This window comes from Rossellomorea sp. DA94 (genome assembly GCF_029834455.1).
Classification (GTDB): domain Bacteria; phylum Bacillota; class Bacilli; order Bacillales; family Bacillaceae_B; genus Rossellomorea; species Rossellomorea vietnamensis.
This window is the reverse complement of the sequence record NZ_CP122397.1, coordinates 170,001-227,671: the sequence shown is the minus strand read 5'-3', so window position 1 is coordinate 227,671 and position 57,671 is coordinate 170,001. Positions and strand designations below refer to the sequence as shown.

Annotated in this window: 57 protein-coding genes, 9 tRNA genes, 2 rRNA genes and 1 riboswitch (2 of these 69 cut by a window edge); of the genes, 3 read left to right on the top strand and 65 right to left on the bottom strand. The window is 40.7% G+C overall.

Annotated elements, in window-relative coordinates:
- Nucleotides 1–322: the 3' portion of a Na+/H+ antiporter NhaC family protein gene (locus P8596_RS01275; protein ID WP_279725574.1), read on the top strand. Its footprint begins 998 nt before the window's first position; the window shows 322 of its 1,320 coding nt (coding positions 999–1,320); the start codon falls outside the window, past its left edge; its stop codon occupies nt 320–322.
- A gap of 107 nt (nt 323–429) precedes the next feature.
- Here P8596_RS01275 and P8596_RS01270 read toward each other — a convergent pair whose 3' ends face one another.
- From P8596_RS01270 to P8596_RS01245, 6 genes are all read right to left on the bottom strand, one after another.
- A complete protein-coding gene (locus P8596_RS01270) occupies nt 430–1,185 on the bottom strand; it encodes a (S)-benzoin forming benzil reductase (protein ID WP_279725573.1) in 756 nt (251 codons plus the stop codon).
- A gap of 111 nt (nt 1,186–1,296) precedes the next feature.
- The gene (locus P8596_RS01265; protein WP_279725572.1) at nt 1,297–2,082 is read right to left on the bottom strand and encodes a divergent polysaccharide deacetylase family protein; all 786 of its coding nucleotides are present in this window, start codon (nt 2,080–2,082) and stop codon (nt 1,297–1,299) included.
- 138 nt (nt 2,083–2,220) lie between these two features.
- Complete coding sequence (locus tag P8596_RS01260; RefSeq protein WP_279725570.1) at nt 2,221–2,682, bottom strand: helix-hairpin-helix domain-containing protein; 462 nt, start codon at nt 2,680–2,682, stop codon at nt 2,221–2,223.
- Nucleotides 2,683–2,696: 14 nt separating this feature from the next.
- Nucleotides 2,697–4,676: an ABC transporter permease subunit gene (locus P8596_RS01255; RefSeq protein WP_279725568.1), complete on the bottom strand. Its 1,980-nt coding sequence runs from the start codon at nt 4,674–4,676 to the stop codon at nt 2,697–2,699.
- A 130-nt stretch (nt 4,677–4,806) separates the two neighbouring features.
- Nucleotides 4,807–5,517 carry an EAL domain-containing protein gene (locus P8596_RS01250; RefSeq protein ID WP_061811259.1) on the bottom strand — a complete coding sequence of 237 codons (711 nt, stop codon included), beginning with the start codon at nt 5,515–5,517 and terminating at the stop codon, nt 4,807–4,809.
- A gap of 73 nt (nt 5,518–5,590) precedes the next feature.
- Nucleotides 5,591–5,671: riboswitch (cyclic di-GMP riboswitch) on the bottom strand.
- 104 nt (nt 5,672–5,775) lie between these two features.
- Nucleotides 5,776–6,360 (bottom strand): DNA-3-methyladenine glycosylase, encoded by a 585-nt coding sequence (locus P8596_RS01245; RefSeq protein ID WP_229596909.1) that lies wholly within the window; start codon nt 6,358–6,360, stop codon nt 5,776–5,778.
- Nucleotides 6,361–6,587: 227 nt separating this feature from the next.
- On the opposite strand from P8596_RS01245, the gene P8596_RS01240 reads away from it, so the two are divergent.
- Nucleotides 6,588–7,451 (top strand): DUF4097 domain-containing protein, encoded by an 864-nt coding sequence (locus P8596_RS01240; protein ID WP_279725566.1) that lies wholly within the window; start codon nt 6,588–6,590, stop codon nt 7,449–7,451.
- A 36-nt stretch (nt 7,452–7,487) separates the two neighbouring features.
- Here the strand turns inward: P8596_RS01240 and P8596_RS01235 are convergent, their stop codons facing one another.
- The 47 genes from P8596_RS01235 to sigW form a co-directional block, all read right to left on the bottom strand.
- Entirely contained in the window at nt 7,488–8,183 is a 696-nt protein-coding gene (locus P8596_RS01235; RefSeq protein ID WP_279726947.1) for a YqcI/YcgG family protein, read from the bottom strand.
- Between the two features lie 151 nt (nt 8,184–8,334).
- Nucleotides 8,335–10,518 (bottom strand): FUSC family protein, encoded by a 2,184-nt coding sequence (locus P8596_RS01230; protein ID WP_279725564.1) that lies wholly within the window; start codon nt 10,516–10,518, stop codon nt 8,335–8,337.
- Nucleotides 10,519–10,703: 185 nt separating this feature from the next.
- Nucleotides 10,704–11,804, bottom strand: a complete 1,101-nt coding sequence (locus P8596_RS01225) for a nucleotidyltransferase domain-containing protein (RefSeq protein ID WP_279725561.1) — start codon at nt 11,802–11,804, stop codon at nt 10,704–10,706.
- A gap of 16 nt (nt 11,805–11,820) precedes the next feature.
- A complete protein-coding gene (locus P8596_RS01220) occupies nt 11,821–13,638 on the bottom strand; it encodes an ABC transporter ATP-binding protein (RefSeq protein ID WP_279725559.1) in 1,818 nt (605 codons plus the stop codon).
- A gap of 20 nt (nt 13,639–13,658) precedes the next feature.
- Nucleotides 13,659–14,111, bottom strand: a complete 453-nt coding sequence (locus tag P8596_RS01215; RefSeq protein WP_279725557.1) for a signal peptidase I — start codon at nt 14,109–14,111, stop codon at nt 13,659–13,661.
- Nucleotides 14,101–14,376: a PqqD family protein gene (locus P8596_RS01210; RefSeq protein WP_279725556.1), complete on the bottom strand. Its 276-nt coding sequence runs from the start codon at nt 14,374–14,376 to the stop codon at nt 14,101–14,103. Before P8596_RS01210 ends, P8596_RS01215 begins: the two co-directional genes overlap by 11 nt.
- Entirely contained in the window at nt 14,376–15,158 is a 783-nt protein-coding gene (locus P8596_RS01205) for a hypothetical protein (RefSeq protein ID WP_279725554.1), read from the bottom strand. The genes P8596_RS01210 and P8596_RS01205 overlap by 1 nt, the downstream gene beginning before the upstream one ends.
- 75 nt (nt 15,159–15,233) lie before the next feature.
- Nucleotides 15,234–15,467, bottom strand: a complete 234-nt coding sequence (locus P8596_RS01200) for a hypothetical protein (protein ID WP_279725552.1) — start codon at nt 15,465–15,467, stop codon at nt 15,234–15,236.
- Nucleotides 15,468–15,591: 124 nt separating this feature from the next.
- Nucleotides 15,592–17,391 (bottom strand): ABC transporter ATP-binding protein, encoded by a 1,800-nt coding sequence (locus P8596_RS01195; RefSeq protein ID WP_279725549.1) that lies wholly within the window; start codon nt 17,389–17,391, stop codon nt 15,592–15,594.
- Entirely contained in the window at nt 17,392–18,594 is a 1,203-nt protein-coding gene (locus tag P8596_RS01190; protein ID WP_279725548.1) for a nucleotidyltransferase domain-containing protein, read from the bottom strand. It abuts the gene before it with no gap.
- Nucleotides 18,595–18,609: 15 nt separating this feature from the next.
- The gene (locus tag P8596_RS01185) at nt 18,610–19,065 is read right to left on the bottom strand and encodes a lasso peptide biosynthesis B2 protein (RefSeq protein ID WP_279725547.1); all 456 of its coding nucleotides are present in this window, start codon (nt 19,063–19,065) and stop codon (nt 18,610–18,612) included.
- 1 nt (nt 19,066) lies between these two features.
- Complete coding sequence (locus P8596_RS01180) at nt 19,067–19,357, bottom strand: lasso peptide biosynthesis PqqD family chaperone (protein ID WP_279725546.1); 291 nt, start codon at nt 19,355–19,357, stop codon at nt 19,067–19,069.
- Between the two features lie 3 nt (nt 19,358–19,360).
- Nucleotides 19,361–20,290: an aldolase gene (locus P8596_RS01175; protein WP_279725544.1), complete on the bottom strand. Its 930-nt coding sequence runs from the start codon at nt 20,288–20,290 to the stop codon at nt 19,361–19,363.
- Nucleotides 20,291–20,390: 100 nt separating this feature from the next.
- Entirely contained in the window at nt 20,391–20,522 is a 132-nt protein-coding gene (locus P8596_RS01170; RefSeq protein WP_279725542.1) for a paeninodin family lasso peptide, read from the bottom strand.
- A 17-nt stretch (nt 20,523–20,539) separates the two neighbouring features.
- On the bottom strand, nt 20,540–22,465 hold the full coding sequence (locus P8596_RS01165) for an asparagine synthase-related protein (RefSeq protein WP_279725541.1): 1,926 nt from the start codon (nt 22,463–22,465) through the stop codon (nt 20,540–20,542).
- Nucleotides 22,466–22,525: 60 nt separating this feature from the next.
- A complete protein-coding gene (locus P8596_RS23865; protein WP_481900328.1) occupies nt 22,526–22,912 on the bottom strand; it encodes a VanZ family protein in 387 nt (128 codons plus the stop codon).
- A 162-nt stretch (nt 22,913–23,074) separates the two neighbouring features.
- Nucleotides 23,075–24,088: an acyltransferase family protein gene (locus tag P8596_RS01160; protein ID WP_279725540.1), complete on the bottom strand. Its 1,014-nt coding sequence runs from the start codon at nt 24,086–24,088 to the stop codon at nt 23,075–23,077.
- 31 nt (nt 24,089–24,119) lie between these two features.
- A complete protein-coding gene (locus P8596_RS01155) occupies nt 24,120–25,970 on the bottom strand; it encodes an ABC transporter ATP-binding protein (RefSeq protein WP_279725539.1) in 1,851 nt (616 codons plus the stop codon).
- Complete coding sequence (locus P8596_RS01150; protein WP_279725538.1) at nt 25,930–27,102, bottom strand: glycosyltransferase; 1,173 nt, start codon at nt 27,100–27,102, stop codon at nt 25,930–25,932. The genes P8596_RS01155 and P8596_RS01150 overlap by 41 nt, the downstream gene beginning before the upstream one ends.
- Nucleotides 27,103–27,114: 12 nt before the next feature.
- On the bottom strand, nt 27,115–28,305 hold the full coding sequence (locus P8596_RS01145) for a glycosyltransferase (RefSeq protein WP_279725537.1): 1,191 nt from the start codon (nt 28,303–28,305) through the stop codon (nt 27,115–27,117).
- Nucleotides 28,306–28,386: 81 nt separating this feature from the next.
- Nucleotides 28,387–29,361, bottom strand: coding sequence for a glycosyltransferase (locus tag P8596_RS01140; RefSeq protein WP_279725536.1), 975 nt, complete (start codon nt 29,359–29,361; stop codon nt 28,387–28,389).
- A 13-nt stretch (nt 29,362–29,374) separates the two neighbouring features.
- Complete coding sequence (locus tag P8596_RS01135; RefSeq protein WP_279725534.1) at nt 29,375–29,791, bottom strand: FAD synthase family protein; 417 nt, start codon at nt 29,789–29,791, stop codon at nt 29,375–29,377.
- The gene (locus tag P8596_RS01130) at nt 29,778–30,965 is read right to left on the bottom strand and encodes a CDP-glycerol glycerophosphotransferase family protein (RefSeq protein WP_279725532.1); all 1,188 of its coding nucleotides are present in this window, start codon (nt 30,963–30,965) and stop codon (nt 29,778–29,780) included. Before P8596_RS01130 ends, P8596_RS01135 begins: the two co-directional genes overlap by 14 nt.
- Nucleotides 30,966–32,015, bottom strand: a complete 1,050-nt coding sequence (locus tag P8596_RS01125; protein WP_279725530.1) for a glycosyltransferase family 2 protein — start codon at nt 32,013–32,015, stop codon at nt 30,966–30,968.
- Between the two features lie 13 nt (nt 32,016–32,028).
- Nucleotides 32,029–33,207 carry a glycosyltransferase gene (locus P8596_RS01120; RefSeq protein ID WP_279725528.1) on the bottom strand — a complete coding sequence of 393 codons (1,179 nt, stop codon included), beginning with the start codon at nt 33,205–33,207 and terminating at the stop codon, nt 32,029–32,031.
- An 18-nt stretch (nt 33,208–33,225) separates the two neighbouring features.
- The gene (locus tag P8596_RS01115) at nt 33,226–33,957 is read right to left on the bottom strand and encodes a glycosyltransferase family 32 protein (RefSeq protein ID WP_279725526.1); all 732 of its coding nucleotides are present in this window, start codon (nt 33,955–33,957) and stop codon (nt 33,226–33,228) included.
- Nucleotides 33,958–33,983: 26 nt separating this feature from the next.
- Nucleotides 33,984–34,331 carry a helix-turn-helix domain-containing protein gene (locus tag P8596_RS01110; protein ID WP_279725523.1) on the bottom strand — a complete coding sequence of 116 codons (348 nt, stop codon included), beginning with the start codon at nt 34,329–34,331 and terminating at the stop codon, nt 33,984–33,986.
- 26 nt (nt 34,332–34,357) lie between these two features.
- The gene (locus P8596_RS01105) at nt 34,358–35,527 is read right to left on the bottom strand and encodes an aminotransferase class I/II-fold pyridoxal phosphate-dependent enzyme (protein WP_279725521.1); all 1,170 of its coding nucleotides are present in this window, start codon (nt 35,525–35,527) and stop codon (nt 34,358–34,360) included.
- An 18-nt stretch (nt 35,528–35,545) separates the two neighbouring features.
- Entirely contained in the window at nt 35,546–36,190 is a 645-nt protein-coding gene (locus P8596_RS01100; RefSeq protein WP_279725519.1) for an acetyltransferase, read from the bottom strand.
- Nucleotide 36,191: 1 nt separating this feature from the next.
- A complete protein-coding gene (locus P8596_RS01095; protein WP_481900327.1) occupies nt 36,192–36,776 on the bottom strand; it encodes a sugar transferase in 585 nt (194 codons plus the stop codon).
- A complete protein-coding gene (locus P8596_RS01090) occupies nt 36,754–36,948 on the bottom strand; it encodes a hypothetical protein (RefSeq protein WP_279725517.1) in 195 nt (64 codons plus the stop codon). The genes P8596_RS01095 and P8596_RS01090 overlap by 23 nt, the downstream gene beginning before the upstream one ends.
- Before the next feature lie 58 nt (nt 36,949–37,006).
- On the bottom strand, nt 37,007–38,044 hold the full coding sequence (gene galE, locus P8596_RS01085) for a UDP-glucose 4-epimerase GalE (RefSeq protein ID WP_279725516.1): 1,038 nt from the start codon (nt 38,042–38,044) through the stop codon (nt 37,007–37,009).
- A gap of 15 nt (nt 38,045–38,059) precedes the next feature.
- A complete protein-coding gene (locus tag P8596_RS01080) occupies nt 38,060–39,139 on the bottom strand; it encodes an EpsG family protein (protein ID WP_279725515.1) in 1,080 nt (359 codons plus the stop codon).
- A gap of 31 nt (nt 39,140–39,170) precedes the next feature.
- On the bottom strand, nt 39,171–40,067 hold the full coding sequence (locus P8596_RS01075; protein WP_279725514.1) for a glycosyltransferase family 2 protein: 897 nt from the start codon (nt 40,065–40,067) through the stop codon (nt 39,171–39,173).
- Nucleotides 40,064–41,182: a glycosyltransferase family 1 protein gene (locus P8596_RS01070; RefSeq protein ID WP_279725513.1), complete on the bottom strand. Its 1,119-nt coding sequence runs from the start codon at nt 41,180–41,182 to the stop codon at nt 40,064–40,066. The genes P8596_RS01075 and P8596_RS01070 overlap by 4 nt, the downstream gene beginning before the upstream one ends.
- Entirely contained in the window at nt 41,167–42,318 is a 1,152-nt protein-coding gene (locus tag P8596_RS01065) for a glycosyltransferase family 4 protein (RefSeq protein WP_279725511.1), read from the bottom strand. The genes P8596_RS01070 and P8596_RS01065 overlap by 16 nt, the downstream gene beginning before the upstream one ends.
- Nucleotides 42,319–42,328: 10 nt before the next feature.
- On the bottom strand, nt 42,329–43,216 hold the full coding sequence (gene galU / locus P8596_RS01060) for a UTP--glucose-1-phosphate uridylyltransferase GalU (RefSeq protein WP_279725509.1): 888 nt from the start codon (nt 43,214–43,216) through the stop codon (nt 42,329–42,331).
- A 15-nt stretch (nt 43,217–43,231) separates the two neighbouring features.
- Nucleotides 43,232–45,061 carry a polysaccharide biosynthesis protein gene (locus P8596_RS01055; RefSeq protein ID WP_279725508.1) on the bottom strand — a complete coding sequence of 610 codons (1,830 nt, stop codon included), beginning with the start codon at nt 45,059–45,061 and terminating at the stop codon, nt 43,232–43,234.
- Nucleotide 45,062: 1 nt separating this feature from the next.
- Nucleotides 45,063–45,218: a hypothetical protein gene (locus P8596_RS01050; protein WP_261749094.1), complete on the bottom strand. Its 156-nt coding sequence runs from the start codon at nt 45,216–45,218 to the stop codon at nt 45,063–45,065.
- A 262-nt stretch (nt 45,219–45,480) separates the two neighbouring features.
- The gene (locus P8596_RS01045) at nt 45,481–46,137 is read right to left on the bottom strand and encodes a CpsD/CapB family tyrosine-protein kinase (RefSeq protein WP_079533041.1); all 657 of its coding nucleotides are present in this window, start codon (nt 46,135–46,137) and stop codon (nt 45,481–45,483) included.
- Nucleotides 46,124–46,858: a YveK family protein gene (locus tag P8596_RS01040; RefSeq protein ID WP_279725506.1), complete on the bottom strand. Its 735-nt coding sequence runs from the start codon at nt 46,856–46,858 to the stop codon at nt 46,124–46,126. The genes P8596_RS01045 and P8596_RS01040 overlap by 14 nt, the downstream gene beginning before the upstream one ends.
- A gap of 370 nt (nt 46,859–47,228) precedes the next feature.
- Nucleotides 47,229–49,031: a glutamine--fructose-6-phosphate transaminase (isomerizing) gene (gene glmS / locus P8596_RS01035; RefSeq protein ID WP_034765829.1), complete on the bottom strand. Its 1,803-nt coding sequence runs from the start codon at nt 49,029–49,031 to the stop codon at nt 47,229–47,231.
- 505 nt (nt 49,032–49,536) lie between these two features.
- The gene (glmM, locus tag P8596_RS01030; protein ID WP_034765828.1) at nt 49,537–50,886 is read right to left on the bottom strand and encodes a phosphoglucosamine mutase; all 1,350 of its coding nucleotides are present in this window, start codon (nt 50,884–50,886) and stop codon (nt 49,537–49,539) included.
- A gap of 24 nt (nt 50,887–50,910) precedes the next feature.
- Nucleotides 50,911–52,152, bottom strand: coding sequence for a CdaR family protein (locus P8596_RS01025; RefSeq protein WP_224522343.1), 1,242 nt, complete (start codon nt 52,150–52,152; stop codon nt 50,911–50,913).
- A complete protein-coding gene (gene cdaA / locus P8596_RS01020) occupies nt 52,145–52,981 on the bottom strand; it encodes a diadenylate cyclase CdaA (protein WP_034765824.1) in 837 nt (278 codons plus the stop codon). Before cdaA ends, P8596_RS01025 begins: the two co-directional genes overlap by 8 nt.
- A 235-nt stretch (nt 52,982–53,216) precedes the next feature.
- Nucleotides 53,217–53,846, bottom strand: coding sequence for an anti-sigma factor family protein (locus P8596_RS01015; RefSeq protein WP_061811254.1), 630 nt, complete (start codon nt 53,844–53,846; stop codon nt 53,217–53,219).
- A gap of 15 nt (nt 53,847–53,861) precedes the next feature.
- Nucleotides 53,862–54,425, bottom strand: a complete 564-nt coding sequence (sigW, locus tag P8596_RS01010) for an RNA polymerase sigma factor SigW (protein ID WP_034765821.1) — start codon at nt 54,423–54,425, stop codon at nt 53,862–53,864.
- 166 nt (nt 54,426–54,591) lie between these two features.
- Here sigW and P8596_RS01005 point away from each other — a divergent pair, with 166 nt between their 5' ends.
- The gene (locus tag P8596_RS01005) at nt 54,592–54,753 is read left to right on the top strand and encodes an aspartyl-phosphate phosphatase Spo0E family protein (protein WP_034765819.1); all 162 of its coding nucleotides are present in this window, start codon (nt 54,592–54,594) and stop codon (nt 54,751–54,753) included.
- 56 nt (nt 54,754–54,809) lie between these two features.
- On the opposite strand, the gene rocF is transcribed toward P8596_RS01005, so the two are convergent.
- The 12 genes from rocF to P8596_RS00945 all read right to left on the bottom strand — a co-directional run.
- The gene (gene rocF, locus P8596_RS01000; protein ID WP_034765818.1) at nt 54,810–55,712 is read right to left on the bottom strand and encodes an arginase; all 903 of its coding nucleotides are present in this window, start codon (nt 55,710–55,712) and stop codon (nt 54,810–54,812) included.
- A gap of 276 nt (nt 55,713–55,988) precedes the next feature.
- Nucleotides 55,989–56,064, bottom strand: a tRNA-Ala gene (locus tag P8596_RS00995).
- Between the two features lie 43 nt (nt 56,065–56,107).
- Nucleotides 56,108–56,180, bottom strand: a tRNA-Lys gene (locus P8596_RS00990).
- Nucleotides 56,181–56,184: 4 nt separating this feature from the next.
- Nucleotides 56,185–56,259, bottom strand: a tRNA-Gln gene (locus P8596_RS00985).
- A gap of 68 nt (nt 56,260–56,327) precedes the next feature.
- Nucleotides 56,328–56,411 (bottom strand) — tRNA-Tyr (locus P8596_RS00980).
- 13 nt (nt 56,412–56,424) lie between these two features.
- A tRNA-Thr gene (locus P8596_RS00975) sits at nt 56,425–56,500 on the bottom strand.
- 41 nt (nt 56,501–56,541) lie between these two features.
- Nucleotides 56,542–56,617, bottom strand: a tRNA-Val gene (locus P8596_RS00970).
- A gap of 29 nt (nt 56,618–56,646) precedes the next feature.
- Nucleotides 56,647–56,721, bottom strand: a tRNA-Glu gene (locus tag P8596_RS00965).
- 20 nt (nt 56,722–56,741) lie between these two features.
- Nucleotides 56,742–56,814, bottom strand: a tRNA-Thr gene (locus tag P8596_RS00960).
- A 2-nt stretch (nt 56,815–56,816) separates the two neighbouring features.
- A tRNA-Asn gene (locus tag P8596_RS00955) sits at nt 56,817–56,891 on the bottom strand.
- An 8-nt stretch (nt 56,892–56,899) separates the two neighbouring features.
- Nucleotides 56,900–57,016 (bottom strand): 5S ribosomal RNA (rrf, locus tag P8596_RS00950).
- A gap of 151 nt (nt 57,017–57,167) precedes the next feature.
- Nucleotides 57,168–57,671 (bottom strand): 23S ribosomal RNA (locus P8596_RS00945); it runs 2,431 nt beyond the window's last position.

Here is a 57,671-nt window from a genome sequence, read left to right as displayed (position 1 = left end):
GAATCTTTGCACAGCCAATAACACAATTTCCATTATCATCGCAGGACCACTGGCCAAAACGCTTAGCGATCAGTATGGCGTAGATTCCCGTAAGTCAGCAAGTATCCTCGATATTTTCTCTTGTGCCGTTCAAGGGTTGATCCCATACGGTGCACAGGCACTGTTAGTGGCGGAAGTAGCCGGCATATCACCTGTCAGCATCATCCCTTATGCCTTCTACCCTGTCCTGATTGCCGTTTGCGGACTGATTGCGATTCAATTCGCCCTTCCGAAGTTCACACGGAGAACCGCTACTGATGGAGATCCGGTCCGTTCTTCTTAGTCCGTTGGAAAAGAGACAAATCCGTCTGGGTTTGTCTCTTTTTTGTGTCTGGGTTATTCAAACACCATTAAAAAAGCAGACCCCGATTTCCGGAATCTGCTCTTTTCTTATAACAAATCATTCACATGATACAGTTTACCACTTTCAATATTGGTTTTGGTTATGAGAGCCACCAGTGCATCCGCTACCGTGTCCGTGCTGCGCAGCATCCCCTCTTCTTTGTAGCGCTGGAACGACTCAACCTCGGCAAAGGCTTCTTTGGAGGACGAGCGGATTTCCCCCTGCATATCCGTATCCATCACTCCCGGACTGAAAGCGATGACCTGATGACGGCTATGTGTGTTGGAGAGCTCAAGGCTCACCGTTTCAGTCAGCATATTGACTCCCGCCTTAGTCGCGCAATACGTACTCCAGCCATAAACGGGACGACTTCCCGCTCCTGAACTGATGTTGACCATGATCATTTTCGATTCAGAGCCTTTTGCTGCCTTGAGCAATTCATTGGTGGCGATCATAGGTGAAAGTAGATTGACGTGGACACTCGTTTCCATTGCTTCATTTTCCACTTCACCCGACGTATTGATCGGTGTCACCACGCCTGCATTTTGAACGACATATATCTTCTTGGCTCCAGATCCAAATACCTTTGCCCCTACTTCGCGGAACACCGCTTCTGTTTGTCCCGATTGAGATAGATCACAGGGAAAGAATTCATACGACACTTCTTTTTCCCGTGCAAGCTTTTGTAAGCTGTCATTATCCGAACGGGATATATTGAGAATACCGATGCCTTTTTCAATAAAGAGCCTGGCGACGGACTCCCCTAATCCCCTTGTTGCTCCTGTCACGATTGCATAATCCATTTCGAATCATCTCCTTCTTACATACTGATTATAAAGGAGAGTTTCCTTTCCTCAAAAAATTAAGCATCAAGTTAACCGAATTTTTACTAATATTTGTGAAAAAGCACACCATCAAGGCATGCTCTCATCAATCAAATGATATTCCGGTATGAGGTCGGATAGTGGTACGATCGACGCTTTTTTCTCATAAAGGGGAAGAAATTCTTTTAACATGGTGGCAACCTTCATGCCTGTAACCCCCACATGCCCGATCGCGATGGTTGCATCATCACGATCCAATGTCTTTGAAAGGAGTCTCGCCTGCTTCCCGATGTGTTGAATGGTGTAGATATCATCAAAGAATAATTCGTTTTCTAGGTATGGGACGCCCATTTCCTTTGCAAGCTTCGGAATGACACTCTTTCCTGTTGTTTTACTATCCAGATAAAATAAACCCCTTTCCTTGCATATGCCGAGGACAATCCTCATGACCCGCTCATCAGCGGTGGCCTTCGAGCCCATATGATGATTGACTCCTACTGCATAAGGAACCTCTTCCAGGGCTTGCTCCACTCTCTTCCTGATTTCTTCATCGGATAGGGAGGTCGTGATGGCCCCCGGTCCGAGCCAGCTCGCTTTCCCTGACATCGGTTCCATGGGTAGGTGGACGATAACCTCATGTCCATTTTTATGGGCTTTTTCCGCATCTGCCTTGGTCGTTGGGAGAAAAGGCATGACCGCAATCGTCAACGTGACGGGAAGGCTCAGAATTTCCTCCGTCCCTTTCATGTCGTTTCCTAAATCATCGATCACAATCGCAAGTTCATTCTGATGTGCCGGAAGAGGAAGGATGTTTCTTGCTGAAGCGGACATCTGTATGGAAAAAGTCATAAGTAAACAGATAACAAGGGTTCTCATATAGCATCACTCCTTTTTCTTTAGGATGTCCATTTTAATGAGGATATACGAATGGAGGTCCGTCCCTCAAAAATCAGCAAAAAAGAAAGCCGGGAAGCGTAAATACGCTTCCCGGCTTGGAATTCAGGAGGGACGGACCTATTGATCCCAGGCTTTGGTGGGACGGTCTTTAGGGTAGCCGTGGGTTTGGCGATATGTTTTTCTTTGTGTTGTGAAGTCCCACCAGTTCTTACTGCTTTCAGGGTAATTGGCGTGGTGGACGACACACCTGAGTGAGTCTTCCACGCATGGGTCCATCCAAACACCGTACTTCTTCTCTAAGTCGATGATAAGGTCTTCCCCCTTCTCTCCCTTGATTTCTTCAAATGTATAAAATCCAAGATCCTCTACAACATTGTGAGCCATATTGGGTCCAATGGAAGGGATCTGTTGAAATATGGACATGCCGACTAAATATCGGGATCTTTCCATTGTAATGTTCAGTTTCTCCCGGAGAAGTTCAGGAGAACATTCATGTAGATCGCCGAGTCGTAACTTGGCTTTGCGGAGGGCTGACCTCTCCTGATCAGTCAATGGAAGTTTAGGGCTTTTTCTGCTCACCTTTCGTCTCCTCCTTATCCTTTAAAGGTTTGCTGGCGGACAAATTGGAAGTCTTCCACCGCGGGACGGTTCGTTTTCTTTTTTGCTATTTTTTGTTTCGTCTTGATTGGCTTGTCGTTCACCAGCACCCCGACTTTCGTCTGCTGGATTTCCTTCACTCCCTGAACAATCAGCTGCATGGCGATGATCGCGATCATGAAGGCAACGAGTGGTGCAATGACAATCCAGTACTTGCCTGTCATAAGGGAATTCTTCGTGGAACTGATCAGTCCCGACCATTCAAATGTTCCTGATTTCGGAGGATCCGGGACCAGACCGCCTGTTATGATCGTCCCTCCAAGGAAAAGATGAAATAATCCGAGATGCACAAGGATAAGAAGCGTCTGGATGAATTGCTGTCCCCATATAATAAACAGCCTTGGAGCCAGGTGAGGGAAGAGATGCGTCCAAAGCAGGTGCTTGTTGCTTCCTCCAAGGAGCTTCGCAGACAAGACAAAATCCTGCTTCCCTATTAATTTCAGTTCATTCCCGATTAATACAGTGGTCAACGGCAGCACAAGGATCGTTAAGACAACGGCTTCGAACACCAATCTTTCAAAAATCGAGTGATCCCACCCCAACACAGGCAGCCCCCAAAGGACCGGTCTTAATAAGAGATAAGCGATAAGACTTAAAGGAAGAAAGTGAATCGAATCCACCATGCGGTCAAGCCAGTTCTTCCTGCTTTCTTTCAAGTGGAAATGATAGGCGATACCAAGATAGAATCCCCCTATCACCCGCAGTGAAGCAACAATTAAAGCAAACAACAGGGTATACTTCGCCCCCACAATAAGCTGATCGAGAATACTGTAACCGAAGAAATCAGATCCCAGAATCATGTCCCCAAATGGTTTATGAGGAGGGGCACTGATGATCCGCCCCTCGTCATTTTTCATAAATTGAATTTGTTTGATGGGCTCTTCTTTCAACGTTGAATAAAGGAAGCTGGCCGCGATCAAACCAAATATCACCGTGAACCCGGTCGCGAACTTGCCATTATGCATGTGCTGCCACCAAAGCCTGCGAAGGGTCGATAGAAAGCCCCATATCTTCCATTCAGTCCATTTCGTTTTATCCCGTTTATATTTCGTGTGATCCTCACTGCTCTCATGATTGATCCACAGGTAAACACCTTGGTATACGACGAAAAAAGGTGTGTAGATCATAATCAATGAGATCGCAATCACCATCGGCCTGAAATCCTGTATGATATAATAGGTGATTCCTCTCATGTTAAAAATGGTTTCAATGATGAATAAACTCGACAGCATCCCCCAAATGATCAGCTTTCCATGATAGAAAAGACTTGGTGAGATATTTTTCAAAACATGTGAAAAGAGGATCCGCCCTTTCGACATCCCCTTACTCTGGGCAAATTCAATGTGAGGCTTCAATAACTCTTCTTCCATAATGAAAATGAGGATCCGGAAAAAAGAGATCATCGGGATGATCGACAGCGTAATCATCGGGGCAAGAAAGATCTTCTCCTCCCCGAACTCGGTAAAATTCATCAGTTCCACACCGAAATATTTAAATACATAGACAATCATCAACTGGAGCATGAACGCAAACATTAAATCAGGCACCGTCTCCAAGAGATTCAATGCTTTCTTAAGAACCGATGTGATCGGTCGGGGTAAAAAGACGGTGAAAACGGTAAGAATAAAGGCAATACCAAGCCCTATGCCCAATGCTCCCCCAATAATCTGCAGTGAATACAGGTATGGTCCCCAAAGCATATCGAGGAAATTGACGGTAATCCCTTTATATGAATAACTCCAATTGGCCCCATCCATGAAAACAAAGATGAACTTGATGAACTCCTCCAAGTAGCCAACAACATTATACAGCCCTCTTTCCTTGAACACTTCCGGGGCAATACTCACGGCCAGGATCCCAATTAGACCGAGAATATAATAAAAGATGAACCTGATTGGAAACTTGAGATATTTCATATATTGAATCCCCTTTTATTCTCTTTTTCCTCAGTTTAATAGAAATGTTAAAATTTTTCAATTTTATTTCAAATCTGACAATTCGGTAACAAAAAGAGTGACCCCGCTATGTCAGAGTCACTCTCACCGTCTAAGCCAATAACCGGCTCGGCTTTCCTAAATAAAAGCCCTGTCCAATCGTTATCCCGATTTCCCTTGCCACCTGCATATCCTGTTTTGTTTCGATCCCCTCTAACACAATCAACGTATCACTGCCGTAGAATTGGCTGAAAAAAGAGAGGAACCGCTGTTTCTTTTCATCCTGTGCCAAATTCATGGCGAAATAGCGGTCAAGCTTGATGATTTCCGGTTCATATTCAATGGATTTCTTGATGGAAGACGTCCCCTGCCCGAAATCATCAATCGCATACCAGACACCATATTGCTTCAGTTCCTTCAAAGACTCTTTCAACAACGGATTCTGCCAAAGCTCTTCCGCACTGGACTCATTAATTTCAAGCACAAGACGGCCCTTCATGTCAGAATGGCGGTCCATAAGATCGGAAAAATAGGTGTGAAAGCTCGGGTGCAAAATCGTGGTGATATAAATATTGAGAAACAGTTTACAGTCCCCGATCCCGTTTTCCGAAAAACTTTCAAGTGCCTTTGAAATGGACAACGTATCCAGTTTGTACAAGATATTGGCCTTCATGGCCGATTGAAATACACTTTCGGGATTTTCATTATACTTATTTCGCAAAAGACCCTCATAAGCATAGAGGGTTCGATGTTCACCCATATCATATAATGGCTGAAAATCATGGTAGATAAAGTCGTCTTGGAAAATAGTAAAGATGTTCATAGGACCCCTATACTCTCTCTTTAGTTTTTGGTCTTACCCACAAAAAAAACCACACAAAAACGCATTATCCGCGTTCGCATGTGGTCGGTTGCGCTACTGGCTCCCCTAAATGTAAGCGCCCATCTATCATTTAGGTTCAAAGCCCCCAGTCGAATGGTCAGCTTATAAAGATATTTGTCTTATAAGAAAAATATACCACATAACTAGTACTTATGGGGTGTATTTTCCATAAATTATTTGAAAATTCATAAAGAAAGACTATCTTGAAACAAATGGATTGCCACTAACCCAGAATCTCCATGGATAATCCCTGGCTTCCCCTGTGTTATCAATCCCAATTCGTTTCCCGGCGGAAATGTTTTCAGGTTGATACCCTTCTGTAATCATGAGCGGCGGTTGTAAATAACTCCCCCCATAATCCTCCATGGTAATGCCCAGAGCCTTCGTCAACTTTCCCGGCCCATTGGTCCAATTCTTCTTCACATGACCGGGGCGCCTCGCTTCCATAAGCTCCTGTCCATGAAGAGGCTCTACGGCTCTGATGAGGATCGCTTCAGGCTTCTCCCTTTCTCCGCTCACTACGTTTACGAGGCAGTGAGTATGCATGACGTATGTATAAATGCGGCCAGCTTCATGGAACATCACTTCCGTCCGCTTTGTGCGCCTGTTTCCGTAACTGTGGGCGGCCCTGTCGATCGGCCCCATATAGGCTTCTGTTTCTACAATATAACCTGAAGCGATCCCTTCTTCGGTTTCTTTCACTAACACGCACCCCAACAGAGCTTTGGCAAGCTCCAGCGTCGGCTGCTCGTAAAAGGTTGGGGGCATAGGTGTTCCTTCCATGATTTCACTTCCTTATCTGCATTGTCTAATCTATTTGTACCCTACCTTTGCCTATTTAAATCAAGCATCCACGATTGTAGTAGATTCCACGCCTCGATATTTCAATTCCGGCAACCCTACGCCTCTGGTCCCATTCAAAAATAATCCTATGGCTCATTGTCGTAGTCTCTCCACTGCATTAAAATAAATGTATCAATTGGAAAATCAAACCAAAGCGAGGGATTGAAATGAAAAACGCATTTGCCGTCATGATTGCACTGCTTGCATTGGGGACGCTCTATGTCATCCTAAATGACAATACATCACTGTTTGCAAAAGAAAGTCAGTCAGGAGAACGGATTGAAGTCACGAATAATATCAAACATATCGACCTGGACTTGGAAAACAGCGACACAGAAGTCATACCAACTGACAAGAATGAAGTACAGGTCGATATAGAGGGAAAAGGGACAATGACATTGGCGGTGAACGGAGATACGATTGACGTAGCGGTCAAGCATAAATGGTATCAATGGATTGGATTCAACCGCAAATCAAACGTTACGGTCTATGTTCCGAAAGAATATAGTAACAGCATGGAAATCGATATTGGCGCCGGCAATTTTGTGATGGCTGGAGAATCTGATTCAAAGAAATGGAAGCTCGATGAACTGTCCATTGACATGGGATCTGGGAATATGCAGCTTAAAAACATCGAGACAAATGTGTTCGAACATGATGGCTCTTCAGGGGACCTGGTCGCAAGCGGTCTCACTACAAAGGATGGAAGAGTGGATATCAGTTCGGGGGATGTAGAATTATCAAACTTTGAAGGTCCCCTTGAAGGCGACTTATCCTCAGGGGAATTAACGGTTACCATGGACTCCTTAAAGGGAGACATGACATTCGATGTCAGCTCAGGGGGAGTGGAGCTTGATCTACCGGAGAAAGCAAGCTTTAAACTGAAGGGGCAGGCGAGCAGCGGAGATATCTCCTGCAATCTTCCTCTAAAAAATCAAAAGATAGAAGACGGGGATATTTCAGGGGTCTCAGGCTCCGGGAAATATACCATTGATGTTTCAGTGTCCAGTGGAAATGTAGATATCTACTAAAGAAGAGTGCCGGGAACACCCCGGCACTCTTTTACATTATTTATGATGGAATGGACATCTCCCTTCAATCGGTTCCACATCGTCCCCAATAAAATACTGCTTCCACTCACGGTGTTCGGGATCCCCATAATGACTGATATTAGGATGCTTCGGTAAGCCGTCCCATTTTTCGACCCGCTCTCTTACTTTTTCCCTGGACATGATTCCCCCCTTGGAGGTACCCTCCAAGCCTTCAAAAATCCTTCTTGGCTGAAATCCCAGTACTAAGCTATTCCCAAGATCCCTCGTCTTTCGCTGCTTGTAGGCAGGGGCATTCCCAAACACGAAGAAAGGTTCCCCTGCAAAGGAAAAAGCCCACAAATGGTGATCAGGGTCCTCTGGATAATCTTCCGGCCAATCCTCCTTATCTTCACCATGGAGAAACTGCAGGATCCTCCAGAAATAATCTCTGTAATGAGGGACGGACCTCTCCTCCCTTTCAGGCTCCACAAATAAAAAGAAACCGTGACGGATCAAGCGTTCTCCTTCGGGTACATCAAACAAGTCGATGAACTCCTGAATCGTTTGGGGAAGATGCTCCCAATTGTCATGACTGATATAGGAATACCGAAGCTCACCCTTTTTCTCTCCGGTCATCCCGAAGTAACAAGGGAAAGTGCGGTCAGTTACAACCTCATGAAAGTTCCTATATTCTTCTATAACCCATTGAGGGACAATCTCAGGGTTTGTCATATCTTCTTTTGTCAGTAGTAAACTGTTCGCTGTCAATTCTTCCACCTCAAATTAATGTCGATGGTATGCTCTTCCCGAATTGTGACAGGTTAAAACAATTACTGACAAAAAACACCTCATGGCCAAAAAAAAAGGTAAAGCGAAATCCGCTTTACCCTTTCTTTACCTCTGCCCCTAATTCCACTCCAAGTGCCACGATCGATTGATTGATCCTCCACACATAATAGAAATGGTGAATTAGGTCCACCTGGGACTTACGCCAGCTTGGAGCCTGGGTTTCTATTCTTTCCCGCTCCGGGCTTAAATCCCACATGACGGGAGCACTTCCCTGTTCTTTTAACAATTGCCGAAGCGTCTCAATGTTTTGAGAGATTTTTTCTTCCGTTTCTGAAAACGCACTGCTGAGCTCCTCTGAAACCGTTGCCGGCACCTTTCGATGGGAGGAAGCAAGCAGGTGCTTTGCGTAATAATTAATGGCCGTCACCACGGTAATCCAGCGCCCGACTCCCGACCTCGTCAAAGACCCGGGTCTTTGCAGAAGGGATTGTGCCTCATCCTTGATCGCCTGAAGTTTCTGATCCAGATCAAACGCTTGATCTGTCAACGCTTTGTCTTCCGGGACCATGAAGGTGTTAATATAGGAAGAAACATACCCTTCCAGATCCCCAAAGAAATCATCAAAGCTATCGGCGACTTTGTCTTTTGTTCTTTTTGGAAATACAAACGCTGAGACAATCAGGGCAATGATAGCTCCTGCAATCGTATCGATGACACGTGCCCCCATGAGCTGAATGCTGATTCCACCGAGAAGGATGTCATACATAAAGGCGATGAGCATCGTAATGAAAAGGCTCATCAATGTATAGGAAACCGGGAACAGATAAAAGGCGAGGAACAGGACCGCAAACAGGAGAACAACCTCCAGCTGTGAATTTCCAGATACAAGGTTTGCGGCTCCAAATCCGATGATGGCCCCGATCACCGTTCCGATCGACCGTTGGAAAGCCTTCATATACGTTCTGCCTACCGTTTCAGTGCCAATTTGAACAATAAAGGTCGTAAGCAAGACCCAGTACGGCTGTGCAGGTGCGATCAGAACCCCGACGATGATCGCAAGCGTTCCCGCTACCAAGGCCTGTATTGCTTTACGCGTAGACGGTTTTAAACTCTTGTCCTCTTCAGACTCATCTTCCTTGTCTTCTTCCTCCGGTTCAGTATCGCTCTCTACAGTCGATTCCTTGTACTCAGACACTTTCAGTGATTCCTGAATCGTAATGGCCGCTTCCAGGACATGGTTCGCAATGGACTCGATCCGTCTCAGGAGGTATACCCAGCCTTCAGGTTTCTCTTCTTGATTCAGAACCTCCGACAATATCAGACGCAGGGCCTGGATGGCTTTTTCCGCCTCTTCAAGGGAGCGGGGATCATAATCCTGGGCCAGTACCTCGGCGTCACGGAGAGAACGGATGACCCATACGAGCAGGCGCCTGAGTTCCATGACCTCCAAAGCTTCCAGGTCCTTCAGCTTTTTCAATGAATCCGTGAGAGTCTGAATGAGCATTTCAGTGTCAAAGACATATAAACGAAGTTGTGACGCTTCGATACCCGGCCACAGCTTCTTTAAATCATTCTCATTAATATCACCCGCTACGCTTCTCGCATACTCATTCAGCCTTCGTACATTCTGATCCAATTGCTTTCTCCGCTTACCGCTCGTATTCGGATCCTCTATCATCTTCATTAAGATGGTAAACGTCAAGTTGGATTGAATATGAAACGAACGCATACTCCTTCTTAACATATGGACAGAATCCTTAAAAATGATGAAGTTATAAACAAACGCGAACACAAGCCCAATGACGATCCCGAGGTAAAACCATCCTAGATGGGCTACATCCAGCTGTAAGATCGACGATATATAAATTGACATAAACCCTGCCATTCCCATGGAAAAATAGCGGATGGCAAAGCGTGAAAAGTAAAAAGCGCTAAAAATGACGCCTACCAATAAAGCGTTCACCACAAGACTGTAGTGGGCAAAGGCCGAACCCAGTGTAATCCCGGTGGCAACTGAAACACCAACCAGCAAGGTCGTTACCTTCTTTTTCCCCGTCGTATCATCCATGACCACAAAAATACCGAGCATCCCCACCATACCTGACACAATGGCCGGGGTGATGGACGGATGGTCGAAATGCTTCAATAAGAAAAGCATCGTAAACACAGCCGATATCAAGCTGATCGTAGCTTTACCCGCCTGCTGAAATCTTTTTCTGCCGGGATCGGAAGCAAGGATCCTCCCCAGCCATATATGCTGTCTATGTAAATGTTTCATCTCTCATCAAACCCTTATCTACACACCGTTTTTCATTCTCTTTTATCGTACCCTTTCCAATAAAAAAGTAACCTGTACTGCAAGAAGCAGCAGGTTACTCACATTCGCTGGTGCACGAAGAGAACGGAATCTATTTGTATGATTATAAGGGTTTTGGGCGGTTGGGTAAAGGGAAGTGCTTTCTCCTAAGGCTGTTTGGCACCACTGACTAACAGATACGTTGCTTTTATTCCTTTTCCCAATCTTGCTTTATATAAGAGGATAATACTATTTAAATAGGAAGACTCTTGATCCTTTTTGTTTAATTCCGTAAAAATGTCCTTCTTTCTAGGAAAGCACCAATTGTATACCTCTCTCACACTATGTTGAAATGTGTCATAGCTTAAGAATTGAAAGTCGATGAAATCCCAATAGTGGAACAGTCCACCTTTCCTACCCTTCATTTGTCTTTTTACAGGCAGCCTCATCATGTTCTCGAGCATTGGATATTCACCATATACAATGGAAAGAGTACGAATCATCCTCTTCAACGTCCCATCTTTTCTGGCTTGTTGAAATAATTGATGAAGATCTATTCGATCGTTCATGCCGTAAATCAACTGAATGATATCAAGGTAATATCGCGGAGAATCCAGGTTATGTCTCCACCCATGAAGACAAATGAAATAAAATGTATGTTGATTGGACAATCTTTTAATGTAGGAATGGCCTCCTAAAGACGTAGCCTCTTTCCAGAAGGGATCCATCTTTAAGTATGAAGTCTTTTCCTTCACAATACCCCAATGAATTTCTACTACAAGTGGCACAGGTGAACCCGGAATTCGTTTACTAAAGGAACAATGAAAATGGTCCGGGATCCATTCTTCCTCCTGTTCGAACCCTAAGGACTTTACTAGCTGTACCGTTTCTTCAATCGTTTCTTCCTTTATAAGAATATCAATATCCGATGTCCCTCTTGCAGCCAGATGACCGAAGTACTCCTCGGCGAAATATACTCCCTTTAAAGGAATGGCCTCTATCGCCCTATTTTCAAGCCCGTTGAGGATTTTGTCTGTTTCACTTTTGATGAGGATATTTTGGAATAGCACCTCATCGTATTTTTGCTTTAGGCGTACTTGAAAGAATAAAGGTGTTTTTTCCAGGTGTCCATTCTCCTTCAACAAGTGATAGATCTGGGGGGAGATGGAGTGAGATTCTATTTGTTGAATGACCCCGTGGTAATAAGATGTGTTTTTAGGCAGGGTTGAAGTTTTTTCATATAGTAAGTGTACGAGCGATTTGACCATTGTGATTCCCCTCCTGTCAGGCGTTTACAGCGGTAATATGTGTTTGTTTTTCATCTTCAAAAAACTGGAGTTGATGTAGTCGTTTATATAGACCTTCTTCATTTATTAAGTCTAAATGACTGCCTTGTTGAACAACTTTCCCTTCATCCATCACTGCGATAGAGTCCGCTTCCTGGATGGTGGATAACCGGTGCGCAATCACGATCGTCGTTCGCCCTGTCATTAAAGATCTTAAAGCGTTCTTCACATGATATTCCGTTTCACTATCAAGAGAAGATGTTGCTTCATCTAGTAAAAGAATCGGCGCGTCTTTCAATATAGCCCTGGCAATGGCCAGCCGCTGCTTCTGCCCACCAGATAGCCTGATACCCCTCTCCCCTATTTCTGTTTCAAAACCATTGGGAAGAGATCGAATAAACTCATATATATTGGCTGATTTTGCAGCACTCACCATATCTTCATATGACAAACCCGGTCGGGCTAACAACAAATTCTCTTCTATTGTTCCTGCAAAGAGAAATGTTTCCTGAGGTACATGAGCGATGGAACTTCGCAATTGAGCAAGCGTATACTCCTCCCTTGATTTTTTGTTTATTAGGATAGTGCCTTGTTGAGGTGTATACAACCCCTGCAGAAGATTTAACAACGTACTTTTACCGGCACCACTCGGACCCACTATAGCCAATGTTTCCCCTCTTGGAACAGCAAGGCTGAATTGATCAAAAATTTTCTTTTCATCATCATAGCTGAAAGACACATTTTTGAATTCAATAGAGGTTAAACCTTTGAATAGAGGAGTATACTCATGTACGACAGGAGATTCAGCAGACTCCTCTAATACGTGTACGACTCTTTCCAATGCAGATACGGACCATTGAAACCCGGCCCATTGACTGGCCAGTCCAGTTAGTGGATTTACAAGATAGCTGACCAGACTGACAAATGTAAGGAGGGAACCTACACTTATCACTCCCTTTGAAACATAGTAAGCCCCCAGGCACAAGCTGATCAGATAGGTGATAGAACTGACCAGTTGTCCCCCAGAACTGAAACATCCGCTAAGCTTAGCGTTCTCCATCTCCAATTCATATAATTTCTGGTTTGCACTAGAATACTTTTTATAGATAAGCTTTTCCATCGTAAATGACCGGATCACCTGAAATCCCTGAAACGTCTCAGATAAGGTATTGTTTATCTTTCCAATCAAACTGTGTATTAGACGGCTATTATTCCTCAGCAATAAGCCAAAGTAGGCTCCTGCAAGTATCGCTAAAGGAGCAACGGATACACTTATTAAAGAAAGCTTCCAGTGAATTTGAATTAAATAAATAAACACTGCCATATAGGTGAGGGGAAGTCGGATCAGGTCCATAAGGCTACTGCCGACTACCCCGTCCACGCTATTGATATCGTTCGTAAAATGAGAGATCATGTCTCCAGACCGGCGTGAGGACACCTGCCTTAACGGAAGACGAAGAATGTGATGGAATAAATGGTTTTTCAAGTCTCTTTTTAAACCATTTGAGGTGATGGTTTCAATCATAATCGAAAAGAAATTGGAAGCAATCCCGACAAGGACAAGTATGATACCAATCGGAATCAATCGTCTTAACTCAGTGAAGTCACTATTAACAGCAGCATCCGTCATTCTTCCGAAAAACCAGGCAAAGGCAATGGTCATAAAGATATCAACAAATAATAGCAGGAACATTGCCATATAAGCCTTCCACTGACGAAAAACAAAAGGCTTTAACATCTTAAACGTTCTCTTTAGATCATACAAGTTCATATATTGTCTTGCTAAAGCTGATAATCGATTGGTCCCCGTCTTCATCTGTCTCTCCACCTTCAACACTAGTAACGCACCGCTTTCCTATTTACATACACTCTCAACACGTGAGTCAATGAGGGAAAACGTAGGATGGCTTCCCTCCATAGAATGGCGCTCCATGCCGATGCAGACGAATGAATATCTCTTCTTTTAATGTACATGAGTTTTCCGATCACTTGTTGGGGCAGTATCGGTTCATCAAACCCAAAATTGGTGTCCCCTTTGCACATCAAGTATCTGTCTCCATCTATCATGGTTGTTTTAATAAATCGGTGTGATATCAACTGTCCCTGTGCATTGTGAAACAATATTACATCCCCTTTTTCTAAATCAGGGAGAGCGCAGGTTTCAAATGTGCATATGTCCCCTTCTTTTATGTATGGGTACATGGATGTACCTTTTGCAGGGAGTTCGATCCACCGGTGCTCCCCGATTACTTTCTTCACTACCTGAATTGCATGCGGACTAACTTGCATATTCAACCAATCCGTAATGGTGAAGTTCCATTATAAAATCTTTAATATCATCTATTATCATTTCGTCCGCTTCTGATATGTTAAAATGCCCAGCTACCGCAGCAGCAATTGAATGGACGGTTTGAGCACTTTCTAATAATGACCAACAAAAGCCTCCCACCTCATTCACCTTCGTAACGGTATATAGATCTGTATTCAGGATAATCCACTCATCATCAAATTGAGAGGCTTCATATTTTTTTCTTTGGATATATCTATCCTTCATTACGAAATCAACTCCCAGAATGTATTGTTCTTTTGAAAATGAAGATCATACACCGGCACAATCCTAACTATTTTCTTCAAAAAGTCTAGTACCTTGACCACCTCATCTTCTTTATAAGGCCAGTAAAACACTTTATCCATCAGCTGCATGAAAGCATCCGACTGCTTCACTTGAGATCGTTCGTTGAATTTAGCCTGGAACAATAATTGAATACTGGATAAAGGCGCATGACCCTTGTAGCCATCCGTCTCTAGCTCACTTCTGAACGGAGAATCATAGATACGTATAGAACGATCTGTAACTTTTAATAAAGTGGCTTCATCTGAAAGAAGTTCCCGTGGGGTTGAGAGTCTGGCTGCGGTAGACTTCCCTGCTCCTGAGTGACCAGCGAAGATATGAGCTTGGTCTCCATCTAGCACACAAGAGGAATGAAGTAAGAGCCCCCAATTGTGGTGCAGAAGAAATGAACTGTAAAGATTCATAAGAGCATGCTTAAGGGCCAGTTCATCGTAAGCAGAAATCGTTGCATTTCTGAAACAAGAATCAACCTCGATGAAATAATCTTTCCTTAGGTATACAACTTGCTCCTCTTTCTTTATTATCTTTACCTCGTAATCTTCAAAGGGAGTCCCGTACCCGTGGTTAATTCGTAGATTTAGATCAGCACTATCTACTTGGCCATCAGGTAAAGGAAATCTCTCCAACAGAAAAGGAAGGAACTCATTTGAAACCTGAATGATATTACAATTGTGGTCTGCAATCTTTATATATAATGAAGACATATGTTTCTCCTTTACATATCAAGTTGGTGATAAAGAGATCAACGTCTTGTTCAATTGATCTCTCTAACTTGAAAACTATCTGTTTCTGCCTTTTCCGTTACCTCCGCCTGGTTTTCCGCCTCCTCCACCATGCCATGGCTTGGGTCTTGGACCAGTATAAGGGTCATTCGGATAATGTGTACCTCCATTACCATTACCAGGGTGATCTAAATTCCCATGCCCTTTATTCCAGCTTTGGGCCGTTTCGAATTGGATAGGCTGGTGTGCAAGTACTTCAGGTTTAGTGTATATTACTTGTCTTTTCATCATTTCACTTCCCTATTGTTATAGAATTCTTTACAGAGAACATTAAATCTTCCATACTACTATTGACCTAATTATATGACCAATTGCGTTCTTTTTAAAGAACATTTCGTCCGACATAATTCTACATTCATGGAATGGCGCGTACTTGTTTCTCAAGCAAATTACTGAACATGCTCTTTTTCTCTTGAGCTAATTGATGAAACGAACCTGATTGGACGATTCTGCCTTTATCCAGAACAATCACCTGATCCGCATTTCGGATAGTTGATAGGCGGTGTGCGATGACAATGATGGTCATTTTACCTTTGAGTCGTTCAATCGCTTCTTGGATTTTGGCTTCGTTTTCGCTGTCGAGGGCGCTGGTGGCTTCGTCTAGTACGAGTATCGATGGGTCTTTCAAGATTGCTCTAGCGAGTACGATTCTTTGTCTTTCTCCCCCAGATAAGCGTATTCCCCGGTCGCCAATTAGGGTATCTAATCCTTCAGGCAGGTTCATTACAAATTCAGCTGCCGATGAGAATCGTAGTGCTTCCCAGATATCTTCATCCGTAGCATCCGGCTGAATCATTTGTAGATTTTCACGTATGCTTGCATTAAAAAGGAAGGGGTCTTGTGGTACGTAGCTGATTGATTTTCTTAAAGCCAAAAGACTTCCTGTTTTGGGAGTCGTTCCATCTATAAGAATCTCTCCTTTTTCAGGCAGATTAAGCCCCATTAAAATATCAATCAGTGTACTTTTCCCTGCTCCAGAGGGACCAACAATTGCTGTCATTTTATTTGCCGGAAGAGTTACGTTAATATTCTCAAGAGCAAAATGAGGTTCAGTAGGGTTGTAGCGATAGTTGACACCTATACATTTAATGTTTTTTCTAATTTTACACTTGAAATTTTCTTGGTACTCTTGTTGAGTAAATAACTCATTCGCTTCTCTCGATTCCCTTTGGAGTTCGACAACTGATGAAAATGCCGGAAGAGTTTCAGCCAATTGCTCCATACTGGACTGTATAGCTGAGAACCGTGGCCATAGTCTGGTGAAAATAAGAATAACTATTAAGAACTGATCTGCTTGGCTTTGAAAAAAAGTAATAGAAAAATAAATAAATAAAGCAATGATAATAGCCGATGAGACTTTGTATAAAAAACTAGAATTCGTTTTTATTTTTATAAGTTCTGTTTGTTCATGTATGATATCTTCACTTAACTTTGAAAGCCAAGTATTTCGTGAGTGTTCTAATGAATTACTTTTTATGTCTTTAATCCCATTTAGATTATCTGTTATTCCTGCAAGGTAGTTCTTGCCTATTTCAGAGGTTTTGGACCCAATTTTTTTCGACTTTTTCACAAATGATTGAGATATAATCGCTAAGATAACTCCCGATACAAGGACTAACCCCGTCAAAGAAGGAGATACCCAAAAAGCTATTCCGAGTTGAATGAGAGTAAATATGGCAGAGGTTATTAGCTGTAAGAACATATTGGTCCCTCCATTAACCCTGCCTAACTCAGTCGTAAGAGAATTAATAAGATCAGATTTTCTTTTTTTTAGGAAAAAACCCCAGTTTGCCTGTAGGAGTTCCCGATACGTTTTCATTCTTAGGTAATTGATAAAACCAACTCTAATTTGCACATTCCTTCTAGAAATATTCCGCTGCAAAAACGCTTGACTAATTACTAAAGAAATATAAACAGCCAGTATTAGAGGCAAAACAAATTTTCCAGGAACTAGTCCTATAAAACCCACTAATTCTGTTACTGGAGTGAAGGTCGTTTCATAATCTATAAAACCACTTACAGTCAACATAGGAATTAAAAGCAGAATGCCTACTCCTTCAAGCATACTTATGAGCATCATTCCTATTAAATTAAAGATCAAAACCTTTCCTGAAAAATCGTAAAATTTTTTAGTGAAATATAATAAATGATTCATTTATATCCCCCTATATAATGCATAGCTTCTTTTCGTTTTTCTCCAACACCATAAAAAAGGTCGTAACAAAAAATAAAGAACGTGTAAATTTTTCGGTAGCTGAAGAGTAGAGGCGTCTTCCGGGTAGGGGTAAAGAAAACTAACAATAAATATCCACTTCTGTTTTATTGTCTTTAAGGAGAATAAATATCTTTGATGATACTTTGAAATTTCAGTAGGAAGTGGTTCTGAATGTAAGTTAATCATGTTTTCAAAATAAAAAATGGTTTTCTGTCCGAGCTCTTTAGATCTCCAATTAGATACTAAGGAAATCATCTCTTTTTTTATATTTGTACCCAGTAAATTACTTGCTAGAATTAAGGCTTTACCAGAGATCTTATTCAGCTGATATTTCTTTAATAATAAGAAAATCTGGTGCCAATCAATATCTTGTTTGACTAATTGGTGAATGTCTACAAGCCAGCGTAAGCGCGACCATCCATGTCTTGCACCATGTAAAATAAGAAATAAAAATAAATCTTCGCGCCCTAGGAAATAAATTGGGGTTGTTGTTATGCAACTGATTCTTTTTCTCATCCATAAATCCTTGAAACAAGGTTCAGCTCCTGGCCCTGGATTTAACCTCCAATGTAATTCAATCTTCACCTTCTTTTCGGGGTGAAAATAGGTTACATGATGATGTCTCCATCTCCATTCCCCTAATATTGAAGTGAAATAGTCATCCTTAAGATAACCCTCTTTTATAAGAAGTGCTTCAGCTTTATCCAAGTCACTGATCGATATTAATATATCGAGATCATTGGATGTACGCAGTGATATATCACCATATAAATCTTCTGCAAGAACAGGTCCTTTAAGAACTAACATTTTCACTTCTGCACTCTCAAACATTTTACTTACATATTCCATTTCTGCGCTTAATAAAAGCATGTTAAAAGTATTTTTTTTGTATTTATTTTCTATTCTTTGAATAACCTGTGCAGGAATCAATGCCTGGTGAACCTTGTTTAACTTGGTGTACACTTGAGGATATACCCTATGATGATACACCAGTGAAATGAACTTTCCCCAATCGATATTTGAATCTTTCAATTCCTGGCTGAACTGATGAGATTTCACTTTGTCACTGATCTGCAGGATATCGAGTATCAGTTTTAGCTCAAGGGGTAAATGATTTAAATCCAAACGATACGTTTCTGCCATCCTTTTCACCTACACTCATTTTTCGGCTATATGTGCAAAAGTCCCTACTATAGTAAATCGCTCCATACCTTCAGATCCTGTTATATATACAGATCCACTCCTTAACCATGCATGAGCAATCAACCTTCCATTCTCATCTTTTCCAGTCCCTAAATAGAGAGTAGTGTCTATGTTTCTTCTTTTAAGCATATTCATAGCAGCAATCGCCTTCACCAGGCAATGACTTTCCCAAAACGTATAATTACTCATGATTTTAATAGCTGAAGAGATTTGTTTTAATACCTTAACGTGATCGGTATTTAAAGAATGAGACGTTTCGATCATATGTTTCCCTAATATAGGGGCTACTTTTGCAAAAGGAAGGGCTTTGATGATTCTTGCCCATCCTAAATGAAGAAAAACCTCCAACAATAGTAGCTTTGTTTCATAATCCAATGAAAAAAACAATTTTATTTTCTTCATAAAAATCATCCTAATTAAACTTAATTAATTCTTCATCTTTCAACATCTCAATGAATGATAAAACGTGTGACAAACAGGTCTCTTTATCTATTTCATATTTAGCCATCAATGTATCAACTAATTCAGTGATGGTAACTGGATTTTCGATTGTATCCCATATGTCTCCCCCCACTTCCCCCAGATTATAATACTTTCCGTTTTCAATACTTAACATCACTTTTTCGCCGCCCATATTACTCACTATATTTCCTTTTCTTTGAGTAATGGATTGGTCCAAAGTAAGGCTGTGATTTTTCAGCATCTCTTAATCCCCTTTTCTTATTGTATTTAATAGTAACGATTGTATTTCATAAGGAGTAAACCCTGAAGTTGGCCTTTTTATCCTGTACATTTCTACTTGATTTGCAAGAGAAGCAGTTGAAGAGAAATGCCACTTTAATAATCCTAATCGATTGAGAACCGAATTCCTGAAAGTGTGATGAAAAAGTACAGGCAATTTCTCTATGCTATTCTGAACTTTTTCAATTGTTAGTTGTTCTTGTACTGACTTTTCCAATTCAAATATACCTGCAAGAGGCACCCTTTCCCCATTATGAAAATAGGATTCTACAGGAATCGCATACTTTTTCTCTCTTTCAAATAAAGGAGAATACTTATTCTTGGGAAGAGCCAGTTTCTCTAAACTTTCTTCCCAAAGCTTTTGTTGGGGATAAGAAGAATGAACAATGAATTCTTGATTTTCCGAAAGAGAAACAGCTATCACATCATCACTAATAAGCTTATAACCTGTTTTCATCAAGGTAGATGCTAATGTTGACTTACCTGCTCCAGAGTGGCCAATGATTGCATATGCTTTCCCATCTATAACAAGTGCGCTACCATGCAAAGGGAGTATCTTTCTTTGCAATAATATGATGCCCATACACGAACCTAACACATAAAGACGGATTTTATTTTCATCCGCATTTTCAAATGGTGATACGATAACTCTTTCTCCTTTTACTACACTAAATATTGCTGTGTTTTTAATGTGAAACATTACAGTGTCATTCATGACTGCAAACTTTCCTTTTCTACCATATTTTTTCCATTCTTGTGTTAGATCTTTAACCATGATGTTGACATCTATATTGTGTAATGAATCCTTTACTATTTTCACTTCAGGTAAAGATACTTCACTTTGTATTTTTAAACCAAATGCCTTATAAAAAGTACCCGTATAGATACTAATCATAGTATCACTCCATCTATAGATAATGAATTTTATTATTATTAGGCTTTTATACTTTGAAAGTATAAAAGCCTAATATGTAGTGAAAAATTAAAATTGCATTTTAGCTGTAATGATCCGCATCCTCAGGATCTGGATCGTTTTGGCGTTCATCAACATAACGAAGACCAGGACCTGCCATAGTCATATCAATCGAAAGAATTTCCAATTCAGGCTTTTCCCATAATTTTTTCATAACCTTTTCACCTCCCTTCAATTACTTTCTTTGATAAATTTAAATAAGATTAGACTTCTCATCAGTATTTTCAAGTCATCACCTAAGGTATCTTCTGGTAATGGGTTATCTTTAATTTTGGAATATGCATTAGATAACACTTCTATGTCCACTAAATCAGACATGATTTGATCATTTAACATTTCTTCCATTTCAACTCTAAATAAATCCCACTCATCTATCATTCTGTGTATGACATCAACGCCTTGGGCTCCACGAAATTGATGATTTAGTCGAACCTTGTTTGGCAGATAGTTTTCGGTAGCCCTCCGAATAAGAGAACGATCTACTCCATGCTGAACAAATTGTGAATCAGGAAGTGATAAACAAAATTCAATGATTCGCAAATCATTTGTTGGATCGCGGTTCCATAGCGAATAGCGCAATGACATCTTTGTAGAACTGGCTCCGTTGGTCCAATAATATAAATTCTGAAATTGACGATCTCTTGCTTCACTTAGATTGGGAATTTGGGAACCAGTAATGTCTAACCCGTTTTCCTTTACCTTTTGATAAACATTTGTATTCTTTGCAAAGTCTTTATTTATGAACTGAGGAAATTTATATTTATTCTTTGGAGACAACAATAAAGGAAATGCTCTTCTACTAACCTGTTGCACTACTCTTTTCCTCCCAGTTTTTTTAATAAGGTAGTAATCATTAATTTCTTTGTAAAACTTTATTAATTGCATTTTCTTTAATAACATAGAGTAATAATCAATGGCTGTTCCATAAGATATAGTCCAATTTCCCCTGGCTCCATTCAATAAAATCCCAACTCCATGGTTAGAAGCTTCTTCGTATATACCCCTTAACCAATAGGAGTTATTGAAGAATTTATAAGGCATTTCAAGTATATCTAACCACTCATTTATTTCTTTAAGTGGTGTCCTATTTTTAAAATCAAGATAAGAACCCTGAATGTTTCCTACAAAATTCACTGTTGATTGAATAAAGGGTCGTTCATTGGCTATTCTCGATTTCGGGGTCCAATCGATAAAGTCTTCTTGAGGTATATAGCTATATGTATATAACTGCTGATTCTGCTTATTTAACTCTCTCGAAGCGAAACTTACTACTGAACCCGAATCTAATCCTCCACTTAATTGTGAGCCGACCTTTTTAAATGTTCGCAATCGATCAGACACCGCTCTCTGAAATACATCTCTAAAAGCTTCTTCATATTCTAAATTAGAATTAAGTTTTAATTTTTTTCTCGAATCGAATTTGGAGTATCTTGTTAGTTTAGTCTTTCCACTTTGAATTACGATTGAATGTGAAGGAGGGACTTGCAGGACATTACTGTAAACAGTAGAATGCACGTCAACTGTATTAAACATATCTGGAATAACAAGAAATTCTGCAATCCATTCCTCATTTATTCGTCCATTAATATAAGCTAATGACAATAAGGATTTTATTGTAGTAGCAAATGCAAAACGCTGATTTGAAGCATGGTAGTAGAGTGTCCGGCTACCAGCAAAATCTCTTGCACCAAATAATTTTTCTTTCCTCTCATCCCAAATCATAAAGGAGAAATCTCCTATTAATTGTTCAGGACATTCTTCACCCCATTTTTCGTACGCAAGAAGAATCAACTCACTATCCGATATCCCCTTTCTAAGAGCATGCCTAACTCCTAAACTATTAAACAATTCTTGTCTGTTATCTATAATGGCATCAGCGGTTATCGCTAATTTTCTTTCATTGTCATAGAAAGGGAGAATTTCACCGATGGATTCAGGAGTGATCCACTGAGCGTGACAGCCCAGAAAGATATGATCTTTCTTGTAAACTCTCACGTCATCTGCTGGGAACTGTTCCAATGAACCCATCATTGCGTGTATATGCTCCCTAGATACGGGTTCATGGTTTTGATGATATATCCCAGCAATCGCACTCATAATTGACACCTCATATCCCCTCACGTAATTCTTAATTAAGAACACAAAGGGTGTACTATATTATTTTTGAAGAAAATCCTCTTGTGCTACGTTGTTTTTTCGTTTGTTTATATATCGTACCAGCATCCACATTAGAAGGATGCCAATTACATTCTTAACGAGATCACCTATTGAAGAGGTACGGAATGGAACGAATAACTGATGTATCTCATCAGTAACGGAATATAAAAATGAAAGGATGATTGCAATGATTTCTTTGCGCTGATTAATGTTACCAAAAGACAGCTGAAAATGAACAATGAGTACATATAAAATGCCGAATTCAATTAAATGGAGTGATTCCAATAATAGGCCAGCAAATAATATAATACGTGGATCAAGAGTGAGACCGGTGTAATAGATAATTTCAGGATTAAAGTGACTTGATTGGTACCAGATGAGTATCATGTAGCCTAAAATGATTAATGCTAAAAGTATTCTCTTTAGGAAAAGGGTCAAAATGTACTCATCCCCCAAACTGGTTATAAATACCTAATTTGTACTATATAAAGAACAATACTACAGTTTTATAAAGAACGCAAGATGTATTTATGATTCTGTCAAAATAAATTAGGCTATCCTTTTTTCTCTATTCATTAACAATTTATTGATTCTTAGCTGCTGGATGATCCGGTATGATTTCTTAAATATATAACGGATATAAAGGGGTATGACTATACCTCCAACTAAATATACAAACCAAGAAAAAGCTACTCCTGGTAGTATAAAATGATTGATGTAACTCACCAGGGGAAATGAAATTCCTGCATGCAGGATCAAAATATACGCAGACTCTCTTCCAACATGACTAATGGCTCTAAACCAGCAGTGTATGCCAGTTATTCCCCTTACAATTTCCAGACTAAGCAGGCTACCCGAAACTCCGCTAATATTAAACAATAAGAGGTTTCCATACTCTCTTAGACCCATACTGACAGGCTCATTGATAAAAAAAGCTGAACACAAAACCAAACTCAACCCAATGCCCCCCGGAAATTGCGATCCTTGTCTTAGGCGATCCCCTATAAAGATGAACAGTAGTGATACCATTGAAATATCCAGTCCCCATGGAAGATGGACCACGCTTCCAATCACTGCCCCAATACACCCAATAACCGCGTAAATAGTAAACTGCTGAGCTAATACGAACCTTTGTAAATACTTCTGGCTGGAGGCATACATTAATAAAGCCCCATATAAGCAAACCAAAAACCACAAAGGGTAATTGAGTAGGCCCTCAATGTTTCCCTCAAGCATTCCCACTAATGGCTTATACCAGAGAAAGCTTTCTTTAAAATCTCCTGTGAACTTCGTTACGATCCAATATGAATACGAAAGGAAACACCCCATTACATACGGTACCAACAAACTTACAGAGCGTTTTTTCACAAGTAGATAAAAGTTCCCCTTATACTTCTTTGAGTTGAATGTGTAGCCCGCTAGCATGAAAAATAAGGGCATTCCAAACGATTGTAGGAAGGCAGTGATCGGCTGCGGCATGTTGGAGTGGACTGCAACTACCATTATGATGCCGAATCCCTTTAAGAGATCAAGGTCGATTAGTCTTTTTTTCATTGAGATCATCCTTATCTCGTCCAGAGTTAAGACTATAATCTTATGATGACTGTACAAGTTGGTTATTTATAGCAACTACTTTTCCATTATTCATTTTATATACAATATCGCAATTTTCGATGGTGCTAAGTCTGTGAGCAATAATAATGAGTGTTTTATCACCTTTTAATTCATCAATTGCCTTCATGATCTCTTTTTCTGTCTCATTGTCCAGAGCAGATGTAGCTTCATCCATGAATAAGATCTCCGGGTTATGATAGAGTGCCCGGGCAATGCCTATTCGCTGACGTTGTCCCCCTGAAAGCCTTACTCCTCGCTCACCCACTGAAGTTTCAAGTTGCTCAGGGAGTTCTTCAACAAACTCTTTTAATTGTGCTTGTTCCAGTGCCCGCCAAACCGCTTCTTCATCTATATCTTTGCTATCTACTCCAAACGCGATATTCCCCCGAATCGTGTCATCTGATAAGAAAATGGACTGCGGTATATATCCAATCTTTTTCTGCCAGGTTGATTTTTGTTCTTCCAAGTTTATTCCATCAACCAGTACTTGACCTTTTTCCGGGGTGAACAATCCAAGAATAATATCCACAATTGTGGTTTTACCTGCTCCCGACTCCCCGATAAATGCGACTGATTGACCAATTGGGATAGTAAGTGATGCCTCTTTTACTGAGTAATTCTTTTGATTTGGATATCTAAATGAAATATTTTTCAATTCTATAGAATCATTATAAGTTTTTGATTTATTATTACCTGGTGTGATGTGAGAAGATTTTGCATATACTTGTCTCTTTTCCTTATTTAAAAACAAATCGTTATATACAACCTCAAGCGCTGGTTGGCTGTATTTAATGGTAGTAATTAACGCAACCACACGGGTAATAGACGGCATTAATCTGAATGCAGCCATTGCAAACAGCGCCATGGTAGAAATGAGTTCTGATGTGCTTCGATCCTGAAAAACAATGATTAACATTGTGATGAGAACCACTGATACTAATAATGTTTCAATAAACAAACGGGGGACTTGTTCAAGCATTTTCATGTACCGGCTATTATTAGCTTTGATTTGGCTTTGATTTGCATAAGAATTAATAAAAAACTTCTCATTCCCTGCGACTTTCACCTCTTTACTTGCTCCCAATCCCTGGTTCACCCATTTGATCATCAGACCGCTTACGGTCTGCTGCTCTTTTCCTAAATAAGTGATTTTTTTCCTGAAGGATTTAAAAAAGACCATTACACTTCCTCCTAATATAATTGAGGCTGTAATGGTGGCTAGGGGAGCAGTGCATAAAAGTAATAATAGAATACAAAAAATTACAAGTATTTCAGTGATAAGCTGGAAGCCGGAGATTATTATGCCTTGAAAAACTCTTGGGACTTCAACATCCACATTTCTTAATAAGTCCGCTGAATTCCTCTGTAAATGGAAGGTGTATGGTTTTGTTAGGTACTCTTTAAATAATTCTTTAGATAACTTCACTTGCTGATTTAATACAATTCGGAACTGCAAATAATTAAAGCAAAGTAAATAAAGGTTTTTGACTACAAATACTGCAAGTAAAATAAGTATTGCACAAAATATAAATGAAGATTCTGAATTAAAATTACCCAGTTTATATAGAAAAGAAAAAATCGCCTGATCCTGGATTAGGTTGGGGTTTGTTACAATACCTACAAAAGGTGCAATCAACCCTATGCCTAAAGTTTCAAATAATGCAGCTACTATCATCAAAAAAAAGAGAGCTACTAATTTCTTCTTTTCCCTTTTATTAAATAGCTCTAATAGCTTTCCTAATGTACATTTCAAATTGCTCAAACCTTTCCGAAAATACTCTATTTTAAATTTAATTAAATACTCTCTTCTTTTGTTGAAGAGCCTTTTCATTATTTAATCCTTCAGAGAACTTTTTTCTCTTTTGAGGATTGATTATTAAGCTTTTCACTCCTTGATATATTTCTTCGATATTCCCCTCTACCACTAATCCTGTTTCATTATTTATTATTTGTTCATTTGCTCCTGTAAAACTTGCCGAAACAATAGGTTTCAGTAAACATTTAGCTTCAGCTAGCGTTATACAGTAACCTTCATGTCGAGATGGTTGAACATAAATATCACATCTTCGTATATAGGGATACGGGTTGGGATCAGCTCCTAGAAAGATGAAATGATTTTCTAGATTGTACTGAGTAACTAACTTTTGATATGCTTCTAGAGCAGCACCTTCTCCAAGACAATACCATTTAACGTTATATCCTTCGTTTATTAATCTTGATAACACTTTAATTGCCATATCTTGCCCTTTTTCTTTGGATAACCTTCCTACTGTTAAAATTCTTATACCATCAAAGTTATCTTTGAAACCAACACCTAAGTTAGATTGTAATAGAACTGATTTTTCAGATACTATATTATTGAACACTTCTGTTTTTCCTCTAATAGATGGAATCTTACTAACCAATTTGTTTTTCCCTTCATTTGAGACTACATATATTTTATTGAATTTTTTATAAAGGCTCTGACAGAGCCTTTTATTGAACCCTATTTTTGTAACATCAAAATGAATCCACTGAATTTTTTTTTCTGCATTAATTTTCTTTGCAACAAAATAGCTTATGAAGTCCATTGGACCCGCATAAGCTATAGCAACATCATAATTATTTTTATACACTGGGAGGGTTTTAAGGATGTAATTATAATAAAACATTTTATTAATAAATATTTTCGATAATGTATGAACACAACCAAGTGCAATACTTTTCACTATTTTTCCCTGTTTAATTAACTCCATTACCGTTGTTTTGACTGGTCGATTTAATAATTGTTTATAGGTAGCATAGTCTTGTAGATATTCAACCTTAACTTCTTTGGGAATGGCGTCTAAGAACCCTCCGTATTTCTCCAGCATTAATACTGTTATATCATACTGATCTTTTGGCATCTCATTAATCATATTTAGAAGAGCCTTTTCGGTTCCACCAATATTCATATTGATAACCATAAACACTATTTTCTTCATGCTATTCTCACCCTATATGACTAAATTGTAGAACTTTTCGATTTCCTCAACGTTTCCTTTCTTTTCATGCTTTAAGTATTCGGTTATTTCATTTCTAAGATTGTGATTGTGAATTAAATTTATTATTCCATCCGCAACACTTTCAGGATCCATATTTACCACTAACCCATTTTTATTCTGAACCATTTGATTATAAACAGCGTCAAAATTTGTGGTAACTACAGGAACATTTAACATACGTGCCTCTGCTATCGCCAACCCAAAGCCTTCAAATTTTGAGGTTTGAACATATATATCGGATTTTTTTATAAAAGGATATGGATTTGTCTTTACACCTAATAGAATGAAATGATTAGTTAAACCGTGGCTAACAATATATTGTCGTATCTCTTCTTCGAGTGGTCCTTTACCAAGAACATACCATTTGAAGTCAATCCCTTTTTCTTTCAGTTTTTTACATGCTTCAAGTGCAATATCGTACCCCTTTTGACGCGCTAGCCTGCCAATAGTGAGAATTCTTATTCCATGAAAAGAATCCTCATACCCATCTCCAATATCTGCCATTTCCGAAATAAATTGAGGATTATTAATATCATAAATAACTTCCATTTTATTGAAATACTCTGGGAAAGTTTCTGAAAATATTTCCTTTGCTGTTTCAGATACGCCAACAATTTTATCGTATAGATCATAATACTTCCTCTGATACTTCCTGTCATTTCTTTTCAGTCTGTAAATGGCATTAACCCATGCTATTTTCTTTTTTGCATTTACTTTTTCAGCTACATAAAATGTAGGTACTCCTTGGGCATAACTTATTGCAACGTCATACGTTTTTGGGTTTTTCTCAATTACTCCAGACACACTTTGCCAAAATACTCTGGCCTTTTGAGGATTACTGTATTTTTTCAACCTTATTTTGCTTGAGTATTTCATTCTGGAGAGTAGCATTTTGAAATTTCTATAAGACAAAGAATTAATTAAATTGTCTTTGACTCTCCTCTGAGTGAAGATAGTATATTCTAAAGGTCGAAGCAAGTTAATACTTTTAGGGATAAGTTCTTCTAACTCATTTCCATGAGCAAATAACATTAATTCAACATTAAATTTTGATAAATCAAGCATTGATAATAACGTCACTAGGCTCTTTTCTGCCCCTGCAGTTTCTAAGGAGTCGATAACAAATAGTAACTCTTTTTTCAAATTTCTCGCCACCCAAATTATAAAATTTTATAGAGAATATTTTAACTTAATACCACACTTAACCTTTCTTTCATTTATATTTCATGAGAGTTTGCTTTTCATATTATTGAAAACAATCAATGAATTTTTATTAAGTACAAATAATAAAACAAGACATTTATACTTAACACTTATCACATCGGCTTTAACTATTTGTGTCAAATATTTCTTAGCATAGTAACTTAATTGTTTTAATAATTCCTTTTTTTCTTCCTTTTTTTCTACCTGGTTCAATATATAATACATATTGTCTATACATCCATAAGTAAATGCAGCCAGGTATTCGTTTGAAAGTTGTAGATATTTTTCATTCATGAAACAAAGAATTTCATCCCAACCTATAAATGCTTCCAGTCTTTTTTTAGAAAAATCAGACGTTAATATACTGTTATTTCTCTTTACATAAATGTACCCTAAATAATTTGTGTACATTGCTTTATTAGAATTAGCAAACAACTTGTAGGTTGTTGATAAATCTTCATGAATCCTTCCTTCAGGAAACTGAATGTCTTTAAAACATGTTTTATTAAAAAGTTTATTACATAACGAGAATCTATAGAGATGACCTTTAAACAGCTCTTTCATAGCATCTATATGGTTTAAATTCATTTGAAAGGTCTGATTATCAATATTTATTATTTCTCCATTTATTTCTCTCCCGAGTTTACAAATTGATATGTCACTTTTTGTTTCTACACAAAGATTATATAGCTCCATATACATATTGGGTTCTATTCGATCATCCCCATCTACAAAACCAATGTAATCTCCTTTTGCAGCTGCAACACCTGAGTTTCTGGAAGAACTTACTCCCTTATGTTCTTTATGAATCACTCTTATATTTGAATGACCATTTGAGTAACTATCACAAATTAGCCCACTATTATCAGTTGAACCATCATTCACTAAAATAATCTCAATATTTGTAAATGTTTGATCCAAAATGCTATCAACACAGTCTCTTAAATATGGTTCAACATTATATATTGGAACGATAATACTTATTGCTGGATTCATGGTATTCTCCCAATTATATTTTTATTTTTTCTTTCACCATTGTCGAAGAAACACCTTTCGTGTAAGGAAAATAAACAATTCCCACCCCTACGTGATTAAAGCGCTTTTCCAGCTCATCAAAAAGAGCATTACCTTTCCAATCGTCACCAACAAACATGACGTCGAATTGTAAATGCTCCCATGCTGAGAATTTATCTCTATTTACTTGTGGTACAACTTCATCTACATACTTAATTCCTTCCACAATTGCCATGCGATCTGAGAATGATATAACGGGCTTTTTATTTTTGTAACCCATGACCAGTTCGTCTGTGCTTACCCCTACTACAAGGTATTCACATTGCTCTTTCGCCTGTTTTAAGATGTTTAGATGTCCCACGTGGAATAAATCGAAAACCCCTGTTGTATAACCGATTTTATATTGCTTCATGTAAACCTCTCCTTTTATCACCAAAGCATACTTCATTAATTTTATTGAATAAAAGCTTTGAAGAAATTCCTCTTTCATAGGATCCTATTGTAGATAAAAATGCTTGGACTTCCTGTTTATAGGTGAGTTCATCAAAAAGGTCAATTTCCCTTACCAAATCAGCGTTCGATTGAGCGCTTATGAATGGAAGTTCTTTCAGATTAAAATAAAAGCTTCTTTCCTTTTCCAGATATTGTTTTACATCTGGCACATACAAAAAGCATGGTTTATTCGTAAGGGAATAATCAAACATCAGAGAGGAGTAATCTGATATTAGAACATCTGCGATGAGCAATAATTCTTGTATGTCATTAGATGCAGTAACATCTATTACATTTTTTCGTTGCTCCATTTGATTAGACTTTGACAATAAATGTGGATGAAGTTTAACCAGCACCACCCAATCACCACCAAATTTCTTCTTAGCAGCCTTTATTAATGACTCGTATTCTAAATCATATACATCCAGGCTGTGATCTTTTCTAAAGGTTGGAGCATACAGTAGAACCTTCGTATCAACTGAAAGATTGTATTGGTGTTTTATGGTTTTCACTTTATCTTGATTAGCTATCAACAGCATATCATTTCGCGGAATTCCCGATTCGAAAATCTCACCTTCATACCAAAAGGCTCTTTTGAAAATTTCTGTACTATATCTACAACCTGAAAGTAAGAGATCACATTTTTTCGAATCTCTCTTAGCCATCTCAACGTAATGTGAAGGCAGTACAGTTTCAGCATCTTTTTCAATTTGTTTAAGCCTCAAAGAACTGTGCCAAGTTTGAACATAAAATTGATTTTTTCGTTTTTTAAAGTAGTCTGTCGTTCTGAAATTGGTAATGATAATTTTCGAAGTGCACAACTCATAAAAATATCGCAAAGACATCACTTTCACTTTTCTGATATTGGATAAATGCTGTGTCGATTCCAAATCCGTGAATGCCCATACAATGTCGTATGTACTCTGGTAATCATTTTCTTTAATATATTCCGAGATATACTTTGGATTGTCACCGTACTGAGCACCGTAATAACTAAACAAAAAGATCTTATTGTTTTTTATTGGAAGAAGGTTAAATAAATGTATGATGCAAAGGACAATCATTTTTTTGATAGATTCTATTATGTTTTTCATTTATAACGATGCTCCTTTTGTGGTCTTTGTCATTTCTAATTCCCTCTTCTTCGGCTGAGATTTTATTCTCTCCATGCCTTTTTTTAACAAAAGGTACGAAATATTAGCCAAGGGATGAAAAGAAAAAAAGAAAAGTTGACACCTCAAGTCTTCTACCAGGGCTACTGCTTTATTCATTTGACTTCTATGTTCCTTGATATAACGTTGTATCTCTCTCTTCTTCACTCCGTCCTTATCTATCCTCCTATTTCGAAAAAGAAGATTGTAATGCATTAAACTGTTTTGCAGAATACTCCTGTATACCTCGTCTTGATAATGTGGATAGTGTTTTTTTACAAATTCCAGCCTTTCCTTTAATCCCGTCAGGATGTCCAGGTTCCTAATGGAGTATGTGGCTACAATACTGTCACTCCGCTGGTAGTAGTGGCAGAGTGGTTTATGAAGGAGTACGAATGTCTTCACTCTTTTCATCACCTGATGAGCCCAAAAAACATCTTCGAATAATACCCCTTTTTCAAACGGGATATCCTTAATCAGTTCTGTTCTATAAAGCTTTCCCCAAGCGAAGTTTTTCACTTTATCGTTTATAATAAGTTCGTACATGGCTTCCTGATTATCGAGTAAGAGCTTGCTTCCGTCATTGGAATAGTTGTTTCTGTCAAACAGCAGCTTATCATCATAGGCATAATAAAAAGCTGATTGTACTAAATCAGCTTGATGTTCATGCCTGCAATGCAGCATGTCTTCTATCATGGTTGGTTCCAGATAGTCGTCACTGTCGACGAATACAGTGTATTCACCCCTCGCCTCTTTCATTCCCTCATTTCTGGCATCTGATAAGCCACCGTTTTCTTTGTGTACGACGATGATTCTGGAATCTTTGTGTTTATATTCTTCGGCTATCTCTCCACATCGATCGGGAGATCCATCATTTACAAGAATAATCTCTAAATAGGGATACGTTTGGTGTAGTATGCTCTTAATACATCTATGGATATATTTTTCTACTTTGTATATAGGAACAACTACGCTTACGATTGAATGGTGCAAGGTCTGTTCCTCCTTATACCAACTGATATAGTTTGTTTAGTTCTGCATGATTGAAGTAGTCTGCTCTTTCGCAGTTTTGAATAAGAGCTTCTCTCATCTGTTGATCGTTATATAACTTCTCTATCCCCTCCGCTATTCCCTCGACAGACATCTGACATATTTCACCGTCAATGCCCATTCGCACCTGGCTTTTAGCCGTGCCATAATTAGTAATCATTACTGGCTTTGCTAAGATTTGCGCTTCCACAACGGTTACTGCCTTCCCCTCATATCTGGAAGGCTGTACATATAGATCCGCCGCTTTAATATAAGGATAAGGGTTTATCTTTTTCCCTAGTAATATAAATGAGTCCTCAAGTTTCTGTTCTTTTATTAATTCCCTTATGGAGGCTTCATCCCCTCCGTACCCAACGATGTACCAGGATATGTCTTTATAGCCTCGGTCATGTAATAACTTTAGTGCATTCACTGCTTGATCAATTCCTTTGGCATACGAGAGACGTGCGACTGTTATTAATTTAAATCTATCGTCTTTCACCATAGGATTGTCAACGGAATCATGCGCTAAGTCCTTTACAAAATCGGGGGAGGTGATGTTCTCCATCACACACACTTTCTTGTGAAGGGAAGAATATTTATTGATAAATGCCTTCTTACATTCTTCAGACACAGCCATTATTTTGTCGTATTGCTGCCACATCTGGAGGTCCATATCACTATCCGTTTCAACCGTTGAAAAATCTGTGTGAATCCAGGCAATCTTTTTTGATGCCTTTACTTTTTCAGCTACAAAATAATGTGGCCATAAATAACTGATGGCGATATCGTACTCTTTCTCCATCTTCGGTAAGAATGGGAGGGCATACTTCCACATGTATTGCATTTGCTTATACCCTGTTTCTGCGTTTTTTTGGAGATTTGCCCTATATCTCGCAAGCACCCTTGATATACCGATGGCCCAGTTTCCATTCTTCATCACCGCTGAAACAGGCATTCGAAACGTTTTGTATATGTTATTCTCTGGTAGCAGAGTTGGTCCTGCAGGCAGAAGTTCCATAAAATCACCAGTATGACTATATAGCATTAAATCAACTTTGTAATTTTTATAGTCAAAATTATTTAACATACTAACTAAACTTCTTTCAACTCCACCCACCTCCATATCAAAGGAGGCAATCAGTATATTTTTCATCTATTTTTATCCACCTAATTAGTTAGACGTTAGCTTTCTTAGTTTTTCAACATTATCTCCGCCAATAATTTTACAAATTGATTTCTTAACACTGTTTTTAATTCTAGCCCTAAACGGTAACCAACTTTTATAAAAGTGATGTATAGCATACGTATTTTCATTTTTAAAGGACCTACAATTAATATAATCGTAGGGAGAGAAAAAGGATTGAGGATAAAATACTCCTATATCTTTAATCTCTTGATAGTTCCCATCACGCTTTATCCCCATGCCTTTTAAAATACTTGTGACGGCGGCCACGTTAGTCAACTCATCTAGACTTCCGTCATCTTTAATAAAGGTCCTTGATTCATATGAATCTAAAAACGATTTGATTAAGCGGTTCTCTCTTGCTGCTCCAATTGTACTGGTTGCAATAAAGTTTTCTTGCTCGAATCCCCAGAAAGATTCATGGTGTAATAGATCGTTGAATGATTTAAAAACCTCTACATCTGTATCTAAATATATCCCCCCGAAGTGGTACAGCGCATACACTCTTACATAGTCACTGACAAATGCATATTTCCCAAAGTCATAAGCTTGTTTTACATATGCATTTTGATCAATGTTAAAATTATTTTCATTCCACTCAATTATTTCGTAATCTTGTAAGTGTTTTCCCCAACTATCCAAACATCTTTTTACTATGTCCGGCTTTTCCTTTCCTCCAAACCAGCAATAGTGAATCGTATTAGGTATGTTATTTCTCACCAGAGCATTCTCCTCCTCCCAACATATTATTTCTCTTCAACTTTATGATTCTGCCACTTTATAAATTCAATCACCGCTTTATATTGTTGTAATTGCTCTTTCTCAATCCCTGAATCCTTCAATTCATTGATAAAGTCCAGCCATTCTCTCTCAAGGAGTTCCCTGTTGTCTTCAGGTGCATTGAATTGAAGAATGGTCATTAATTCCACGTCTAATACAGTCGAGATTTTCTCTATGACTTGAATAGACGGATTCTTATTTAAGTTCCTCTCTAAGTTGCTCAGATAGGATTTTGAGACATTCGCCCGATCTGCAAGTTCGGATAAAGTGAGTCCTCTGCGTTTTCGAATCGTACTTATATTTGAACCTATCATCCATCATTACCTCATATTTTTTGACATCATATTATATCCTGCCTTGCGTACACACCTTCAATCGTATTCATTACACACTCAACAATTCTCATTTGTTCTTCTCCTGTCATGCTTGAACCTGATGGAAGACAAACACCTCTGGAAAACAGTTGCTGAGCGACATCTTCCTCTTCACTGTGAGAGAAGTAAGCTGCCTCCTTAAATAACGGCTGCATATGGAGAGGTTTCCATACTGGACGTGCTTCAATATTCTCTTTTGCCATTGCTTCAATTAACTGAGATGATGTTATTCCTGTTTCTATCTCATCAATGGTAAAGGTTGTAAGCCATCTGTTTGTCATACTGTTTTCTAATTCCGGCATGAATGAGATACCCGGGATATGGGATAAGGATTGCTGGTAACGTTCAAAGATGAGCCTTCTGGCTTTTACCCTTTCATCGATTACCTCCAATTGGGCCCTCCCAACACCGGCTAAGATATTACTTAATCTGTAATTGTGACCTACCTGGCTATGCTGATAATATGGGGCCGGGTCTCTTGCCTGGGTAGCGAGGAATCGTGCTTTCTGCAGAGACTCAACATTGTTGGAAACCAGCATACCCCCGCCGGATGTTGTGATAATTTTATTTCCGTTAAATGAGTAGACTCCATAATGACCAAATGTCCCGCTAGGTTTTCCCTTATAAGTGGAGCCCAGTGACTCTGCTGCATCTTCTACAACTGGAACCTGATAGTGTTCACAGAGAGTAAGAAGTTCATCCATTTTCGCACTTTGACCATATAAGTTCACAATGATGACGGCTTTTGGAAGCTTGCCTTTAAGGGCAGCTTCTTGTAATCCCCGTTGAAGCGCTTGTGGGGACATATTCCAGGAATCGTAGTCCGAGTCAATAAAAACCGGCTCTGCCCCTTGATATAGAATGGGATTCGCACTCGCCACAAATGTAAGTGTTGAACAGAATACGGTATCCCCCTGGGTGACTCCCAATAAAGAAAGAGCCAAGTGGATGGCGGATGTTCCCGAATTAACGGCCACCGCTTCACTGGCTCCTACGTATGAGGCTAACTCTTTTTCAAAAGCGTCCACATTCGGACCTAATGGAGCAATCCAATTGGTCCTGAAGGCTTCCTTAATATATTCTTGTTCCCTTCCACTCATATGGGGAGGGGAAAGGTAGATTCTCGGCTTCTTCATCTAACAACCACCTTTTCTCTACAGGATATCTTTCACTGCTCCAAGGATCTTATTGATGATCCTGGCTGGTGTCCCCACTGCCTTACTATGAGCAGGAATAGATCGAATAACTGTCGCCCCGGCTCCAATGATCGACCATTCCCCGACTTTCACACCAGGAATGATGGTAACAGCAGCCCCTATATGTACACCTTCATCGATCGTTACGTTTCCTGTTAATGTGGCGTGAGGGGAAATATGTGAGTAATCCCACACTGAATTATCATGTTCAATGACAGCTCCGGTGTTAATGATACAGTGATCATGGACGTGGGCATCTGCATTGATCACAGCTTTTGGCATCACAACTGTTCCATATCCAACTGTTGCCGAATTGCTTACTACTGCAGTAGGGTGGATGACGGTTAAATACCGCTCACCAGGAAGCTTTAACTTACTTACCACCCGCTTTCTAACCATATTACTGCCAATCGCCACGACCACTTTCATCCCTTGATCCAGTATTTTATGAATGGAAGTCAATGGAGCATACACAACCCCATCAATGATCTGCTCACGTTCATATTTGTCATCTAATATGGCATGAACACTGTACCCCTCTCTTATCACCATCTCCTGGACGACTTTACTATGACCCCCGTTTCCGATCATTACAACCTTCATATCAGACCACTTCTTTCGACCCTTTGAACTTTTCCATCGTGACATGATTTTGCCCGGTGATTCCCTCTTTTTTGATCACTTTGATGACGGTTCTGGCAAGGATTTTCATATCGAGAAAGAAACTTTGATTCTTGACATACCAAATATCCAATAAGAATTTTTCTTCCCATGAGATCGCATTCCTCCCGTTCACCTGAGCCCATCCGGTTATTCCAGGCTTCACGTGATGCCGAATGTATTGTTCTTTAGAATAAAGGGGCAGATACTCCATTAACAATGGCCTTGGGCCCACTAAACTCATATCACCCTTCAGCACATTGTATAACTGGGGAAATTCATCAAGGCTATACTTTCTAAGAAATCTTCCAAGAGGAGTCAATCTCAGTTCATCCGGTACATCATCGCCATTTAACATGGTTCTGAATTTATATAGGATGAATGGTTTTCCGTATAACCCCGGTCGTTGCTGACAAAACAATAGAGGTGATCCCATTTTCATCTTGATCCCTAACATGACTGGAACCATTAACGGGATCAAGATCAAAAGCAAAATCGATGAAAAACTAATATCCATCATTCGTTTTATCATTTGAAATCACTTCCTTGATGATCTCATTTGTTGTACAGAGGGAGATGATGCTTTCTTTTATTTCATTTAGAAATTCCCTTGTATTCACTTCTTCTTGAATACCCTTTTGATAAATTGTTTTTAAAAGCACCTGAAGATCTTCGACTGTTAGATTTTCAGTAATATTCATATTTCTTCTCCTTACATTTAACATAAAAAAAAGCAGCTGCCATGAGTAGCACCTGTACCTAGTTCTTCACTAACATTTTCGATTGTTTCTCGTAGCCAAACGGATTATGGTTTTGCCATCTCCAGGAATCCTCACACATCTCATCAATCCCTTTAACTGCTTCCCAATTTAGTTTTTCTTTGGCTTTTGATGTATCAGCATAACAAACGGCTACATCCCCCGGCCGCTTTTCCACTACCGTATATGGAATGGTTTTCCCGGCTGCTCTTTCATATGCTGATAAGACTTCATGCACACTGTATCCTTTACCGGTGCCTAAATTATATGCATCGATTCCGCTGGTAGTAAGCAGTCTTTCCAGAGCTTTGACATGACCAAGGGCCAAGTCGACCACATGAATATAATCTCTTACCCCGGTGCCGTCTACTGTTGGGTAGTCATCACCAAATACTTGGAGTTTTTCCAATTTCCCAATCGCCACTTGAGAAATATATGGCATGAGGTTATTAGGAATTCCATTTGGATCTTCACCAATCCGGCCACTCTCATGAGCCCCTACAGGGTTGAAATATCGAAGGAGAGCAATGCTCCATTCACGGTCAGAATCATAAAGGTCTCGCAATAACTCTTCAATCATCTGCTTTGTACGACCGTATGGGTTTGTCGCCTTTAAAGGGGTCTCCTCTGTAATCGGTACCGTTTCCGTCGCACCATATACGGTGGCTGATGAACTGAATACGATTTTATTTACATTGAACTTTTTCATGACTTCACAGAGGGTGATGGTGCTATTCATATTATTTTCATAATATTTAAGTGGAAAATGAACCGACTCCCCAACCGCCTTGGAGCCGGCAAAATGAATTACCGCCTCAATCTCGTTATCTGTAAATACCTTTTCCAGACCTTCCCGGTTTTGCAAATCAAGACAGTATGTTCGAAAGTATTTTCTCGTGATCTCGGAAACTCTCTTGAGTGCTTCAGGCTTACTGTTTGAAAAATTGTCCACTACGATAATGTCATAACCTGCTTTTAGTAATTCAATACACGTGTGGCTTCCGATATAACCTGCCCCACCAGTAATCAATATAGCCATATTGACCCTCCGTTCTTACAAACTGATATAGTCACTCTTATAAAGAATGTTTAAGCTAATAACACTTTCGTAAAAGTAATACAGAAAATAACAACTGACAATTCCAAGATAAATGATTTTTCGATCTTTTTTTTCAAATAATCTTACAATCCAGGATATGAGAATCAGCTGGTATAAACTGAAATAAATTGAGAACCTGGCAAAGATCCAATTCTGAGTAGAAATCAACATAAACACCAGTCCAAGGAGAGCCATATTAACAATCACATCACTATCAGGGAAGATCTCTCGTAACTTATCCCTCCCAAGATAGGCAATGATAATGGGAACCATCTCAACGACTACTCTTAAGATGTTCGCGCCACCTTCTGCAAAGTCTTTATAGTGGCCGTATTGGGTATCCTCAATAGCTGAAAACAAGAAAGAGGTGAACTGGTCAAACCCCACTACGATGATGAGAGCGAAAATGATGAGTACAACCGTTGATTTGGACCATGCCTTTGACCGAACTAAAAAATAGATTGGAAGTAATATAAGTGCGCTTTGATGAAAGAAAGAAGCGATGATAACAATGGCAAAATATTTCACCCAGTTACCATCTATTAGATACTTGGTGGCGGTGAATATGATTGCAGCCGCAAGAAGCTGCCTAATCCCATTCATCGAAATTAGAAATAATCCACCAGCAATATATACATATAAGCTAAGCTCGAGCATTCTAGAATATTTGTATAAAACAAGAAAAATCAGAGTATTCGTCATTAATGCTGTTGTAAATAACAGTACTTGTGGATCTTCTGAGACATAATTTTTTAATACCATTTGAAGAATGCCAAAACCAATATCCTTTTGGCTTAAGATATACTCCCATGTGAACTGGCTTACTTCAAATGCATGCTTATAGAAGTACGTATCCCCGATATTTGAGCGAAGGCCAGATACAAGCACAAGGGATAACAAAGCCCCAATGGCAATCAACTTATTCGGCCGGATTGGAACGGGACTCGTCATTGTCATCGTCCCAGTTGAAGCAGCATACCTGGAGAAAGAGGAAAAAAGGAAGACCAGGAAAAGATTAATCCATAAAATGGTCATTAATAGGATCCTTTCAAAAGATAATCATTTGTCAATTAACGGCTATTTTTGTCTTCTGATTGATGTAGAGATATAGCATGATTCCAAAAGGGATGGCCAATAAAGTTAATCGTTTATTTGCCGTTTCACTCATGAAATTCCAATTCCTACTGATTAAACTGCTGGAAACATAGTGAATTGCCTGCCTGAATTTAAACGTAGTACTGGCGAATGGTAATTTCATCAGTTCCTTCCGGTAAAAAGCAAACCCTTTGGGATTCCTCCGATACTGACTCAACATATTGACAGAAGATCCGTCAGCTAAATATTCCACTCGACAGATCACCTCATTCATCAGAAGCATTTTATAATCCTTATCTAGCATGAAATACTTATAGGCAAGGCCGACGTATTTTTCTTGATAGAAGATTGGATAAGGGTATTTCTTCGTTAACTCTGTACGGTAGACTAACTTTTTATCCCCTGTTACTCCATATTTATTATATAAATCGAATAAGGTGGAAGAGCCGACTGTGTCTGGTAACTTTGTTCCGATGACTTCCCCATCATGGTAGGCATCCAGCCCAATCATTCCACTTACTTTAGAGCTACAGCTACCATGATCATTCCAGAATGACAGGATCTTTTCAACAGCATCATCTGGCATATAATCATCGGAATCGATGCATACGTTCAGCTCTGTATGGATTAACTGATATGCGGTATTGTGGGCTCCATGCATGCCCTGATTTTCCTGCCAGTGGTAGATGATGTGAACTTGTTCCTCCTCGATCCATTTCGCCACAAGTTCATTTGTTTGATCTGTTGACCCGTCATCAATGATCAGCCATGTGAAATTTTTATTGGTTTGCCTTTTAAGACTTTCATAACACTTTCCAAGACAGTATGCCCGGTTATAGGTTGGAGTGAAGACCGTTAATTGCTTCATCCCGTTCTCCCTCCCAGCATGATGTATGACTTCTCAGTATCTTCAGCTGTTTTACGAATGTCATATCCTTTAAGAGTAAGGGCGGCGTGTGAGACATTTCTTGCTGTCTGTGTATGTTTTTCATTTACTATCTGTTCCACCCAAACACTCTTATTTGTAATAGGTAAAAAACGGACTAACTCATTTCCCATATCTACTTCATCTGTAATGGTTTCTGAAATATAACACGGCAACCCTGCACCTTGTGCTTCAATCAATGTAACCGGAAGACCCTCGTGAAAAGATGGAAACATGAAAATATCGAATGCCTGTAGTAAATAAGGAATGTCTTCCCTTACGCCCAGAACCATGACCGCTTGTTGTAAATGCAGACTTCTTATTTTGTCATTGATCTTCACTTTTAAAGGTCCGTCCCCTACCAGAACTAATTTTGAATCGGGTATTTTTTTGTGAATTTCGGCAAAGGTTTCGAGTAAGAACATATGATTTTTTTGTTCACAAAATCTTCCGACGTGACCTAAAACCAGCGTGTCTTTATTTAGCTGAAGTTCAGCTCTAACCTGATTTCGAATATAGAAGGAAAATTGGAACTTATCGAACTCAATTCCGTTTTTTATAAGCTGTGCTTTATCTGCCTGATTTCCGAACAACCACTTAGAGGCAGCATTTGAACAAGCAAATAAGTGGGTAGCACTCCGTTTTATCTGCTGGCCGACTAACCATTTATAAACCTTGGCCCCTGCGCCTCCCTCACTCTGAGTATTATGACTATGAGCAATTCTTACAGGAACATCCGCTTTCCTGGCAGCTCTTAACACCAACCCACTCATCTTATCCAGATGTGAGTGAACGATTTGATAATAGGAGTGTTCTTTAAAGAACATATCCAATTCCTCCACATACCCTGAATGCCCAACTTCCGTCACGTAGGAAATCCTATGAATCTTTCCGCCCATCTCACGAATTTCAGAATCGAACACACCTTGTTTACATGTTAAAAAATCGAATTGAACCTTTGTTCGATCGATATTCCGGTACAGGTTCATGATCAGTGTCTCTGCTCCGCCCCGGTTCATATTCACGACCACATGCAGAACTCTTAATGGACTGCCCATTTCTCCACCTCCTTTTCTTTCATATAAGTTTGGTAAACTCGACTTTTTTCATTTACTATTCGTTGGACACTAAAGGTACTCTCAATCATGCCTCTTCCGGTCATTCCCATCTGCCTTCTGATGTCTTCTGACGCAGCAAGGAGTTTAAGTTTATTCGAAAAGCCGTCAATATCTGTTGGGTATACAATCCAACCATTTTGATGGTCCTTCACCAACTCCCTGTGCCCCCGATTCACGCTTGCCACCACAGGCAACCCACAAGCCATTGCTTCCATCATATTTACCGGAAGTCCTTCACGCAGGCTCGATGCAACCGCTACATCACACATTGGAAGAATTTCAGGGATATCCTTTCGAAATCCCAGGAAATGAACCATGTGTTCCACTTCCAACCTTTTTGCCAGCTCCTTGCATGTATTCTGAAGGGTTCCTTCCCCTGCAAGCAACAGCTTCGCATTGGGAACCTCGTCTTTGATAATTTCTAACGCTTTAATCAGCATTTGTTGGTTTTTGTTACTGTTGAATTCAGCAGCATAAAATAGTAAAAAGTCATCTGGTTGATAACCATATGACTTCTTTCTTTCTGCTTTATCCTTTTCAGAAACAGGTTGAAAGGTTTCGGTGTTCACCCCTACTCCGTGAACATGTTCAATGGAGGGAATATTAAATCGGTGTTTGGCCAAGGTATAGTCTTCTTTGTTAATCGTAATAAGACAGTCTGTATACCGGGACAGCATTTTTTCAATGGGATAATAAAGCATCCAGTTTTGAATGGGTGCACCCTGGCAAAAATGAAATCCATGTGCGGTATAGATGACCTTTGAACCATTCTTTCTTGCCCCACGTGCTGCCAATCGAGCCAGCACTCCTCCCATAGGGGTGTGGCAATGAATCAGTCTATACTGATGTTGATCAATGATATCTCTTAGTTCTTGGTAGGCCTTTACGTTAGTCAGAGAAAACGGTGATCTCTGGATCGGAATCGTAAACTTCTTATCCACATAAGGAAGCTCGATTTCACCACTTGCCGCTACATGAACCTCCCAGCCTTGTTCCTTGAACCATTTCATATAAGGTAAATGGAAAGCTTTAAAGTGGTAGTCGACGGTTGCGCAAAACAGGATTGAATGAGCCATTCCCATCACCTCATTCCACTTTCTTAGCTAGTTCCCGGTCCGTTACGGTTAATAGGTAATCCAACAACTCGGCTTTCAAACCGTCCCGCTGTAAAGCGAATTCAATCGTCGTTTGGATAAAGCCCATTTTCTCCCCCACATCATAACGGGTCCCTTCAAAATCATAGGCGTATACCGCTTCGTGATGATTCAGTTCGGCAATGGCGTCCGTCAACTGGATCTCTCCTCCCGCTCCCGGAGGCTGATTTTCAAGCACATCGAAGATTCGCGGACTGAGAATATATCGACCCATGATCGCCAGATTCGAAGGAGCTTCTTCTCTAGTCGGTTTTTCTACAAGACCGTTCACTCCATAGAACCGGTCACCGATTTGATTAGAATCAACAATTCCGTAACGGGATACTTCTTCTTTCTTTACGGATTGCACTCCCAGAATGGAAGATTGGTATCGGTTGTATTGCTGGATCATTTGTTTAAGGCATGGTGTTTCAGCCCTTACGATGTCATCGCCAAGTAAGACGGCGAAGGGTTCATCTCCCACAAACTTGCGGGCGCACCAGATGGCATGCCCTAATCCTTTTGGTTCCTTTTGACGGATATAGTGAATGTCTACAAGTTTCGATGATTTTTGAACCTCTGATAATAGTTCGAATTTGCCTTTATCGAGAAGATTTTGTTCCAGTTCAAACGAATGATCGAAATGATCCTCGATGGCTCTTTTTCCCTTTCCCGTGACGATGATGATATCTTCAATCCCCGACTCAATGGCTTCTTCGATTATGTATTGAATCGTAGGTTTATCCACTATCGGCAGCATTTCCTTTGGCATAGCCTTTGTAGCTGGAAGAAACCTTGTTCCAAGTCCGGCAGCGGGTATGATAGCTTTTCTTACCTTCATTGATTCTCACTCCTATTAGCTTGATATCGACATGACTGGCTTCTGTTCAATGATTTCTTTTGTATTGGCTAGCGCGACTAATTTTTCTCTTAATGTATCTCGATCCATATCGTTAAAGGTTTCGATGATTTCATCGATTTCTTCTAAATAAAGATGTGCGGTTTTCCCTATATAGATGTTAGGATAGATTTGCTGTTCGTGGATTTCTTCATCCTTCAGAAGTTCTTCGTATAGCTTCTCCCCTGGTCTCATCCCTGTAAACTTCAGTCCGACTTCCTCAATGGAATGACCTGAGAGCTTGATCAGATTTTTTGCCAAATCGACTATTTTCACCGGTTCTCCCATGTCCAGCACGAAGATTTCCCCGCCTTGTGCCAAGGCTCCTGCTTGAATGACAAGTCTTGATGCTTCCGGAATGGTCATGAAGTACCTGACCATATCGGGATGGGTGACCGTGACGGGTCCACCCTTTTCGATCTGTTTCTTGAATAAAGGAATGACGCTACCCCTGCTTCCTAATACATTTCCAAATCGGACGGCGACAAAACGCGTTGAACTCGTTTGATCCATGCTCTGAATGACCATTTCAGACAATCGTTTCGTCGCACCCATGACACTTGTCGGATTCACCGCCTTGTCGGAGGAAATCATGACAAAGGTTTTGACCCCACTCCAGCTTGCCGCTTTCGCAATATTTGTTGTACCAATAAGATTATTCTTTACCGCTTCTTCTGGATTCCTCTCCATGAGAGGTACATGCTTATGGGCAGCTGCATGGTAGACGACATCCGGAGTGTACTCATTCATCACTTGGATCATCTTCTTCTCATCCTGAAGATCAGCAATGACAGGGATAAACTCAATTCCCTTTTCGGCAAATGATTCTTTCAGCTCCATCTCAATGGAATAAATGCTGTTTTCTCCATGCCCGAGAAGGATTAATTGCTTCGGATTAAATTGAGAAATCTGGCGGGATATTTCAGAACCTATAGAGCCCCCTGCACCTGATACAAGCACCACTTTGTTTGTGACATAGTCAGAGATGCTGGACATATCAATTTCCACTGTATCCCTGCCTAATAAGTCCTCCACCTGTACATCACGGAATTGATTCACGGATATTTTCCCAGTGATCAAATCCTCCAGCATCGGAAGGGTTTGCGTCTTTGCTTTGGTTTTCAAGCATTCCTGGAAAATGGTATTCAGCTCTTGTTTGCTAAGGGAAGGGATGGCAATAATGATGTGTTCAATGTCATATTGAGCTACCGCTTTTTCAATTCGATCCACGCCGCCGACGACGGGGATGCCTAATATGTCCAATTTCTGCTTTCTAATATTGTCATCAATGAAAGCAACAGGGACCAGATCCCCGTCGTTCTTTAGAAGCTGTCTTGCGACCATTGTGCCGGCCGCTCCGGCACCCACCACCAATGTCCGTGTTCGATTATCCACCATGGATATAAAGGTGTCACGATAGACTCTCCATACAAACCTTGAACCTCCAATGAGCATCAAATGAAGCATCCAGGTAACAGCAAGAAGTCTAAATTGAATTTCCTGCAATGCTACTTGTTGAACCATCGCTCCTGATAGCACCGAATAACTCACTACTTTAAAAATAATTAATAATTCCCCTATGCTTGCATATTCCCATGCTTTCTTATAAAGTTTGTGCTTCATTGAAAAGATTTGGTGACTGATGAGCATTGTAATAGAGCTGATGACAACAGGAAGGGTTATGACTTGGATGGTGGAGCCGGTCAGCATTTTGCTGACGAAGACAGCGGTCAGGACAATGAGTGAATCAACTAGAATGAATAGAGATAATCTCTGCCTGTAGGTCATGCTATACCTCCTTTCCTTCATCAAGTACTTTCAATCTTTTATAAATAGCGTAGTCTAATAATTTTCTTATTTCTTTCAGCTGTTCTTTCGAGGCATCCTGCTTTATATACCTGATCGCTTTCTTAATGGATTTAGGCTGTTCATCTAATAGAATCATATCTTCATACCATCTCCTTTTATTCATTAATGTCCTTATGTACGCTATCTTCAAAAAAAAGATTCCCTACATAAAAACATTAAAATGGTGGGCATCTAACCCATCCTCACACCACACCATCGACGACTTAGCGTCTAAGGTTTATTCAACCCACAGCATGACCGAGTGCCTCCATGGATAACGGAAAGGAGACATCACCGATAAAACATTTAAGTTTAACGCACAATCAATTCTCAATAACGAACATTGCAATTAAAAAAATTTATCCTTCATTTAAAATGGCTCCAACAATCTTGGCATGGGCCAGTTCCAGCACTTTTTTCGTTTCAATCGCCAGTTCAATCTCTGTTTTCCCTTTATTCAGTACCAGGACCACTCCATCGCATTGATTAGCTATGACTCTCGTTTCAGTGGACTTTATTGCAGAGGGTGCATCAATTAGCACAACATCGTATAGCTGAGCCAGCTTCTTAAGAAGTTCCTTCATTCCCCTCGTTTCTAATAATTCAGCAGGGTTAAAGGAATAAGAACCACTTGTCAATACTTCCAGTCGACTGACCTCTGTTTGATAGAGTGCATCTTCTAATGACGTATGACCGGTTAATACATTGGTCAGTCCCTTCTCATTCGGAATTTTAAAGATCGAATGAATGATCGGCTCCCTCAAGTTGGCATCGATAACGAGTATCTTCTCTTTCTGCTGCGCCATGGAAACGGCTAAGTTCGCGACCATGGTTGATTTCCCTTCCCCATCCTTGGGAGATGTAACGAGAAAGATTTTGTTCTCACTTTTATTGATGAATTTCATATTCGTCCTGATTTCGCGAAACTGTTCAGAAATAATCGATTCTGGATGGGAATACGTGACGAGATGCCTTCGTTTCACTTTACTTAATTGTTTCTTCCTATTTAATGCCAACTGTGTCACCCCTTAACTCCATTTCAGGTTGAGATTTCCGCTTTATGACGAATTTCTTCTTATTCATATTAGATACCTTGCCAAGCACGGTAATGTCCAAGTACTCTTCGATATCCTTATTCGTTTTAATCGTCTGATCGAGTGAATCCAATAGAAATGCCAATCCAACAGCTGTTATCATTCCTAAGACAAAAGCGATGATTGTAATCCGATTCCCTGATGGATTGATCGGATAGGGATTTTCTTTCGCTTCGGATAATAGTTGAACCTCTTTGAAATCTAATATCGTAGCAATTTCACTCTTGAAAAGCTTGGCTGTCGAATTCACAATCGCCATGGCTACTTTAGGGTCGGCATCTACGGCTGAAATTTTAATGACTTGTGAATCATCAATTTGAGCCACCGTAATTTGATTGGCAATTCCTTCAGGTGATCGTGAAAGATTCAATTCATCCCTGACCTTCTCCATAATGATTGGATCCTTAATCATAACCATTAATGTGCTCATATTTCCGCTGTCTGAGCCGATGATTACCCGTCTGGATGATTCATAAAGATTCGTTTGTGTATAGTAGTTGTAGACATAGCCGGCAACCGTTGTGAGGAATGTAATAAGAATGATAAGCCAAATACGTTTTTTTAGGACCTCATAATACTCTCTTAAATTTATTTCTCTCGCGACATTGTTCACCATATAGTTTGATTGCTTTGAACTTCCCATGGAAACCACCTTTATTGAAGTTATTTTTGAAACAATATGAGAGAATACCTAATTCATTATAACGAACAATCAGACCAAAAAAAGAATCCTTGCTGGAAAATCGATTTGAAAATTTATGATTCGAGTTAATTCCCCTTTTATTTCTCTTCCAATCTATTCCTCTTTCATTTTAGTTCTGTATAAAGAACATGTCAACTACTATTTTCAGAAAAATACAAAAACCTTAGGTACCAAGTAGTAGTTAAAAGTACAGCTAACTGTATTTATATGTTACTTTAGATACAACTAGTACCAGTTTTACCTTTAAGAATACGAATACGAAAAAACCGGTCAGCCCAAACGGACCAACCGGTTTTTTTCTATTCAATCCTTACTCAACCGTAACAGATTTCGCCAAGTTACGTGGCTTATCAACATCGCAATCGCGGTGCAGGGCAGCATAGTAAGAGATTAATTGTAATGGGATGACAGAGATAAGAGGTGTTAACAATGGGTTAACCTCCGGGATGACGAAGCGATCTTCTTCGTCTTCTAAGCCTTTCATGGAAATGATACAAGGGTTTGCTCCACGAGCTACTACCTCTTTCACATTTCCTCTGATGCCTAGGTTTACTTCTTCCTGTGTTGCAAGGGCAACGATCGGTGTTCCTTCTTCGATTAGGGCGATTGTACCGTGCTTAAGCTCTCCTCCGGCAAATCCTTCTGCCTGGATGTAAGAGATTTCTTTCAGCTTCAATGCACCTTCAAGGCCTACATAGAAGTCGAGTGAACGGCCGATGAAGAAACAGTTACGAGTAGTTGACAGATATTCGCGGGCGATATCTTCAAACTCTTCTTTCGTATCGCAAAGTGCTTCCATCGCAGTAGCCACGATACCCAGTTCCTGAACAAGGTCAAAGTCCTGGTTGTTTCCGCATGCCTGCCCGGCAACGTGTGCAAGGATCGCAAGCACTGCAAGCTGAGCTGTGTACGCTTTCGTTGAAGCAACCGCAATCTCAGGTCCTGCATGAAGAAGCAATGTGTAATCCGCTTCACGTGACAGGGTAGAACCCGCTACGTTTGTAATCGTCAATGATTTATGTCCAAGCTCTTTGATTTGGACAAGTACGGCACGACTGTCTGCCGTTTCACCACTTTGTGAGATGAATACGAACAATGGTTTCTTAGAAAGTAAAGGCATGTTGTAGCTGAATTCGCTTGCTACATGAACTTCTACAGGGATCCCTGCACTCTTCTCGATAAATTGCTTTCCAACAAGGCCAGCGTGGTAGCTCGTTCCACATGCAATGATGTAGACACGATCCGCTTCTTTCATCGCTCCGACGATAGGCTCATCGATGTGAAGCTCGTTGTTCTCGTTTTGGTAAGCCTGGATGATTTTACGCATCACTAGAGGCTGCTCGTCGATTTCTTTCAGCATATAGTGAGGGTATGTTCCTTTTTCAATATCACTGGCATCGATTTCAGCCGTGTAAGGAGCACGTTCCATTACTTCACCGATCAGGTTTTGAATTTCGACCTTTTCCTTCGTTACGATGACCATTTCTTTATCCATCAGCTCAACATATTGATCCGTTACTTGAATCATCGCCATAGCATCACTTGCTACAACGTTGAAGTCTTCTCCAAGACCGACAAGAAGTGGACTTTTGTTTTTCGCTACATAGATGGTTTCATCGTTCTCAGAATCTAAAAGGGCAATCGCATAAGAACCTTTAAGAAGCATCAGCGTTTGACGGAACGCTTCCTCAACCGTATTTCCTTCTTCCACGATCTTTTCAATCAGCTGTACGATGACTTCAGTATCCGTATCACTCTTGAACGTTACGTCTGTCAGGTATTCGCGCTTCAGTTGGGAGTAGTTTTCGATTACTCCGTTATGAACGATCGTGAATCGGCCTGAGTTACTTTGATGAGGGTGGGCATTCACCTGGCTTGGTACACCGTGGGTAGCCCAGCGTGTGTGTCCGATTCCAGTGTTGCTTGATACGTTCTCATCAACGATGCCGCGAAGGTCTGCAATACGACCTTTCTCCTTGAACACATGGATGCCTTCTTCGTTTTGAACGGCGATTCCTGCAGAATCATAACCGCGGTACTCAAGCTTCTCAAGACCTTTTAAAAGAATTTCCTTTGTATCTGAACTTCCAATATATCCAACAATACCACACATAATTTATATTTCCTCCCTGAACATGCAAGGGGGCAAGAACTCTTTTGGGGACAACTTGCCCCCTTATCTCTGTTTGTCATTAGTTTTTTAGGTCACTTTTTTCTTCCCTTTGTGCATTAAGTTGCCTTAACGTTTTAAGGACGAAACTTTCGGTTCGGTGACATATGCGAACCGGGAGGCATCCGCCGAATACTCGATAAACCTCCACCTCGTCAACTAAACGATCCTTTACGTATCCATCGCTTAGTCCTGGCGCTTTATAGGATTATTACTTACAATCCACCTTTCCTTCTTGAATCACATTCCCATTTTATTTGAAAAACGAAAACAAAATCATCATACACCAGCAGGTTTCCCTTCGTCAATATAAATCTCATGACATCAATAAGTTGTTATCCATTTGTCATGTTCCCGACACAGGATAGTGATAAACCCTTTCAAAAGGACTCTACTCATTAAATATGCACAAGAGGCTCATATTGACCCCTTGTGCATGAAAAATCAACTATTCGTTTAGACCCATTTCCTGGTCGACGACCTGTACGATTTCATTCACATATCGCTCACAAAGTTCTTCCGTAGGTGCTTCCGCCATTACACGCACCAAAGGCTCTGTTCCGGAAGGACGTACAAGAATACGGCCATTTCCGTTCATTTCTTCTTCCACCTTTTGAATGACGTTTTTCACCGTGTCGTTATCCGTGACATGGTGCTTATCCGTCACTCGTACATTCACAAGCTTCTGAGGAAACTTCTGCATCTCTCCGGCAAGTTCAGAAAGTGATTTACCTGTCACCTTCATGATGTTCACCAGCTGAATTCCCGTTAATAGTCCGTCCCCAGTCGTATTGTAATCCAGGAAGATGATATGGCCTGACTGCTCTCCACCGAGTGTGTAGCCGTTTTTCTTCATCTCTTCTACGACATAGCGGTCCCCGACGGCTGTCTGAATGCTCTGGATGCCATTCTCTTCAAGTCCTTTATGGAACCCTAGATTACTCATTACAGTAGACACGACGGTAGACTGTTTTAACTGCCCTTGTGACTTCAAGTACTTACCGCAGATATACATGATTTGATCACCGTCGACGATCTGTCCGTGCTCATCAATGGCGATGATCCGATCTCCATCTCCATCAAAGGCAAGACCCAGATCCGCGCCTTTTTCTTTCACCATTTCAGCCAATGTTTCCGGGTGAGTGGAGCCGACACCTTCATTGATGTTCAATCCATTCGGGGATGCTCCCATTGTGGAAATATCAGCATCCAGGTCAGCAAACAGGTGAGTGGCAAGAGCGGATGTAGCACCGTGTGCACAATCTAACGCAATATGTAAACCATCGAAATCTTCGTCTACTGATTGTTTTAAATACTGCAGATACTTCTGACCGCCTTCGAAATAGTCACTTACCTGCCCAAGGTCCGCGCCTGTCGGACGAGGAAGCCCGTCAACGGTTTGGTCCAACAGATCTTCAATTTCACTTTCCTGGTCATCGGAAAGCTTGAAGCCATCCGGTCCGAAGAATTTAATTCCGTTATCGGCAACCGGGTTATGAGAAGCGGAAATCATGACCCCCGCCTGAGCTCCGAGCGCCTTTGTCAGATAAGCGACACCAGGAGTTGAAATCACGCCTAAGCGCATCACTTCAGCACCTATTGAAAGAAGTCCCGCTACAAGAGCCCCTTCCAGCATATGTCCGGAAATCCGGGTATCCCGTCCAATCAATATTTTGGGACGTGTAGCATCCTTTGTCAGAACATATCCACCAAATCGGCCGAGCTTAAACGCTAATTCCGGTGTCAATTCGGTATTCGCTACACCTCTTACTCCATCCGTTCCAAAATACTTACCCATTGTCATTCTCTCCTTTTTACAGCTCTATGCTGATGTGTTCTTTTCTTTAATTTCTACTTTTACCTTTTTTTGCGAAAGGGTCCATTCAACATTCTCCGGCCCTTCCGCTTCTATTTCTACCTCATGTTCCCCGGGTTCGAGCCCTGTAAGATCGAGAGCAAGAGAGAAATCTTCTTTCTTCACACTACTCACTTCTTCGTTTTCACCTTTCAGAGACACGTCCACTACTCCGTTTTCAGGTTCCATGATGGTGTACTCATATTCGTCAGCCAATCCTTCAGGTTTGATTTCGATCCCGGATAAGCTTTTCTCTTCGGTTGTGTTCACATTAACTGTGACTTTTACTTCTTCAGGAGCCACTTTATTCAAACCATCCTGTAGGGCGAGTGGCACAGTAATGGTCGAATCCTTCGTGATCTTGGAAAGATCGACTTCTGCCAGGAGTTCTTCGACTGTGTCGAGTACATCCTGCCTTCCAAAGACCGTTGCTTCTTTAGGTTCCACTGAAATCGACTCAAGGGTGGTACCCTTCGGAAGGCTTCCTTTTTGTTTGATGGTGACTGGTACGGCCTTACTCGGATTCACGACCGACACGGTCACATCCACCACTTCAGGATCCACTTGGACATCCAGTTTGTTATATTCCCGGTCGAGCACCTGTACCCTGGCTTCCCTAGTCACATTTTCATTGATTTCTTCGTCTACATCGAGTGTGGCAATCACGTAGGCAATCCGCTCTACCTCATCCTTCGAGCCTGTCACCTTCACGGATTTTGGATCGACGGCAAGACCTTCTGCCTCATATCCATTGGATAGTATACTCTCATTGAATTTAGGTTCAATGGTGAATTCTTCCGTGACCTTTTCCTGTACGGAAATATTGGCGAAATCAGGATCGATCTTCACATCCAATTTATCAGAGATGTTCTGAATCTGGATTTCCACACGGTGTTCACCTATTCCAATATCATTTAAATCAACATATACTTGAAAGTCTTTGAGGGTTTTCGCCTGTTGGACAATCGCTTTTGATCCCTCCACGGTCACGTTCACGGTATCCGGCAAGCCTGACACTTCCAAGTTCTCACTATCATAGAACACTTCAAGCGGGACATCCTGGATCGTTTCAATCGCATTCTGGGACGTACCGTTACTATTGTTGGCCGTCTTCTGAATATCGTCAAAGTTCACGGATAGATAAAGAATGAAAGCTAGCATGAGTCCGACGATACGCATGAACCAACGGCTTTCCATGAATTTATCCATTTTCTTTCTTCCCCCTAAAGCTCCATTTTGTCGAGGAAGCATTCGTTTTATCGCCAATGAGCTCTAATGTAAGAATTTCCCTGAAGCGCTCCAGAGAGAGATCGCGATGCAACTCCCCATTTTTCGTAATGGAGATAGCTCCCGTTTCTTCTGACACAACGATGGTGATACTATCCGTCACTTCACTGACACCAAGTGCAGCTCTGTGCCTTGTTCCCAGTTCCTTTGAGATGAAAGGACTTTCCGATAACGGTAGATAGCATGCAGCTGCTGCGATTTGATTCTTCTGTACAATCACCGCTCCATCATGAAGTGGTGTATTCGGGATGAAGATATTAATGAGCAGCTGGGACGAAATTTTCGCATCAAGGGGTATACCTGTTTCAATATAATCACTCATCCCCGTCTCCCTCTCAAGAGTAAGGAGAGCCCCGATCCGCCGCTTTGCCATATAGCTTACGGCTTTTGTCATGGATTCAATCATCTGTTCCTGCTCTTCTTCCTCCTGAAGCCCTGTCCTTGAGAACAATCGGCCACGACCAAGCTGTTCAAGGGCCCGGCGGAGTTCAGGCTGGAAGATGATGATGATCGCAAGGAACCCCCATGTGAGGGCTTGTTCCATCATCCATCCCAGTGTATCGAGACCAAAGATACTACTCAGGCCTCTTACAATGATGATGACAAAAATACCTTTTAATAATTGTACTGCTTTCGTTCCTTTTATCAGCATGATCAGTTTATAGATTACAAACCATACAACGAGTATATCTACAATATCAGAGACATAATCCAGCGCGGAGTAATCCGAAAAAATATCGATAAACGGCATATTACATCCTCCAATAGCTTAATCGAAAGCGTAAGCCGCCATGTGTGGCTTCTCCATTTTCGTAACGTTCCTATTATAGCACATTTTATCACTGTCAAATGAAAGACACCCACGGCTTCATGATTCTTTCTATTCTCTTCATGAACTCACGTTTTTGCATAAAAAAACTGACACGAACATCATAAGTGTCAGCCCTTTAGGGACGGACCTGACATTCCATCCCCTCTATTTTATCCTACTTTTCTTCAAGTTGCGAATTTCCCCAATCCAACGTGTCTTTAGCCCCTTTTTTGATCTGGTACCAAAGCCACTCAAACGCCTCATCGATTTCATGGATTTCTCCTGTCACACTGCCTGCAGAAGCCAGATATTGATTACCGTTGATGACGGTCACGTTCCCTGTGACTTTTCCTTCTATTTTCACATCACCATTCCGGACGGTCAGATCACCATTGACGACTTCCCCCTCAGGTACGACAACCGTATGATCCTGAACGACTAATTTAGTATTTTTCGTAAATGAGAAGTCCTCATCATTCCAGGAGGTAAGGAAACTTCCTGTCATAAAGAACAGGAACAGGGCCGCAGCCGTAAGTAGCGGGTGGTGACGGAACCATCTCTGTACCCCTATCTTCTTCTTCTCTTTCGGTAATCCCGCCATGACTTTATCTGTGAAGTCTGCAGAAGCACTGATATGAGATGTGCTTTGTACAAACGCAATCGCTTTTTTTAATTCATGGAAATGGTGCTGACACTCACTGCATTCCTGTAAATGATGTTTCAGTGTTTCTTCTTTTTCCCTATTTAAGTCTCCATCTAAATAATCGTGCATATAGTCGATGATTTCTTCAGGACAAGGCTTCATGTTCACTCACCCTCTCTACAGTGATCGTAATTGTTTTCTGAGAGCTTCCCGCCCTCTATGTACTCTCGTTTTAACCGTTCCTAACGGTAAATCCAGTATTTCGCTGATTTCCTGAAGCGGGAGCTCTTCAATGTATTTTAAAACGATGACCGATCGATATTTCTCGGGTAACTTGGAAATTTCTTTCTGTATGGTCTCCTGCAACTCCATATTCTCCACTTCATCTTCCGGAAGCTGAACATCAGCAGCCACCTGAGAGTACATGGTCAATCCTTCCGTTCCTGCCACCTCTGCATCCAGGAAGTAATCCGGCTTTTTCTTACGAATCCGGTCGATGCAAAGATTTGTCGCAATCCTGAACAGCCAGGTCGAAAACTTTCTCTTTTGATTAAAAGTCTCGATATTTACGTATGCCCTAATAAATGCCTCTTGGGCGATATCCTCTGCTTCATGACGATTCCCAAGCATGCGGAAGCAAATTTGGAACACTTTATCTTTGTAAAGCTCGACCAATTCTGCAAAGGCATTTTGATCACCTTTCAATACTTGTTTTATCCGTTTATTCACTAACGCTTCCATTTCACAACCTCCGCTCTATGCGGCTATATTTATATACGTAGTACCCTATCAAAAGGTTTCAATTTTTTTATATTATTATCCTAACAAATTTTTAAGGAAATGTGTTTACATTTATTAGAAAAGGGGTATAAAGGAACTAATATTTCTATTGCGGGAGGATCTCGAAATGAGGAGAAGAATGAATGATTTATTATTTCAAATTGAAGACTGCCGTCGCCAAATGGTCGAACTAGCATTAAAGTCTTCCTTTGCCGATGAGCAAGTAGTTGATTTGAGTACTCGTCTTGACGATCTGTTAAATCAATATCAAGTGGTCAAGCACCATTGAAGGGGAATAGATGAAGGCTGGAATCCTTAGAGGGTTCCAGCCTTTTTTGACATTTATTATAGTAACTTCTCTCCAAAAAGTGATCCCATCAACGCAACGGCAACCGTAGCTGTCTTATTCTTCTCATCCAGGATGGGATTTACCTCCACGAATTCAGCAGACGTAATCAATCCAGACTCCTCAAGCATCTCCATCGCCAAATGACTCTCGCGGTAGCTGATCCCTCCAAGGACAGGCGTCCCAACTCCAGGGGCATCACTTGGATCCAGGCCGTCTAAATCAAGTGATAGATGAACCCCATCCGTTCTTCCCTTCAAGTAATCAATGGATTCTTCCATTACCCTTGTCATTCCCAGGCGGTCGATTTCATGCATCGTATACACTTTGATGCCTTTTTCCTTAATCAACTCTCTTTCTCCTTCATCTAAAGAACGTGCACCGATGATGACGATGTTCTCAGGCTTGATCTTTGGTGAACTTTGCCCGATACCCGTTAAATCCTCATGGCCGATCCCAAGGCTTACTGCCAGGGGCATCCCGTGTATATTTCCGGACGGAGAGGTGTCTCCCGTATTCAAGTCACCGTGGGCATCGTACCAAATCACCCCTAAGTTCTCATAATGGGGAGAAACCCCTGCCAATGTTCCAATCGCAATACTGTGATCCCCACCAAAAATCAATGGGAAATCCCCGCTGCCGATGACATCATTCACCTTACCGGCAAGCGTTTCGCTTGCTTCAGCAACCGCTTTCAAATTTCGTAAATTTGTATCAGGATTATTATGTACACGTTCAGCTTGACCAATTTCAATATCACCCAGGTCCTTGATATCATATCCGAGATTCTCAAGTCGCTCAACGATACCGGCATAACGAATCGCACTCGGTCCCATGTCCACACCTCTGCGCATTTGACCTAAATCCATCGGTACACCAATAATTGAAATGTTTCTTTTCATCAAAAATTCCCCCTATTCAAAATTTACATCCTACCCCCATTGTATCCCTAGTAGGGCCGATGACTCAACTGGACAGGATTGTGTATATATATGCGTGGGCGGAGGGGTTATGGGAGAATGAGTGTAAGTTTATGTATTAGGCCATCAAACGTATTATTTATGTACACAAAAAAAACCTCAAATCTCCTAAAAGATTTGAGGTCTAATCATGTCGTATGTATGTTGATTTTTTTGCTTCATAAGCGGATGGATATTTTTGCATCTGCAAAATATCTTTGGTGGAGCCTAGCGGGATCGAACCGCTGACCTCCTGCGTGCAAAGCAGGCGCTCTCCCAGCTGAGCTAAGGCCCCATATAGAGAAATTCTCACACCAAGAGATGTGAGAAATGTGTGATGAGCCATGAAGGATTCGAACCTTCGACCCTCTGATTAAAAGTCAGATGCTCTACCAACTGAGCTAATGGCTCGTAATGGCTGGGCTAGCTGGATTCGAACCAACGCATGTCGCAGTCAAAGTGCGATGCCTTACCGCTTGGCTATAGCCCAATAATTACGTGAATGGCATAAAAAAGGGACATTTATAGGATGTCCATTTTACACTGAAATATACAAAATGGTGGAGGGGGGCAGATTCGAACTGCCGAACCCGAAGGAGCGGATTTACAGTCCGCCGCGTTTAGCCACTTCGCTACCCCTCCAGCTAAAAAACAATGGTGCCGGCAAGAGGACTTGAACCCCCAACCTACTGATTACAAGTCAGTTGCTCTACCAGTTGAGCTACACCGGCATATATGGTTATCAAACATTCATTTTACTTTCGTAAAAAAATGGTGGAGGATGACGGGATCGAACCGCCGACCCTCTGCTTGTAAGGCAGATGCTCTCCCAGCTGAGCTAATCCTCCGTTATGTATCTTTTCCTTCAAAAAGAAAATGGTGACCCATACGGGATTCGAACCCGTGTTACCGCCGTGAAAGGGCGGTGTCTTAACCGCTTGACCAATGGGCCGGTTTGTAAAAAAAAATAAAAGCTTCCAACCGGGCTCGAACCGGTGACCTCTTCCTTACCATGGAAGCACTCTACCTGCTGAGCTATGGAAGCAATGGCTCCGCAGGCAAGATTCGAACTTGCGACCGATCGGTTAACAGCCGATAGCTCTACCACTGAGCTACTGCGGAATGATTTGGCCTGGCGACGTCCTACTCTCACAGGGGGAGATCCCCCAACTACCATCGGCGCTGAAGAGCTTAACTTCCGTGTTCGGCATGGGAACGGGTGTGACCTCTTCGCCATTATCACCAGACATATTGCTTACAATGACAAATATTATTATATAATATTTTCGGTAAAAATCAAGGTATAAATGAAAATTTATTCCCTGAAAACTAGATAAAGAATTGATGTCAAGAAAGCCGAATACCGACCAATTGTTGTTCATATAAATATGACTCTTTGTGGTTAAGTCCTCGATCGATTAGTATCAGTCAACTCCACATGTCGCCATGCTTCCATCTCTGACCTATCTACCTAGTCATCTTCTAGGGATCTTACTCACTTACGTGATGGGAAATCTCATCTCGAGGGGGGCTTCATGCTTAGATGCTTTCAGCACTTATCCCTTCCGCACATAGCTACCCAGCGATGCCTTTGGCAAGACAACTGGTACACCAGCGGTGCGTCCATCCCGGTCCTCTCGTACTAAGGACAGCTCCTCTCAAATTTCCTGCGCCCACGACGGATAGGGACCGAACTGTCTCACGACGTTCTGAACCCAGCTCGCGTACCGCTTTAATGGGCGAACAGCCCAACCCTTGGGACCGACTACAGCCCCAGGATGCGATGAGCCGACATCGAGGTGCCAAACCTCCCCGTCGATGTGGACTCTTGGGGGAGATAAGCCTGTTATCCCCGGGGTAGCTTTTATCCGTTGAGCGATGGCCCTTCCATGCGGAACCACC

Excerpts from the sequence above, each read along its gene's own strand:
- P8596_RS01270 (WP_279725573.1), bottom strand. The coding sequence starts at position 1,185 with ATGGATTATGCAATCGTGACAGGAGCAACAAGGGGATTAGGGGAGTCC.
- P8596_RS01265 (WP_279725572.1), bottom strand. The coding sequence starts at position 2,082 with ATGAGAACCCTTGTTATCTGTTTACTTATGACTTTTTCCATACAGATG.
- P8596_RS01255 (WP_279725568.1), bottom strand. The coding sequence starts at position 4,676 with ATGAAATATCTCAAGTTTCCAATCAGGTTCATCTTTTATTATATTCTC.
- P8596_RS01250 (WP_061811259.1), bottom strand. The coding sequence starts at position 5,517 with ATGAACATCTTTACTATTTTCCAAGACGACTTTATCTACCATGATTTT.
- P8596_RS01245 (WP_229596909.1), bottom strand. The coding sequence starts at position 6,360 with ATGGAAGGAACACCTATGCCCCCAACCTTTTACGAGCAGCCGACGCTG.
- P8596_RS01240 (WP_279725566.1), top strand. The coding sequence starts at position 6,588 with ATGAAAAACGCATTTGCCGTCATGATTGCACTGCTTGCATTGGGGACG.
- P8596_RS01235 (WP_279726947.1), bottom strand. The coding sequence starts at position 8,183 with ATGACAAACCCTGAGATTGTCCCTCAATGGGTTATAGAAGAATATAGG.
- P8596_RS01230 (WP_279725564.1), bottom strand. The coding sequence starts at position 10,518 with ATGAAACATTTACATAGACAGCATATATGGCTGGGGAGGATCCTTGCT.
- P8596_RS01225 (WP_279725561.1), bottom strand. The coding sequence starts at position 11,804 with ATGGTCAAATCGCTCGTACACTTACTATATGAAAAAACTTCAACCCTG.
- P8596_RS01220 (WP_279725559.1), bottom strand. The coding sequence starts at position 13,638 with ATGAAGACGGGGACCAATCGATTATCAGCTTTAGCAAGACAATATATG.
- P8596_RS01215 (WP_279725557.1), bottom strand. The coding sequence starts at position 14,111 with ATGCAAGTTAGTCCGCATGCAATTCAGGTAGTGAAGAAAGTAATCGGG.
- P8596_RS01210 (WP_279725556.1), bottom strand. The coding sequence starts at position 14,376 with ATGAAGGATAGATATATCCAAAGAAAAAAATATGAAGCCTCTCAATTT.
- P8596_RS01205 (WP_279725554.1), bottom strand. The coding sequence starts at position 15,158 with ATGTCTTCATTATATATAAAGATTGCAGACCACAATTGTAATATCATT.
- P8596_RS01200 (WP_279725552.1), bottom strand. The coding sequence starts at position 15,467 with ATGATGAAAAGACAAGTAATATACACTAAACCTGAAGTACTTGCACAC.
- P8596_RS01195 (WP_279725549.1), bottom strand. The coding sequence starts at position 17,391 with ATGAATCATTTATTATATTTCACTAAAAAATTTTACGATTTTTCAGGA.
- P8596_RS01190 (WP_279725548.1), bottom strand. The coding sequence starts at position 18,594 with ATGGCAGAAACGTATCGTTTGGATTTAAATCATTTACCCCTTGAGCTA.
- P8596_RS01185 (WP_279725547.1), bottom strand. The coding sequence starts at position 19,065 with ATGATTTTTATGAAGAAAATAAAATTGTTTTTTTCATTGGATTATGAA.
- P8596_RS01180 (WP_279725546.1), bottom strand. The coding sequence starts at position 19,357 with ATGCTGAAAAATCACAGCCTTACTTTGGACCAATCCATTACTCAAAGA.
- P8596_RS01175 (WP_279725544.1), bottom strand. The coding sequence starts at position 20,290 with ATGATTAGTATCTATACGGGTACTTTTTATAAGGCATTTGGTTTAAAA.
- P8596_RS01170 (WP_279725542.1), bottom strand. The coding sequence starts at position 20,522 with ATGAAAAAATTATGGGAAAAGCCTGAATTGGAAATTCTTTCGATTGAT.
- P8596_RS01165 (WP_279725541.1), bottom strand. The coding sequence starts at position 22,465 with ATGAGTGCGATTGCTGGGATATATCATCAAAACCATGAACCCGTATCT.
- P8596_RS23865 (WP_481900328.1), bottom strand. The coding sequence starts at position 22,912 with ATGATACTCATCTGGTACCAATCAAGTCACTTTAATCCTGAAATTATC.
- P8596_RS01160 (WP_279725540.1), bottom strand. The coding sequence starts at position 24,088 with ATGATCTCAATGAAAAAAAGACTAATCGACCTTGATCTCTTAAAGGGA.
- P8596_RS01155 (WP_279725539.1), bottom strand. The coding sequence starts at position 25,970 with ATGAAAAGGCTCTTCAACAAAAGAAGAGAGTATTTAATTAAATTTAAA.
- P8596_RS01150 (WP_279725538.1), bottom strand. The coding sequence starts at position 27,102 with ATGAAGAAAATAGTGTTTATGGTTATCAATATGAATATTGGTGGAACC.
- P8596_RS01140 (WP_279725536.1), bottom strand. The coding sequence starts at position 29,361 with ATGAATCCAGCAATAAGTATTATCGTTCCAATATATAATGTTGAACCA.
- P8596_RS01135 (WP_279725534.1), bottom strand. The coding sequence starts at position 29,791 with ATGAAGCAATATAAAATCGGTTATACAACAGGGGTTTTCGATTTATTC.
- P8596_RS01130 (WP_279725532.1), bottom strand. The coding sequence starts at position 30,965 with ATGAAAAACATAATAGAATCTATCAAAAAAATGATTGTCCTTTGCATC.
- P8596_RS01120 (WP_279725528.1), bottom strand. The coding sequence starts at position 33,207 with ATGAAAAATATACTGATTGCCTCCTTTGATATGGAGGTGGGTGGAGTT.
- P8596_RS01110 (WP_279725523.1), bottom strand. The coding sequence starts at position 34,331 with ATGATAGGTTCAAATATAAGTACGATTCGAAAACGCAGAGGACTCACT.
- P8596_RS01105 (WP_279725521.1), bottom strand. The coding sequence starts at position 35,527 with ATGAAGAAGCCGAGAATCTACCTTTCCCCTCCCCATATGAGTGGAAGG.
- P8596_RS01100 (WP_279725519.1), bottom strand. The coding sequence starts at position 36,190 with ATGAAGGTTGTAATGATCGGAAACGGGGGTCATAGTAAAGTCGTCCAG.
- P8596_RS01090 (WP_279725517.1), bottom strand. The coding sequence starts at position 36,948 with ATGAATATTACTGAAAATCTAACAGTCGAAGATCTTCAGGTGCTTTTA.
- galE (WP_279725516.1), bottom strand. The coding sequence starts at position 38,044 with ATGGCTATATTGATTACTGGTGGGGCAGGTTATATCGGAAGCCACACG.
- P8596_RS01080 (WP_279725515.1), bottom strand. The coding sequence starts at position 39,139 with ATGACCATTTTATGGATTAATCTTTTCCTGGTCTTCCTTTTTTCCTCT.
- P8596_RS01075 (WP_279725514.1), bottom strand. The coding sequence starts at position 40,067 with ATGAAGCAATTAACGGTCTTCACTCCAACCTATAACCGGGCATACTGT.
- P8596_RS01070 (WP_279725513.1), bottom strand. The coding sequence starts at position 41,182 with ATGGGCAGTCCATTAAGAGTTCTGCATGTGGTCGTGAATATGAACCGG.
- P8596_RS01065 (WP_279725511.1), bottom strand. The coding sequence starts at position 42,318 with ATGGCTCATTCAATCCTGTTTTGCGCAACCGTCGACTACCACTTTAAA.
- galU (WP_279725509.1), bottom strand. The coding sequence starts at position 43,216 with ATGAAGGTAAGAAAAGCTATCATACCCGCTGCCGGACTTGGAACAAGG.
- P8596_RS01055 (WP_279725508.1), bottom strand. The coding sequence starts at position 45,061 with ATGACCTACAGGCAGAGATTATCTCTATTCATTCTAGTTGATTCACTC.
- P8596_RS01050 (WP_261749094.1), bottom strand. The coding sequence starts at position 45,218 with ATGATTCTATTAGATGAACAGCCTAAATCCATTAAGAAAGCGATCAGG.
- P8596_RS01040 (WP_279725506.1), bottom strand. The coding sequence starts at position 46,858 with ATGGGAAGTTCAAAGCAATCAAACTATATGGTGAACAATGTCGCGAGA.
- glmS (WP_034765829.1), bottom strand. The coding sequence starts at position 49,031 with ATGTGTGGTATTGTTGGATATATTGGAAGTTCAGATACAAAGGAAATT.
- glmM (WP_034765828.1), bottom strand. The coding sequence starts at position 50,886 with ATGGGTAAGTATTTTGGAACGGATGGAGTAAGAGGTGTAGCGAATACC.
- P8596_RS01025 (WP_224522343.1), bottom strand. The coding sequence starts at position 52,152 with ATGGATAAATTCATGGAAAGCCGTTGGTTCATGCGTATCGTCGGACTC.
- cdaA (WP_034765824.1), bottom strand. The coding sequence starts at position 52,981 with ATGCCGTTTATCGATATTTTTTCGGATTACTCCGCGCTGGATTATGTC.
- P8596_RS01015 (WP_061811254.1), bottom strand. The coding sequence starts at position 53,846 with ATGAAGCCTTGTCCTGAAGAAATCATCGACTATATGCACGATTATTTA.
- sigW (WP_034765821.1), bottom strand. The coding sequence starts at position 54,425 with ATGGAAGCGTTAGTGAATAAACGGATAAAACAAGTATTGAAAGGTGAT.
- P8596_RS01005 (WP_034765819.1), top strand. The coding sequence starts at position 54,592 with ATGAGGAGAAGAATGAATGATTTATTATTTCAAATTGAAGACTGCCGT.
- rocF (WP_034765818.1), bottom strand. The coding sequence starts at position 55,712 with ATGAAAAGAAACATTTCAATTATTGGTGTACCGATGGATTTAGGTCAA.